Source organism: Proteiniborus sp., assembly GCF_040308045.1.
GTDB lineage: Bacteria > Bacillota > Clostridia > Tissierellales > Proteiniboraceae > Proteiniborus.
The window spans coordinates 1-46747 of record NZ_JAWRHZ010000066.1 but is presented as its reverse complement, the minus strand read 5'-3'; the positions used below and the strand labels follow the sequence as shown (position 1 = coordinate 46747).

Here is a 46747-nt window from a genome sequence, read left to right as displayed (position 1 = left end):
TTTGAGTTCCCTTCGCCCTTGTTAATTTTTCTTTAGCATTTTCTTATTTTTGTCAAGGGTGGCGGGAGAACCTACTAGAAATTTGCTTTAGATGCACTATTTTTTGACTCTTATTTTTTCATAGAACTTTTTACATTACCGCAGTTTTCACTAAAAAAGTATAGTTACAACTATCATATTATTAATTCTATGTAAAATATTAATAAATATTGTAAAATAACTTGGTTAATATTATAATTAAGGTAACAACAGGAAATAAAGGGGAGTAGCTAGCAGGATGCTGTTTAATTAGTCGTCAGTACGGCCTAAAGCCCGGCTAATTATTTATAGCAAGACCTTTATTTAGACACTTTTTGTGTTTGAATAAAGGTCTTTTTATATAAAAAAACAAAAAGGGGGAAATAACTTGGAACAATTAACAATGGGAATCAAAAATCTTACACTAGGGAATCTAGGTATGTTTATTGTAGGCGGTTTTCTAATATACCTAGCAATAAAAAAAGATTTTGAGCCAATGCTTTTATTACCTATTGGTTTTGGAGCAATCTTAACTAATCTTCCTGTAATCGAGGGTATTCCTGGTATATCAAGTCCTGAAGGAGTATTAGGTATACTAAAAGATGCGGGCATAACTACAGAACTATTTCCTGCACTAATATTTATTGCAGTAGGGGCAATGATAGATTTTGAGCCACTTTTAAAAATGCCTTCTATGCTATTCTTTGGAGCAGCAGCCCAGTTTGGAATATTTATGACATTATTATTTGCATTAATTCTAGGTTTTGATATAAATGATGCTGCAGCAATAGGCATTATAGGAGCTGCCGATGGACCTACTTCTATATTTGTTGCCAGTAGATTTTCGCCTAAATATTTTGCGGCCATATCTGTAGCGGCCTATTCCTACATGGCTTTAGTGCCTTTAATACAACCGCCAGTTATTAAATTACTAACTACAAAAGAGGAAAGAAAAATAAGAATGGAATATAGGGATGTAAAGATTTCTAAGATGGTAAAGATACTATTCCCTATTCTAGTTACGATAGTTGCTGGAATTATAGCTCCTATTAGTGTTACATTAGTTGGTCTATTGATGTTTGGAAATCTAATAAGAGAATGTGGAGTTTTAGAGAGACTTTCAAAATCTGCTCAAAATGAATTAGCTAATCTAGTAACTTTACTTTTGGGTATAACTATTGGTTCCACAATGTATGCAGAAGAATTTTTAAAGCCTCAGACATTGATGATACTAGGATTAGGACTTGTGGCATTTGTATTTGATACAGCAGGCGGGGTACTATTTGCAAAATTTTTAAATCTATTTGTAAAGAAAAAGTACAACCCTATGGTTGGAGCTGCAGGGATTTCAGCTTTTCCTATGTCTGCAAGAGTCATACAAAAGCTTGCAAAGGAAGAAGATCCTACAAACTTTGTGCTTATGCAGGCTGTTAGTGCAAATGTAGCCGGGCAGATAGGTTCTATTATTGCAGGAAGTGTAATTGTTGCTCTACTTTCTCAAGGAGGTTTTTAATATGGAAAATTTAGGAGCCGGATTAGAAATGATGTTATATGGTATAGCAACAACTTTTTCAATTTTAATTATATTTTATTTTGCAATAAAACTATTGGCTAAAATATTCCCTGAAAAATAACACATAAACATCTACCTTCTTAAATATGCATATATAAAAAGAGGGAGATGATTTAATGTTATCACCAAGTTCTGAAGACTATTTAGAAGAAGCCTATAGATTAAGTGTCAATAATAAAGATATAAGGATAAAAGATATTGCAGATTGCCTAAATGTCTCTATGCCCTCTGTAGTTAAAGGTCTTAGAAAATTAAATAGATTAGGGTACATAGTCTATAAGCCTTATGAAAAAATAGAGTTAACTGATAGAGGGAAAGTTAAAGGAGTTTTTCTAGTAGAAAGAAACAAGATATTGAGAGATTTTATTGAAATTATTGGATCAGATTGCGATATAGAACAAGAGGCAGAGGCAATGGAACATTATCTTACTATATCTACTATAAAAGCTATAGAAAAACTAGTAAAGTTTTTTTCGGAAAATGAAGACCTTTTATTGGAATTTAGCAATTTTAAAACCGAAAGCGAATTACATGATTAGAAAACTGTTTAAATATAAGTGTAATGAAGGGATAGAGATTCTTCACTGCGTTCAGAATGACAACTTCTTTCATCCTGAACGCAAGTGAAGGATCTTTCTTTTATACAATCACACTAAACCTATAGCAGTGAATATGGTTTTAATTGTAAAGGTGACTACTATAGCTATTCCTGTGGTTAAGAGAAGTGTAAACGCAGGCCATTTTAAGCCATTTGATTCCTTGCGCATTGTAAGTAAAGTAGTTGCACAAGGAAAATGTAGTAGAGAGAAGAGCATAAAGTTTAATCCTGTTACCCAAGTCCAACCATTATCTATTAATAGGCTTTTTAGTGTTTGTAGATTATCAAATTCTATCATTGCACCTTTAGACAAGTAGCTCATTATAAGTATTGGAAGTACAATCTCATTGGCAGGAAGACCTAATATAAAGGCCATGAGTATAAATCCATCTAGGCCTATAAGCTTTCCAAAGGGTTGAAGAAATCCAGCACATAAATTTAGTAAACTAGTATCTCCTACCATTATATTTGCAAATAGCCAGGTTATGGCACCTGCAGGAGCTGCAACTATGATTGCTCTACCAAGCACAAATAAGGTTCTGTCTAAAAGTGACCTTATAAGGATTTTACCTATCTGAGGTTTCCTATATGGGGGTAGCTCTAGAGAAAATGATGAAGGAACCCCTTTTAAAACTGTAGATGATAACAGCTTTGATACTACTAGAGTAACTATTATGCCTGCAAGTATCATAAAAACCACTGATAAAGTTGCTAATATTGAGCTATACTTGGCACCAGCTAAGCCCAAACTACCAAAAAAAATTGTAGATATGGCTATAAGTGTAGGAAAACGACCATTGCAGGGAACAAAGTTATTAGTGATCATAGCTATTAGTCTTTCTCTTGGCGAATCTATAATACGACAGGCTATTATTCCAGCAGCATTACAGCCAAAGCCCATACTCATAGTTAGAGCTTGCTTACCATGTGTACCAGCTTTTCTAAAGGCATTATCCAGGTTAAAAGCTATTCTAGGTAAATATCCTAAGTCTTCTAAAAGTGTAAATAAGGGAAAAAATATAGCCATTGGAGGGAGCATTACTGCTACTACCCATGCAAGAGTTCTATACATTCCAAGAATTAATATGCCATGTAGCCATTCAGGAGCATTCATGTACACGAAAAAGCTGTTCAACTTATCTTCAAATCCAAATAGCACATTTGCTAGCAATTGAGAAGGATAGTTTGCCCCTTCTATAGTTATCCAAAACACTATTCCTAATAGAAGCAGCATAATTGGATAACCAGTTAATTTTGATGTAAGTATGTTATCAAGTTTTTTATCCCAGTTTACTCTCCTCTTATCATTTATAATGACAACTTCTTTTGCTATGTCTTCAGCTTTTTCATATATTGTTGATACTATACTATCACCAAGAGCTTCGCTATCTCTTATTTTTTTAGACATCAATTCATCTAAATTATTCGTCAAGCCAGTTTTATCATACATATTCTACATCTCAACTCCTATGTGATTATTTGCCATCAGGAATTCTTGTATGGATTTTAATATACTATTATCGCCATCAATAATTCTCAATGCTATCCACCTAGCGTTAAAGCTTTCTTTTATATATTCAGGAAGATTTTCGACTATTTCAGAAACTAAAGATTCAATTTCATTGTTATACTTAATTTTTAAAGGCTTCGGCAGAAGCTTTTTTTCTATTATAAGATCTATCACTTCTTGTAGTTTATCTACTCCTATTCCATCCCTTGCAACCATTGGAATTACAGGTATTTTTAGAGATTCTTCTAGCTTATAAGTATCTATTCTTATGCCTTTTCTAGTAGCTTCATCAATTAAGTTAAGGCAGAGTATTACATTATCAGTTATCTCCATTATTTGAAGTACAAGGTTTAGGTTCCTTTCTAGACATGTGGCATCTGCTATAACTATAGTAATCTTGGGATTTCCAAAACATATAAAATCTCTTGCAACTTCTTCTTCTGCAGAGTTTGCAAGTATGGAATACGTTCCTGGTAAATCAACTAATAGATAATCTTTATCCTTGTATTTAAAGCTACCCTGAGCATTTGAGACAGTTTTGCCTGGCCAATTGCCAGTATGTTGATTAAGTCCTGTAAGATAATTAAATAGAGTACTTTTTCCTGTATTTGGGTTACCTGCAAGGGCAATAACTATTTGCTCTTCATTTTTTTTAGATAGATTGAATTTATCCTTTAATAGTGATAATCCGCTAGATTGACTAGTGAGACCCATTTTGTTCCTCCTTGAAAATTTTCTAATCTTAAATTATATTGGTTTTACTACTATATTTCGGGCTTCTTCCTTTCTTAAGGCAATTATAGAACCTCTAATATTAAATGCTATAGGATTACCTGATGGACTTAATCTTTCAACAGAAACTAGAGAGTTAGGAATAAGTCCTAAATCAAGAAATCGTCTTCTAGAAATTCCACTATTTAAAATTTCCTTAATTCTTGCTGTTTTACCTACTGGCAATTGATCTAGCAATATATGGTCATGTTTTAATTGATTAAATTTTATTGAAACACTATTATAAATTTCCATTTTCATACCCCCAATTTTGTGTTTATGTATTAGCCAAGGCTAACAACTATTAAAAGTTAGCCTTGGCTAATGATTATAATAAAAAAATAATCATATTATGTTATTGGGTTTTTTCTTTTTTCTCTGATATTGTCATTATATTTATCTGCTAAAAAAATGTTACAGTTAATCCTTATGTTATAGTCCTTGATCAGGTGAAGTAAAGACAGGAAAAGTTACAATAAAAGACATGGTTAATGGAGGAAGTATTGAGGTTAATATATCAGAAACTAAAGGAAAATTTATGTACTAGGACGGTAAAACCGTCCTGTTATGTTTATAAACTAATAATATTTTTTCTTACACAAGTGCTCCTCTACTAAGCAAAGAGCTTCTCCAAATCTTTGGAAGTGCACTACTTCTCTTTCTCTTAAAAATCTCAATGTATCTATAACTCCAGGATCATCGCTTACACTTATTAGATATTCATAAGTGGTTCTTGCTTTTTGTTCTGCTGCCATGTCTTCATGTAAATCTGTAACTGGATCTGCTTTTGATTGGATATAAGCAGCTGTCCAAGCTTCCCCAGCTGCATTATGTGGGAATGGGCTCTTGCCATGATTTACATAATGAGCTTCAAATGGGGTCCCCTTAATCTGCTCAACCGTAGCATCCTTGGTTAGTTTATAAACAAGTGTACCTATCATTTCCCAGTGAGCTAGTTCTTCAGTACCTATATGTTATCAGCGATAAACATAAAAATTATTTAGGTAACTTAGGATATAGATCTAATGTAAAATCATCCACCTTTCCACTCCAACGACCACCTTCTTCTTTAGTATAAACTACTTTATCAATTACTTCTTTGAGAATGTCATTCTTTTCTTTGGGATTTTCTAATCTATTATAAGTTTCTAAAACTTTTTCTACTTTTGGAATAATAGTTTTTTTGTTTTTTTCTATAATGAAAATACTGTTTAATTTATTTTCTAATTCTGTTTTATTTTCTTTAGCAGTATTAATTTTATCATTTAGCACTTTAGATCTTTCTAAAAACACTTCTGTAGAATATATACCTTGCTCTAAAAAATCATGTAAGCTACTTAATTGTTTATTCAAAGTTTCTAAATCATTACTAATATTTTCTATTGATTGTTTGATTATATTAACTTCTAAATTATTTTCTTGTTCTTCTTGCTTTTTTACTTCTAATTTATAAACCTTTAGCCAATCTGCTAAAACTTGTAGTAGCTTTTCCTCCACCAGATATAAAGGAGAGCTTACATTAGGACAAGTGGGGCCTACACAAAGTAAAGTATCAGGATAACCACTTTTATAGGGTTTACGATTCATGTTTCTTCCGCATATACCACACTCAACAATTCCAGCAAGAGGGTTTTTAACTTTGTATCTAGCAGGCACAGGAGTAGCAGGATTTTCAGATAGATATTCTTGAGCTAGATTAAACACTTCTTCATCAATGATTGCTTCATGAAGTCCATCTACTAAAAGCCAATCTTTTTCTTTAGCCCTTGGCCTTTCTTTTACCATCTGGCCATCAACCATTTTCTTTATGGTCTTTCTCCAATTCCAACGAATTTTACCAATATAAACAGGATTGCTAAGTATGCTCCTAATACTTGAAGTTACCCAATCGCCACCTTTAGCCGCTAGGATTTTCATATCATTTAGTTTTCTAACTATGAGGGAAACTCCTAATCTTTTATATGAGCCATCTCCTTGTAGTTCGCCATTAGTATATAACTCAAAAATTAATTTTACAACATTAGCTTGTTCAGGATAAGGCTCTAACGTGAATCCTTTTTCACCTTTAAGCTTAACTCTAGTGTACCCATAAGGAGGAATATTACCTACGAATTTGCCTTCTTTAACAGACTGTATTCTCCCACGTTGAAGCCTTCTATTTGTTGTTTTATATTCTCTCCTACTCATGAATAAGCCGAACTCAAAGTATTCTTCATCAAACTCATCATTTGGATCATATACCTTCATAGGAGTAATAATTTTGGTATTAGAATATTTAAACGTTTGGGCTACTAATCCCTGGTCCATAGTGTCTCCACGAGCTAAACGTTCTACTTCTACAACAAATACACCCTTCCACATTCCTGTTTCAACATCAGATAAAAGTTTCTGCATTTCAGGTCTAGAGGCTATAGTCTCACCAGATACAACTTCTTGATAAATTTTAGTAATATTAATTTTCATTTTCCTAGATAGACTAAATAAAATATTTTTATGCCTAGCAAGAGTTTCACCCTCCCCTCTTGTTTCTGCTTCAAGGTCTGCCCTAGATTTCCTCAAGTACATACAATACATTAAACCACATCCTTGTATTTCAATTTTACTAATTCTTCTGAAACCTTTAGGTAGCAAGCTAGTTGTTGAATAGTTTCATATTCATATGTGTCAACATTATCAGGTATAAGAAGCTCAGCAGCAAATTTATTCGCTTGAACTTCTATTTGGTCTTTGTTTAATAAACGATTTTCAGTATAGTAGCTAGTGTTTAAGTGAGTATGTAATATCAAATGGCCTAACTCATGAGCTATAACAATCCTTTCCTCTTCATCAGACAATCTATTAGATATATAAATATATTCATTGCCCCAAATATCCCTAAAAAACCTTCCCTTTTCATCATTTATAAGTTGCTTTTTAATTAACAGGACATCCAATAAATCTAATAACTCATATACATTTCTAGTCTCATATATTTCTATTAATCCAATAACAATTTCTTTTATCCAGGTCACAATATCACTCTCCCCTAAAAAAGAGATATTATTTTCTTTTAATTTTTTCTATAGATAATTTCATGGCAAATAGCATGTCATTTGCAAGGTCTATTATTTCTTCTTCTGATAATTCATTTAAACTATATCCACCATAAGCCATGAATGTTGGTTGCCCCAAAATAAATTTTAAAGCTTCTTCTGGAGTATCTAATTTTAAAGATTCAATAAATTTTACTTGTTTAGCCAATTCACCATTGGGATTATATTGATCATCCCATTTTTCAGCTAATAAACTATCTACAGTGACATTCAAAGCACTTGCTAATTTAGATAATGTTTCACTTTTAGGGTTCTTCGCTTTTCCTGTTTCTATTTCAGATATTGTACTTTGACCTACTCCAGACTTATCTGACAGATCTTTAATTGTCATTTTGTAACCTTCCCTAAGTTCTTTAATTCTTTCACCTAACTTTGACATTAATAACAACTCCTTTCTTGTTACTAGTATATCCATTTGTTGCCTATCGTATTCGGTTTTCAGAATTATTATAGCATTATTTATTCGGTAAAGCAAATTAAAATTTAAAGAAAAACAAAGATATTTGAAGAAATAGGACAATAAACCTATAAAATAATCGGCAGGGCGAATATATGAGGCTTGAATATTCGGCAAAGTGAATATATAATACAATCATAATCGGCTAACCGAATACAGCAGGAGGTGAGAAAATGAGTAACAACATAGCAAAATACATTAAAAAATTAAAAAACAAAGGAATCACAACGACTGAAATAATTGAAAAATCTGGCGTTGGAAGAACTTCTTTTTATGACATAATGAGGGGAAAACAAGTTCCTAAAATAGATACTGCAATTGCAATTTCACAAGCTCTGCAAGCAGATGTGAAAGATGTTTTTCCACAATTGAAAGGAGAGTAATCAAATGCTAACTATGATTAAATTGAAAAATACTGAATATGGACCGGTAGTAATTGTTAAAGAAGAATTTTCATTAACAAATCCAAACTCTATACATCAGTGTAACGAATTTTTAAGAAGTCTTAATACTGGAATAGAGATTAAATTTGAGAATTTCATACAATACATTAACTTGCTGCAGGATATAGCTTTAAAACTAAATATTCTATATTCGGTAGAATAGGACAAAATTTCTCCGGCATAAGTTTTACCAAGGGGGATGATTAGAATGGCAGTAGTAAAAGAATACAAAATCGGAAATACAATAGTAAGAGTACATGACGACTCATATAAAGACAAAACCCAGGAAGATATAGATAAAATTATCAAAAGAATAGAAGAGATCGCAAACAGATCAATTACTAGACATTACCAGGAAGAATGTCCTATAAGTTGAAAGAATCTGAATTTATTAATTGGCTTGAACAAAAAAGGGAGGTGAAATAGTAAAAATTGAAAAGTACTAAAAATTATTTGATAGGAGGTGGAGTAATTGGAAACTGGCGAAGCTATTGAACAACTAGAAGACTTGAAAGCACATTGTAATAGTATGTGTACTGGTGAGCCTGATGAGGCCTGGCCAAAAGATGTACAAGCTCTAGATCATGCAATCGAAGTTCTAAAGAAAAAGGACCTATCTAGCGGCAACTAGGCAGGCCCAAGAAACTAAAAAATACTTTTTTATTATTATATCACAGGAGGTTTGAAAATGGGAGTTCAGATAAATGAAGTTCATAGAATTGATTTTAACGGGCAAATCATAATTAGTACTAGCGAAGAATTAGAAGAGCTTTGCTTAGCTCTAGAAGAACACTTATATGATGATCCAAACTATGACGAGTTAAGTAAAAAAGTTACAGACTTAGAAATAGAAATCGAAAGCTTACAACAAGCTCTAGAATATCATAGGAGTTTATCAGATGGACGAGCTTAACATATTATTAAATGAGCTCAAGAGAGCAGAGGATAACTTTAATAACGCAACTGAAGAGTATATAGATGCAGCTACATATGATCTAAATGCTATTAATGAAAAAATCAATCAATATTTTAAAGAGAGGAGAAAAGCTAATGAAAGACGTTCTTAAAGGTGTAGGAACAAGCTTAACTTTAGAGGACTGTGAAAGATTTTACAACGAGTTAAATATCTCTTGTACATGGAATGATGGTAAAGACTTAACTATGGAGATTGAAAAATAAAAGGAGAGGATTAGTAATGGAAATCAATATTACGATTAAAGGAATAGAGCAATTTACAGAAGCCGTTGCACTACTTGCAAGTGCTATAGCATATGACAAAGGAATCAAAAATACTGGACAGGCTGCTAAAGCTTTACTTCCAGAAGAAAAAGTAACCAAAACTGCACCCGAAGAGGCAGAAAAGGCATCAAAAGTTACACAAACTGAGGAAAAAGCAACAGAAACAGATATAACTATTGAAGATGTAAGAGCTGCATTCATGGCCAAGAATACTAAAGCTAATACACCTAAGTTAAAGAAAATATTAAATGATTTTGGAGTAAGGAAGGTAACTGATTTAGAGGAAAAAGACTTTGAAGCTGTACTGAAGGCACTGGAGGAGGTCAAATAATGGCAAAGCATGCGCTACTTAGTGCTTCATCTGCTGAAAGATGGCTTAACTGTACTCCTAGTGCCAGGCTTACAGAGAAAATACCTGATACGTCCAGTCCATATGCTGCAGAGGGTACACTTGCGCATAGTATAGGAGAACTGCAGCTACAGTTAGCACTTAAGAAGATTACCAAGAGACAGTTCAATTCAGAGCTTAAGAAGATTAAAGAAAATGATATGTATTACGAAGGAATGCTTGATGAAGTAGAGGATTACACAAACTATGTACTAGAACAATACAATGAAGCTGTTAGTAAGAGTAAAGATGCGGTAATATTCCTAGAAGAAAAGCTAGACTATTCAACTTATGTACCTGAGGGGTTTGGCACTGGTGACTGTATCATCATAGCAGCTGAAGAGTTAGAAATCATTGACCTTAAGTTTGGTAAGGGTGTTGAAGTTAGTCCAATTAACAACTCACAATTAAAGATGTACGCTCTAGGAGCTTATGATAAATATGGTTTTATTTACGGAATAGAGAGGATCAAAATAACTATAGCCCAGGTAAGGCTTAATAATATATCAAGTTGGGCCATATCTGCAGATGAATTATTGGAGTGGGCCGAGAATGAGCTAAAAGGAAAAGCTCAGTTAGCTTTCAAAGGTGGAGGGGATATGGTACCCGGTCCATGGTGTGCTTTCTGCAGAGTAAGGCAGACCTGTAGAGCTAGAGCTGAAATGAATATAGAAACTTATGAGAATTATAATCAGGATCCTAGGCTACTAAGCATAGAAGAAATATCAGAAATATTAGGACAAGCAGATGATATTGCTAAATGGGCTAAAGAACTTAAAGATTATGCACTCGATGAAGCTCTTAAGGGAACTAAGTATCCTGGTTGGAAGCTAGTTGAAGGTAGAAGTAACAGAGTAATAGATGATCCAGATGCACTTGTTGTGGTACTTACTAAAGAAGGTTATGAAGAAGAAAAGTTGTACAAGCCTAAAGCCTTAGAAGGCATAACTAATCTCGAGAAATTAGTAGGTAAGAAGAAATTCAATGAACTTGCTGCAGGTCTTATCTCAAAACCACCAGGAAAACCGACTCTAGTAACATTGGATGATAAAAGACCTGAGCTTGATTCAGCTGAAGAAGATTTCTTTTAGAGGAGGGATAATGTGAAATCTGGAGATAAAATGACAAAGGTTGAATGTAATAAATGCGGTTATGTATTCAAGTGGGATTATGGGGAGTGGTCATGGGCTGAATGTCCAAGATGTCATCATTCGGAAGAGGATGAAATTGACTATTAATTTACACGATTCAGCCGAAGAAGATTTCTTTTAGCGGTTAAGTTTACAGTTATGGAGGTTTAGTATTGAAAGAATATATAGATATTCAGGAGACTAGAAGTGTAAAGAAATTAGCAAAATGTACTTGTGATAGATGTGGAAAGCATATAGATATAGATGATGATTGGAGTAGTATAGGTAACAAATATACAAACGTAGAAATGAGGTTTAAATTTATTAGCGATTCAATGAATTTTAGCAGGGTAAACTTCGAACTTTGTATTCAATGTGTTTTAGAGCTATTAGATTTCTTTGAAATGAGAAGAGAAGCTATAGAAGAAATAAAAGAAGAAATAGATGTTTGGATAGATTAAATTGTTACTAACTATAAGTTTAGGAGGTTAATTAGGTGGAGAAGGTAAGTGAAATGGTTGATTTATCTAAAAAGGTTTTAGAAGTAGATGTCAGCAGTCCTATATTTAACTCTATGCTGCATGATTTAAACAAAGAGATAAAGAGAGTAATTGATAAAGTATATGATCAGGAGTTTGAAGCTGGAGAAATTACTTTGAAATTGTCTTTAGCTATACCAGAGTCATATAAAGAATTCCCTAGAGAGAACGGATCTGGTGAAGTAGTAAATGAAACATATTTCTATAGAAGACCGTACTTTGAACATAAGGTAACATCTACTCTTAAGAAGCAATACAAGCAAGAGGGATTCTATACTGAAGAAAAAGAAATCAAGTTTGAAGATGGTCAGTACATTGTAGTACCTTTAATTGAACCACAAATCAGTATGTTTGATGATGAGGAGGATGATTTCATCTAATGATATATCACTTCATTGACATCGAAGCTAATTATAGTACGAGATTTAATATTAAACCAGATACCACTACAAGAAATAAGTACTATTGTGTGATGCAAAATCCGTTTAACCAGGATCATGATACAAAAGTTATTTATGGAGGAACAGAGGAAATAGTAAAACGAAAAATCAGAAAGCAATATGAAAAATTTAAAAGGGAGAGTGCTAAATAATGAAAGCAATATTAAAAAATGAAACTAAGGTAGTAACTGGGAAGGTAAGACTAAGCTATGCTAATCTATTTGAACCAAAATCAATAAATGGAAGTGAACCTAAATATTCAGTATCTATAATAATTCCTAAGAGTGATAAGCAACAAATATCAGTTATTGAACAGGCTGTAAAAAATGCTATGGAAAGAGATAAAGGCAAATGGAATGGTAAGATACCATCTAATCTAAAGCTTCCACTAAGAGATGGAGACGATGAGAGACCAGATGATGAAGCATACGAAGATTGTTATTTCTTAAATGCTAACTCTAATAAGGCTCCTGCAGTTGTTGGTTTAGAGAAGGACAAGTCTACTGGAAAAGCTATTCCACTAGGTGAGGATGAAGTTTATTCAGGATGCTATGCAAGAGTAAGTGTTAATTTCTATGGATTTAATGCAGCTGGTAATAAAGGTGTAGCTTGCGGACTTGGAAATGTTCAAAAGGTAGATGATGGAGAGAGACTTGGAGGTGGATCATCCGCTGAGGAAGATTTTGAGTTTGATGAAGTTGACGCTGATGATGATTTCTTAAGCTAATAGGAGCTGATTAGATTGACTACTTTAGCAATTGATATTGAAACTTATAGTGATATAAATCTAAAAGAATGTGGAGTCTACAAATACGTAGACTCCCCAAATTTCAGAATTCTATTATTTGCTTATGCTTTTGATGCTGAAGAAGTAAAAATAGTAGATTTAGAAAATGGAGAGGGGATCCCTTCAAGAGTCTATCATGCACTCCATGATGATAATGTAATAAAAACAGCTTTTAATGCTCAATTTGAAAGGGTCTGTATAGATAAGTATCTTAAGATTAAAACTGAAAACTGGGAATGTACAATGGTCAAGGCTTTATCCTTAGGATTTCCTGGAGACCTGGACAGTGTAGGTAAGGTTATAGGAATTGAACCGGATAAACAAAAGCTTATGGCCGGAAAGAACCTTATTAGAATATTCTCTATACCTAGGAAAGTTAAAAAAGATAATCAGATAAGCTTTTTAGAAGATAAGGTAAGAATACTACCTAAAGATAGACCTGAAGAGTGGAGATTATTTAAAGAGTATTGTATCAGAGACGTAGAGACTGAAAGAGCTATTAGAAATAAGCTTAGTAGATTCAAAACTATCTCTCAAGAAAAGAAACTGTATGAGCTGGATCAGAAAATTAACGACAGAGGAGTATTAATTGATTTAGAAATGGCTGAAAACGCTATAGCCATAGATACAGAACAGACTGAAAGACTTACTAAGGAATACAGAGATATTACTGGACTAGAAAATCCTAATAGCTTAACAGATCTTAAGAAATATATTAAAGCTAGAACAGGAAAAGTAGTTAAAAGCATTACTAAGCAAAACCTTAAGGAACTTAAAGAAAAGCTAAAAGACTATGATGATGTAGTTAGTGCCCTTGATATTAGGCAGCGTTTATCTAAGACTTCTATTTCTAAGTACAAGAAAATGATTGATGTAGCTTGCAGTGATGGAAGAGCTAGAGGCCTATTATTTTTCTATGGTGCTGGTACTGGTAGATGGGCTGGAAGACTTATTCAAGTACAGAACCTACCACAAAATCATATAAAGGACCTAGACACAGCTAGAGAAATAGTTAAAAACGGTGACTTAGATCTACTCGAAATGATGTATGATAACCCTTCTGATATTTTAAGTCAATGCATAAGACCTGCTATAATACCTCGGCCTGGATACAAATTTGCTGTTGCAGACTTTAGTGCAATTGAGGCACGAGTAATAGCTTGGTTTGCTGGAGAGTCCTGGAGACTTGATGTATTTAAGTCACACGGAAAGATATATGAAGCTTCGGCAGCTCAAATGTTTAATGTACCTATAGAAAGTATTGATAAAGGCAGCCCATTAAGGCAAAAAGGGAAAGTAGCAGAGCTTGCTTTAGGATATCAAGGCGCTGCTGGAGCTCTAATACAAATGGGTGCTCTTAAGATGGGATTAACTGAAGATGAATTACCGGATTTAGTTAACCAATGGAGAAGCTCTAATCCTAAGATAGTTAAGTTCTGGTACGATACTGAAGCTGCAGTTATGGAAGCAATTGCAAATAGATCCACAGTAAGAATTAAAGACAATCTAAAAGCTATATATAGAAGTGGGATTTTGTTTATAGAGTTGCCGAGTGGCAGGAGGCTAGCTTATGTAAAGCCAAAGATAGTCGATCATGACAAGTTTATAGGAAAGCAAAAGATTGTGTATCAGGTTATTAAAGAAAAAACCTATCAATGGGATGAAGTTGATACCTATGGCGGAAAGCTAGTTGAAAACATTGTACAAGCTACTGCAAGAGATTGCTTAGCTTATAGCATGCTAAATCTTGATAAAGCAGGATATGACATTGTGATGCATGTACATGATGAGCTGATAATTGAAATAGAAAAGAGTAGAAATGAGTTAGAAAAAATATGTGACATGATGGGCAAAGAAATTCCATGGGCAAAAGGTTTGCCGTTGAGGGCGGACGGCTATGAATGCAGCTATTATCAAAAGGATTAGGTGGTGAGTAGTATTGGATACAGATAAAGCCAAAGAAACTAAAAGGAACTTAGATAGTAGAAAAATATATATTGCCACAGGTAGAAGTAGACACGAAACAAAATGGAAGAATGTACAGTTAAGCTATGAATCTCTTATTAATAAGCTACAGATTACCACCAGAACTAGAGAAACCTTTAGCGAATATAAACGTATGCCTAAGACACAAAGGGACGAAATAAAGGACGTAGGAGGCTTTGTCGGTGGTAGTTTAAAGGACGGTAGGCGAAAGGCTGAAAATCTTGCTAATAGAAGTCTTATTACCCTAGATCTAGATAATGTAGATATGCCTGTAAATGATTTATGGGACAGTATTACAATGCTAAATGATTATGAGATTATCGCATACTCTACTCACTCACATGAGCCTAAAAACCCTAGAATTAGACTTATCATTCCTTTAGATAGATCAGTACTTCCTGATGAGTATGAGGCCATATCAAGAAAGATAGCTGAGGAAATTGGAATAGATATGTTTGATGATACGACATATCAACCAACAAGACTTATGTATTGGCCAAGTACTTCAAGTGACGGAGAATATATATTCTTAAGACAAGAAGGCCCTTGGCTAAAGCCTGATGAGGTCCTAGATAAATACCTAGACTGGAGAGATGTATCATTTTGGCCAGTAAGCTCTAGGCAAGACCTAAGGATTCATTCCCAGATTAAAAAGCAAGAGGATCCATTAGATAAAAAAGGAATTATAGGTGCCTTCTGTAGGACCTACAGCATATCGGAAGTAATTGAACAGTTCTTAAGTGATATATATGTGCCTACTAAGCTTGAAGGAAGATACACATATATCGAAGGATCTACAGTTGGTGGATTAGTGACATATGAAGACAAATTCGCATACTCACATCATGGAACTGATCCTATAAGTGGAATGCTCTGTAATGCCTTTGACTTAGTTAGAATCCATAAATATGGTGCTCGTGATGAAGAAGCTAAGGAAGATACTCCAGTAAATAGAATGCCAAGCTTTACTGCCATGAGTGAATTTGCTAGTAGTGATGATAGCGTTAAGGAGCTTCTTGGACTTGAAAAACTAAGTGATGTAATGGATGAATTCGAGTTTACTGAAGCTGAAGACACTGAATGGCTCAGAGCCTTAGATTATGATAACAAAGGAAATCTTAGAAACACAATAGATAATGCAGTTATCATCCTGGAGAATGATCCAAGAATTAAGGGTAGGCTAATCTACAATGAGTTCTCTAATCGTGCTACAGTGGTGGGTAAATTACCCTGGAGTGATGAATTGAATAGGGATTGGAAAGATGATGACGATTCAGGAGTTAGGCATTTTTTAGAGAGTAATTATAACTTAACTGGAGCTGGAAAGATAGCAGATGCTGTTACTATAGTTTATCAGAAAAACAAAACTCATCCTGTTTTAGAATATCTTGCGAGTCTAAAATGGGATGGTGTTAAAAGAGTTGAAACACTTCTAACTGATTACTTAGGAGCTGAAGACAATATTTACACTAGAGCCGTTATTAGGACTCATCTTACTGCAGCTGTAGCTAGGGTATCAAGACCAGGATGTAAATACGATACTATGCTTACCTTAACAGGTCCACAAGGAATAGGTAAGAGTACTTTTATTAGGTACTTAGGCAAAGATTGGTTTAATGATAGCTTAGATACTGTTAAAGGAAAAGAAGCTTATGAACAACTCCAAGGCAGCTGGTTAATAGAAATGGGTGAGCTTACGGCTACTAGAAAAGCGGACATCGAAGCTGTAAAACTGTTTTTAAGTAAGACTGAGGACATATATAGGGTAGCTTATGGTAGAAGAACAAGCAGGTTCAAAAGGCAGTGTGTATTTTGGGGAACCAGTAACGATAAAGAATTTCTAAGAGATAAAACAGGAGATAGAAGAACTTGGCCCGTTGACTGTGGAATTTTGGAACCTAAGAAAGACATATTTAAGGATTTAAAAGGTGAAGTAGACCAGATTTGGGCTGAAGCAGTGGAACTATATAAATCAGGACATAAATTACACCTAGAAGGTAAAGAAGCTGAGGAAGCACTTAAGCAGCAACGTGAACACGCAGAGGATAGCCCTAAGACAGGTTTGATAGAGGAATACTTAAATAGAGATTATCCGATTAACTGGGATGATATGGACCTATTTGAGAGAAGAAACTATCTAGAAAATACAGATGATGATTTTGGAATAACAGCCAGTGAACATACAGTGAAGAAGGACAAGACCTGTGTATTAGAAATATGGTGCGAATTGTTTAAAGGAGATCCAAAGGCATTGACACCTATATTGAGTAGAGAGATAAATGATATTTTGAGAAGTTTAGATGGATGGGAAAGGTCAAGAAGTAATTTGAGTTTTGGAAAAATTTACGGTAAACAGAGAGCTTTTACCCGGAAACAGAATTTTTCTGAACTATAAATTCTGTTTCCACCAAAAAACCAGATTCGGAAACAAAAGAAACAAGCGGAAACAGAAAAAATTGTGTTCTGTGTCCGGCCTTAAGCATTAGAAATACTAGGTTAGAGGGTTACTGGAAACAATGGAAACACAATATATATAAAAGAGTTAAAAATATAAATTAGGCACGTATACACGTATATATATATGCCTAATACACGTTTTTAGACTACATAAGAAAAATCTGTTTCCACTGTTTCCGCATAGTAAAATCAGAGAGGTGATTTTAGTGAAAAACTATAAAAGATGGACTGAAGAGGAAGTCCAATATCTAAAAATAAATTGGAGTAAAAAAAGGATACAGGAAATAGCTGATAGTTTAGGTAGAACCTATGATTCTATATATATGAAAGCTAGAGCTTTATATTTAGGGCCAAACAAAAATGAAGATAATAGAAATTGGTCTGAAGACGATTTGGAGTATCTTATGGATAACTGGGGTTACTTGAGTATACCCGCTTTAGCTAAAAATTTAAATAGATCAGCAAATGCTGTTGAGCTTAAATCTAGAAAATTAAAATTAGGACCTTTCCTAGAAGCCGGGGAATATATTACACTTAACCAACTGAGAATAGAGCTTAGGGGGACAAATTCAGGAGGAACCTATACAGTTAATCAGTGGATTAATAAGGGTATACCGGTCAAGACTCGTAAAGTGAAAAATTGCAGCTTCAGGATAATATACCTTCAAGACTTTTGGGATTGGGCTGAAATGAATAGTACTTTAATAGATTTTTCTAAATTAGAGCCCTTGGCCTTAGGAAAAGAACCTAAGTGGTTAGAGAATCAGAGAAGAGCAGATATTGAAAAGCAGAGACAGTTTAAGACCAGCCCCTGAACTAAAGCAGATGATAAGCTTTTAAAGTGGATGCTTAATCAATATAAATATACCTATAGGGAAATATCTTTAAGGCTACAAAGAACTGAAGGGGCTGTTAAAAGGAGAATGCTAGATTTAGGGGTAAAAGCTAGGCCCTTGAAAATGCCTAACCATAATCCTTGGACTGAAGAAGAAGTAGAAATACTTATAGACTTATATCATAAAGGACATTGTTGTAACACGATGCCTAATTATATACCTAGATCCGCGCAAGCCTGTAGTGGCAAAATTGAAAGACTAATAAAAGAAGGAGTATTATTTCCTAGATCGGAGTATAGATCATCATGTTAGAAAGTAAAGTGGAGAAATGTTTGAGACAAAAGATTGAAGCTATAGGAGGAAAAGCTTATAAGTTTTCTTCACCAGGTAACAATGGCGTACCAGACAGGATAGTTTTATATAAAGGGCATAGTTATTTTGTAGAACTTAAACGACCAGGAGAAGATCTCAGACCTCTTCAAAAAGTAGTACGAAAGAGATTTAAGAAACTAGGTTTTAAAGTATATGTTATAGATTCACTAGATAAGGTAGGTGATTTTATAGATGAAATTCATACCACATGATTATCAAAAAGTAGCTAAAGAATTTGCATTAGATAGACAAGCTTCAGGCTTATTTTTAGATATGGGTTTAGGAAAAACAGTAATTACATTAACAGCTATAGAAGAATTGAAGAATGATTATCTAGATATGAATAAGACGTTAGTTATTGCACCTAAGAGAGTGGCCGAGGATACCTGGACTACTGAATATGAAAAATGGGATCATTTAAAAGATTTAAAAGTAGTAAGGGTTTTAGGTACCGTAAAAGAAAGAAAACTAGCTTTGGCCAAGGAAGGTGATATCTATATTATCACAAGAGATAATGTAGCATGGCTTGTAGAATTACTGGGCCGTAGATGGGATTTTGATACTGTAGTTATAGATGAGTTATCAAGCTTTAAGAGTGGTAAAAGTAAGCGATTTAAAAAATTAAGAACTGTAAGGCCTTTCATAAAAAGAATAATAGGATTAACAGGTACTCCAGCACCTAATGGCTACGAGGATCTATGGGCGCAAATATATTTGTTAGATCGTGGTGAAAGGCTAGGTAAAACAATAACTGAATTTAGAAAAAGATATTTTAATACACTTTATAGGCATGGGTACAATGATTATGAATTAAGACCAGGAGCAAAAGAAGAAATAGATGAAGCCCTAAAGGATCTATGTATAAGCATGAAGGCTAAGGATTACTTAAAGCTGAAAGAACCATTATATATTAATCGCATGGCCAAGCTTGGTAAAAAAGAATTTGAGACCTATAAGAAGATGGAACGAGACGCAGTATTAGAAATAGGAGATGAAGATATAACAGCCCTAAGTGCAGCTGCAGTAACAAATAAATTACTTCAGTTGGCCAATGGAGCAATATATACAGACACCAGGGAAGTTAAAACAATACATGATAAGAAATTAGAAGTCTTAGAAGAATTGATTGAAGAGGCTAACGGAGAACCAGTACTTGTATTTTATAACTTCCAGCACGATAAGGATAGGATATTAGAAAGATTTAAAGATGCAAGGATTTTAGATACAGAACAGGATATCAAGGATTGGAATGATAAAAAAATAAAAATCCTTATAGCACATCCAGCTAGTACAGGCCACGGTTTAAATCTTCAGTCAGGAGGAAGTATAATTATTTGGTTTGGGCTAAATTGGAGCTTAGAATTGTACCTTCAAGCAAATGCAAGATTGAATAGACAGGGACAGACGGAGACAGTCAGAATATATCATATAATTACTGAAAAAACAGTAGATGAAAGAGTCTTGGAAGTATTAAACGGTAAGAATTTAAACCAAGAAGAGCTTTTAAGAAAACTTAAGGCAGAGCTTAGGGAGGTGGCTTAAGTGTTAGATGAAATAAGTTATAACGTAGTTGAGGTAATACCTTATAATTCATTTAAAGAAAAAATTAATATAGTTATCCAAGAGCTACTAAAAAATAGGTATGTAGAAGTTTGGGACAAGTTTATTTATTCTGCAGAGAAATGGAGGAGATATAGGTGATACCGTTAGTGTCTGATGAACAAATAATACGTGTACTAAAGAAGTATGAAGGTGAGCATATGCCAGTAAGGCGATTAAAAGATTTATTAGGTTACGATAGCACAAGTACAGTTCACGATAGATTAAAGAAGCTAGAATCTAAAGGGTTAATAAGGATAGAAGTTGTTAGAGAGACTTATGTGAAAGTTTTAAAGGAGGAGGGTAAATGAAAAAAGAATTTAAAATAAAAATTTCAGATAGAACCACAAAATACTGTTCTAACTGTAGGGCGAAGATAAAAATAGGTGATAAATATGCTAAATATAAGCATGGTGCTGACAGATTGTGCTTGAAATGTTGGGAGGAGATACAATGAGCGAAACTCAGGGAAATTATTTAACTGATATAGAACTTAAGCAACTAGAGATTATGGAGCATTATGGTATAGATAAACAGTATGACCAGCTAATTGAAGAATGTAGTGAGCTTATTAAAGCAATCTGTAAATATAAGAGAGATGACATATTACAAAGTGACATAATACCTACTGCTAACATTATTGAAGAGATAGCAGATGTTGAAAATTTAATTGAGCAGCTTAAACTGAAAGATAAGTTTATTGCAGCTGGGGTGGTGAGTATTAAAGAACACAAAGTAAACAGAGAAATCGATAGGATTAAAACTAGACATAAAAGGGGGTAATTTAATGCTGACAGCAGAGCATAGAGAAAAAATAAAATATCTTAATCAGTATAAATATTTAAATTCCGAAATAGATAGAAAGATAAAACAGTTGGAAGATTGGAGAAATAAGATATACAACGTAACAGGTACATTGTCAGATATGCCTAAAAATCCTAACCGAAGTAATACTATAGAAAATGGAATTGCAACTATAGATGAAATTGAAGAAAATATAAATATAGATATAGATAAACTTGTAGCATTAAGATCTGAAATAGAAGATAAGATAAATGCAATTGAAGATTTGAAGCTAAGAGAGCTTTTGAAGTGTAGATATTTGGATTGTCAATCTTGGGAAGAAATTGCTTTTAGAAATGGTTATACTTGGCGCAATGCTTATTATTTACACGAGAAAGCATTAGATTTAATAAAAATAAAATAAGACATTTCATTGTATTTCAGTATTAACATCTGTTATTGTTAGGATGAGAAAAGTATAAAGCAGTCGGGATTACGAGACAAAACCTCCTTTCCCGGCTGCTTTTTTATAGGATGTGTAAATATGATCTATATAGATGATGAAGGAAGAATGCAATGTACAGAATATTGCATGAGCTGCGAAGAAGATAGAAAGACCTGTGAAGCAAGAAAAGAGCGTAGCAGATGGGCAAAAAGAATGATATATAAAGCTAAAAAGGATTATGAAAGAAGGATAAAGGAAAATGAAAAATTATAAACATAGATGTTATGGCTGTAAGTGGGGAACTTGGACGGGAACCAAATATTTCTGCATGATACCTGGGTGGGTGTGCTGGAGGAAGATAGGTTAATAAATGTTTAGCAGGAGGTGAGCATTATGGCCAGATTAACAGCAAAGCAGAAAAGATTTATTGAAGAGTATTTAATAGACCTTAATGCCACTCAAGCGGCAATTAGGGCAGGATACAGCCCAGATACTGCTTATTCTATTGGTAGTGAAAACTTGAAGAAACCTGAGATACGCGCACGTGTAGATAAGGCCATAGCAGAAAGGTCAAAACGTACTGGTATTAATCAGGATAGAATTCTTATAGAACTAGCGAGAATAGGATTATTAAATCCAGATAACGTTGTAAACTTTGGTTCTGCAACAGTAAAAGCTGAAGCAACAGAAGATGATCTAGCAGCTATTGCATCTGTAAAGGTAAAAACTATACCTATGGAAGATGGAGATATGGTTGAGAGGGAAGTAAGATTTCACGATAAAATAAAAGCTTTGGAATTAGCAGGCAAGCACTTAGGAATGTTTAAGGATAAGGTGGAAGTTAGTGGATCATTAGATACCGGACTAAATAAATTGAATTCCATACTAGAGCAGCTAAAGGAATGATAGTATGAATCAAGAACGATTTTTACTATCAGAGAAATACAAGGCATTCCTAAAACATGAAGCTCCAGTAGAATTTTTAGAAGGAACTACTGCTTCTGGAAAGACTACAACAGGAGCATTTAAGTTTATGCTTAAAGTTGCTGAATCTTCAAAGAAGATCCATATACTATCTGGACTAGATTTAGGAACTATAGAGAAAAACATAATCAATAAGGATTTAGGCATAGTTGATATATTTGGAAACCTAGTAGAGTATAATGCAAGTGGTAAAGGGAAGCATTCGTTACCTCATATACTTTATCGTACAGCTTCAGGAGACAAGATTATATATGTATTAGGTTATGATAATAAGACTAGATGGAAGAAGGCTCTAGGAGGCCAATATGGTTGCCTATACATAGATGAGATCAATGTAGCTGATATGGATTACGTAAGAGAAGCTTCTATGAGATGTGATTATTTATTAGCAACTCTTAATCCAGATGATCCTAATTTGCCAGTATACAAAGAATACATTAATCACTCTAGGCCATTACCCGAGTATAAAAGTGATGCACCAGCTGAAATAAATAATATGTTAAGTGAGGAACCAAAGCCGGGATGGGTACATTGGTTCTTTTCTTTTGTCCATAATGCAGGACTAACAGAAGAAAAAAAACAACAAATCATAATGAACGTGCCTAAAGGTACTAAGCTCTATAAGAATAAAATACAAGGTCTTAGAGGTAGAGCAACAGGGCTTATATTCCCTAATTTCACAAGAAAGAACAATGTGAGGTCTACGGAATGGCTTAAAAAGAGAATGGCTGATAAGAAGGATCCTTTGAAGTTTATTCACTTTAGTTGCGGAGTAGATACAGCATACTCCCAAGAAAGCCCTGACACAATAAGCTTTATTTATCAAGGGATAACTGATAAAGGACAATTAATTATCCTGGATGAAGAAGTCTATAACAATGCAGATTTAGAAATTCCTTTGGCTCCTTCTGATATTCCACCAAGACTAATAGCTTTCCTAGAGAGGAATAGAAAGAAATGGGGATTTGCAAGGGATGCATTTATTGACAATGCGGACCAGGCAACTATAACAGAATTAAAGAAATATAAGAGGCAGCATGGAAGTGTGTACAACTTCTTAAATGCTTATAAGAAAGTGGAGAGAATAGATAGGATTCATCTTCAATTAGGCTGGCTTAATGTAAGTGATATTAAGACAGAGGCAGATTATATAGTATTAGATCATTGCGTTAATCATATAGGAGAATTAGAGTCATATAGCTGGAAAGAAGATAAGTATGAGCCAGAAGATAGGAATGACCATACAATTAATGCTAGTCAATATGGTTGGATACCGTTTAGAACTAAGATAGGAGTAGGAGGGTAAGGCATGAAATTATACAAGGTAACTAATGGATTCATAGGATATGGTGAAGTTAAAGTATTTGTAGTAGCCACAAACGAGGAAAGAGCAATTGAACTAGCGAGAGATAAGTTCAAGGAAGAGTGCGATAGGCGACCCAACGTTTATAATAAAAGGTACTACAAGAACTTACAAGCAGAATGTATCTGCGATGACGTTAACAAAGAATGGGCAAGTGAAGTTCAAGACGAATAGGAGGCTAGATTATGGGCTTGAAAGAGGTGATAAAAAATATGGTAATGAAAGCTTTAAATATAGTACCTGCAACAGATAATTCTATATCTATCAAAGAACCACTTTCCCATGCCGGAACAGTACTAAGAAATAGAATTTGGTATAGAGGAGATCCATCGGAGCTAGACCAGTTTTTCAAACAAACTGCACAGGATGAGGTAGGCAAAAGTAGATTTTGGGCTGCAGTGCCTTCAGCTGATTCAAGTATAAGAAAATTTCACTCAGGGTTACCTGGTGAGATAGTAGATAAGTTAGCTGATATTGTTATTTCTGATTTAGATAGTATAGAGTTAAAAGCAGATCAGGACCTATGGGATGAGATTGCTAAGGATAACAAGTTCAACGATGATCTATTAGGAGATGCTATTAAAGATACACTCATTGAAGGGGATGGGGCTTTCAAGCTTAGTGTGGATGAAGAAATATCAAAATATCCTATAATTGAATTTTATTCTGGTTCAGATATAGAGTATACCTACAAGAGAGGAAAACTCCAGGAAGTAATATTCTATGCTTATTACACTCACGATAAAGAAACCTATAGGCTAGAAGAGATATACGGAAAAGGATTTATAGACTATAAATTGTACGATAAAGACAATAAAGAAGTACCTCTTTCAAAAGTTCCAGAGATTAGCCACCTAAGTAAAATTACCTTTACTGGTGATTTTATTATGGCAGTACCTATGAAATTCTTTAAATCTGCTAAGTTTAATAATAGAGGTAATTCAATCTTTGAAAGAAAATCAGATAATTTTGATGCATTGGATGAAGTTATCTCACAATGGATTGATGCCATAAGAGCTGGAAGGGTAAAGAATTATATTCCAGAGGATTTAGTACCTAAAGATCCAAAGACAGGTGCAGCAATGAGGCCTAATCCTTTTGATAATCAATTCATAAAGATTGCCACATCAATGAAAGAGGAAGCCAAGGATAAAATAGACCAAATACAAGCAGAAATAAACTATACTGCCTTTGTTGAGTCTTATGCTAGTACATTGGATATGTGTCTACAAGGGGTAATATCACCTTCTACACTAGGAATTGACCTTAAAAAGACAGATAATGCAGAAGCACAAAGAGAGAAGGAAAAGACTACACTTTATACTAGAGGAAAGATTATTGATGTTCTGACAGAAGTAATACCATTATTAGTAAATGTAACATTAAAAGTAATGGATAACATGAGGTCTATTAATCCTAAGGACTATGAAGCTACTGTTACATTTGGTGAGTATGCTTCTCCCGACTTTGGTAGTGTAGTTGAAGTAGTAGGAAAAGCCAAGTCCTATGGAATAATGAGTATAGAAAAGGCAGTAGATGAATTGTATGGGGATACACTTACAGATGAAGAAAAGGCTCTCGAGGTCAAAAGGATCAAGCAAGGGGATAGTGTGGTAGATGAACCAGCTGCCAATATTGATGGTATGGAAGATGATGAAGATGTGATAGATGATGAAGAATAAAATAAAAAGATCAGACTATGATATTCGAAAGATCTTTGAGCAGATGGAGCTAGATCTAATCGCTTCTATGAAGAGAAATTTATCTAGGCACCAGGATGAAGAACAAAAGGTAGGATTTAAATTTGAGCAATGGCAATCGGCTAAACTAAGAGATTTAGAACGATTCAGAAGAGAAAACAAGAAAATTATTGATATGTATAGCAAGGAAACTAAAAGAGCTATTCATTTAACCCTTTTAAATACATATAAAAATGCTCAAAACAACGTAAGCCGTTTTATTATGAGAATTAAAATCTTTATAAATAAGATTATAAACAGGCCAATTGAAGAAGTATTTATTAAGTTGCCTGGAGATCTAGAACCTATTTTAAAAGACATTGGTAGTTCTAATCTGGAGCCCATTCAGGAGACTATGGAAAGAGCCTTAGAAAATATGAAAATTTGGGATGAAGCTCCTAGACCTATTGATGATGTGTTTTTTAGAACTAATGACGATAAGTTCAAGGCATTAATGGAAACCGTTGAGAATGATTTTAAAAAGGCAAATGCTGCAGTATTAAGAAGAATGGATGATGTATATAGGCAAACTATCTTCAAAGCTCAGGTACATTACAATCAAGGAGCTGTTAGTTTAGATAAAGCTATTGATATGGCTACTGAGGACTTTCTTAATAAAGGTATTGATGCTATTACTTATAAGGATGGTAAGAAGGTTAATATAGCCTCATATGCTGAAATGGCATTAAGGACAGCTAATCATAGGGCTTATCTTATGGGCGAGGGCAAGAAAAGACAAGAGATAGGCATACCATTTGTAGTGGTGTCGGCCCATGCAACAAGTTGCGAGCTGTGCCTGCCATGGCAGGGATTAATTTTAATTGATGATGTCTATAGTGGTGGTAAAAAGGAAGATGGATCATATCCTTTACTCAGCGAAGCAATGAAAGCTGGTTTTCTTCATCCAAACTGCAGGCATAATCTTAGTACTTATTTTCCAGGTATAACTACACTCCCTAAAGTTCCTGATATGGAAAAGACTCTAGAAAATTATGAGCAGGAGCAGAAACAAAGAGCATTGGAGAGAGCAATTCGTAGGCAGAAAAGAAAGGTTGCTGGAACTGTTGATAAAGACAATCTTAAAATTGAGAAAGAAAAGCTTGAAAAGTTACAGGAAGAAATGAGAAATCATCTAGAAGACAATCCTCAATTAAGGAGAGCCTATAGGAGAGAAAAACCCGGTCCTGGTATAAGCAATAAAGATTTAAAAATACATGAAGAAGAATTGAATAAAAAGGAATTAGATGATAAAATTAAAGAAGCAAGAGGAAAGATATTAAGTGGTGAATATAACCTTAATGTAAGAGAACAGAAACAGCAGGAGCATATTTTAGGGACAGAACAATGGGTGAATAGGGTAAAAAGCACTATAAAACAAGGTAGAATACCACAAAGTGCTTTTGATAGAAATATAAACATCCAGGAGATCATTGATAAATATAAAGGTACAGGAGTAATAGAGTTCAGAGGCAAAGATGTGTTTCCAAGGGAGTATGTTAATGCTGAAAGAGAGATTGGAGTTTTTTTTAGTGACAAATTAAATACGTATGTAAGGACAAATAGGATAGCAATTCACTACTCAAGCAAAGGCATACACGCATATCCAGTATCAAACTCGAAAGGAGAATATTAAAGTGTATGAAGCAATCCCAAAATTAATAAAAATATCAGGTTTGTCAGCAGGTAATAAATTTGTAAAAGTTAGGTTAAAAGATGGAAGGACTATTGAATGTCAAGCTGATTGCTTTGGTGAGACTGAGATAGAAGACGAAGCTTTTGTGGATGATTTAAGAGTCTTATTAAAAGATGGAGGAAGCGAGATATTAATTGAAGATGATATTGAAGAAGTAATCGGATAAAAGCACTTACTAAGTAAAAATAGTAGGTGCTTTTTTATGCCTAAATTCAGGAGGTGAAGTTGATGGCTACAAGTGTACAAATAGCATTAATAATTTGCTCTACAATTATAATTTTGAGTCTTTTAGGTAATAAAAAGAGATCTTAATGATGAGGAGGAGACAAATATGTATATCGATAAAGCAACTATAGAAAAGATAAGAGCAATCATTAGTAAATTTATTGAGGCAATTAATGAAATCTGGGAGAAGATTAAAAAAATAATTATGCCTGGAGAAAAACCAATAATACCTAGAGCTCCTAAGAAGATTAACTATAATAAAATTTTGGCGATAAGCAAAAGACCAAGGTTATTTTATTGTAGAAATAACTGCTAATAGGAGATGATTAAAATTAATATTACAAGTGTTGAAGCAGTAATAGAAGAAAAGCCACCTATTGAAGGATGGAGATGTTTCAAAGATACAGGAGATAAAATTGCTACTCTTAAATTTGATTTAAAAGAATTCGTAATCAATGAATATAATCAAGCCGAAAAGACAGTTCATGTAGATTATAACAACACTATTATTTTATCTATAATGCTTAAAAACGGCTTTATTATAGTAGAACATTGTATATGTATGGACCCAAAGGAATTTGATATGCATAAAGGCATAGAAATATGCAAAGAAAGGATACTTAATAGATTATTTGAGCTTTATCATCCTGTTGAGATTAAGAATCCTGAAAATTTAAAGAAGTTGTCAATTAAAGCCCAATAAGGCTTTTTTATTTTGCTCTTTTTAAAGGCTAGAGCATAAAGAGGCGCATCTCCTAACAGGGAGCAACCTGTATAAATATGCTATTGGAGGAATGAATAATGGAATGGTTAAAAAAATTAATTGAAAAGCACACAAAAGATGGAGTATTAAATCAAGAGGAACTTATTAAAGAAGTAAATACAGAGTTTCCTAAACATGCAGTACCTAAGGAAACTTACAATGCCTTAGCTGAAACTAAGACAAAGTTAGAAAAGGACATCTCAGACAGAGATATTCAACTTGAAGATTTAAAAAAAGTAGATGCTGCAGGTCTACAAGCTGAGATAACTAGACTTCAAGGTGAAAATAAGACAGCAAAAGAAACATATGAAAAGGAGTTAAAAGACTTGACACTTACTAATGCTATAAAGCTAGCTATAGCTGGGAAAGTGCATGATGAATCTATCGTATCTGGACTGATAGATAAGACTAAATTGATCATTGGTGATGATGGTAAGATTGTTGGATTAGATGATCAGATAGCTTCTCTAAAGGAAAGCAAAGCATTTCTATTTAAAGAAGAGAATCAGAATCAAAACAACAATCAAAAAGCAGGATTCCAGAAGATAGGTAATCCACCTCCAAATGATCCTGCTGCAATGGATGCTGCAATAGCAGCTGCCTTTGGTAATACAACAGAACAAAAATAATTTTGAAAAGAGGGATATAAATGGCAATTAATTACGCTGAACGTTTTGAAAGACAGATAGAACAACAATTTGCTAGAGAATTAACGTCTGCCGATATGGCAGTAAACAGAAGATACAATTTTATAGATGCTCAAACAATAAAGGTACCTACTGTAACCTTATCAGGTTATAAAGACCATACTAGAGACGGTTCTAAGAATAGAGGAACCGTAGGAAATACATTCCAAGCTTTTTCATTAACTCATGACAGAGATATAGAATTCTTTGTAGATGAGATGGATGTAGATGAGACTAATCAGGTTCTTAGTGCTGCAAATATTACAGCAGTATTCAACCAGGAACAAGCTATACCTGAATTAGATGTCTTTAGATACTCAAAGTTATATGCTGAATTTGTAGCAAACGGTGGAGTAGTAAATACAGAAGTATTGACAACAGCTAACATATTAACTGTATTCGATAAGATGATGGAAGATATGGACGAGGCAGCAGTACCACAATCAGGGAGAATGCTAAAGGTTACACCTAAGGTTTACACTATGCTTAAGAATGCCGAGAAGATCCAAAGAACATTAGATGTTAGTGGAACTAAAGGCATAAATAGAAATGTAAGATCCTTAGATGAAGTAACCATAGTAACTGTGCCAAGTGACAGAATGAAGACATCTTATGATTTCTCAGATGGATTCATAACCGCGGTAGGAGCAAAGCAAATAAACATGATGTTATATCATGCATCTGCAATATTGGCTCCTGTGAAAGTAGCAGATGTTTATCTATGGAACAAGGGAGAAACTCCTGAATCTGCATTTGGTTACCTATATCAGAACAGAATGTACACAGATTTATTCGTAATCAAGGCAAAGAAAGATGCTATTGCAATTAATGCAGAGGCAGCAGTATAAGGAGGGGTAATTAATGTTATATGCAGTAAAAGCCAATAGACAATACAAAATCACAGAAGAAGAAAAGCAAAAGTTTATTAATAGAGGCTATAAAATTGCAGAATTAAAAGATAATAAACTTGTGTTTGAAGAAGTAGAAACAGAAGAATCAAAAGAAATTGCCAAGCTTAAGGCAGAAAATAAAGCGTTAAAAGCTGAGTTGAATGGGCTAAGGAAGGTAGAAACTGAAGAGAAGGAGCCTGAGGGAAAAGAATCTGATAAGGCAAAGAAAACTAAGGGAGAGGGCAAATAGTCCTCTTCTTTCTTTTGAAAGGAAGTGAGGATTATGGCCTATGTGGATTATCAATACTATTCCGATGTGTATAAAGGCAGTTTAGATGAAGCAACAGCACTAAAACTATTGGAAGAGGCTTCAGATGAAGTGGATAAATTGACTTATGGCAGAATTAGAAAAAAAGGCTTTGATAACCTTACTGAGTACCAGCAGGAAATGATTAAGAAAGCAGTATGTTACCAGGCTGACTTTATTAATAAATATGGTGAGTATCTTAATATGCCTATTGAGGGATATAGTGCTGGGGGTATAAGTCTATCTTTTAGCAAAGATAATCAAGGTGCTGGTGGAATAATAGCAGATAAGAAAACTTTAGACTATTTAAGCCAAACAGGGCTTACAGTTAGGAGGTTATAGCTATGAAACTTCCCTTTCCAGATTGGCTCCTTGTTACTCCCATAAAGGTTGTAGCTGAATTACCTGGTGAAGATGGAGTAATAGAAGATTTAATCTTTGATGGTAAATGTAACTTTAATGAAAAAAGCAAGACTGTTATGAATGCAGAAAGACAACTAGTAACCTTGTCAGGCTCTTGCATATTTAAAGGAGATATATATCCTAATAAACCAATCAAAGGCTATATAACTCTAGTCGATAGTGAAGGCAAAAAAATAGAAAGTAAACAGATATATAACTATAGGAAAATTCGTAATCCTGATGGCTCAATATATTCTACAGAATTGGATCTGGTGTAAATGAAGATTAAATTAAATGTTCAACTTAATCAAACTAATATTAAGAAGATACAAGAAGCTGCTATAAAAGCTTTGCCTTTAACTATGGAGGCCATGAAAACAGAAATAAATAATATGCAAGTAGTTCCTAAAGAGACTGGGGATTTAGAAAGATCTGCAGAGGTGACAGCAGAGGATAATAAAGGAGTCCTAAGCTATAATAGGCCCCAAGCTAGAAGGCTTTATTATCATCCTGAGTACGATTTTAGGACTGACAAGAATCCAAATGCTCAAGGCAGATGGCTAGATTCATTTATTCATGGAGATAAGAAAAAGTGGCTAACTGATACTTTTGGTATTCTTCTAAAACAGAACTCAGGTGGGGTGATCAAATGATTACTGCAAGTGATTTTAAAGATTGGCTAAAAAGTAAAATTGATTGCCCTAATTGGTTTACTGGTGGACTTAGGACCCAAGATGAAAAGGCTATAGTTATCTACAATGGTAAAGCTTTTACTAATCCTATGGCCATAGGTGGTATTCAGAATAGTTCTTATGTTGGTAAAGGCATAAGAATATTAGTACATTGGAATAAAAATGTAAAAGAAAGTGAACTAAAAGCGCAAGAAGTTTATAATGCTCTGCATGGCAAAGGCGGAGTCATAGCAAATAAAAGAATTATTCAATTCAAAATGAGAGATCCAGAGCCTATTTACTTAGGTGTAGATGATTCTGGAATCTATGAGTATGTGATTGATTTAGAAATAATAATAGAAAGGTAGGGGTAATATGCCAAATTTAGGAGTATATCCTGTATTTAATATTGATTTTAAGATTGGAACTAAAGGAAGAGCAAGTACTGAAGAGGAAATGGCGGTTATTAAAGACATGGAAACATTCTCCCCTTCTATTGATGGCAATGTAGAAGAGTGGACTCCAATGGATACAGAAGGTTGGATCCGAAGATTAATGACAGGTAAGGCTTTTGCTATTGCCTTAAATGGTAAAAGGCACGTTGGAGATCCTGGGAATGATTATGTTGCAGGATTAGCATGGAAAAGTGGATTAGAATGTTCTTCAAAAGCAGCTATAGTATTTCCTGATGGAGATAGTCTAGAATTTGATTGTATAGTTAATGTAACAACACCATTTGGTGGAGATTCTACTAATGTATCAGGGTTGGAATTAGAATTACAATCTGATGGAAAGCCAAATTACGTACCAGCACCGGTAATACCTTAAAAAGAGGTGAACTAGATGAAGGTAACAGTATTAAGAACGTTTAAGGACTTAAAAGGAAAAGCAATAAGAAAAAAAGACGATGTATTTGAAGTAACAAAGAAAAGGTTTGAAGAAATAAATTCAACTAAACATGGTACTCTAGTAAAGGAAGTAAAAGGAGATGAAGTAAATGAGCAAAATAATTGATATTTCTGCTAAGCTTACCAATGAAAGACCTAAGTTGAAGTTAGCAGAAGATAAAATATATGAAATAGACGATAGGAAAAACACAATACTGCAGCTCAATCAAAAAATGCAAAATGCTGATTTGAATGATTTAAATGTAATTGATGAAATGATCGAAGTAGTATTAGGTAAAGAGGTAGCCAAAGAAATAAATGACATGAATTTACCTATCGTTGCATATCAATCAATTTTAATTGCTATTATGGCTGCAGTTACCGGAGAGGAGTACGAAGCCGCAGAGGCTCGATTTCACAAGGAGACAGCAGGGCAATAGGGAAGATTGGTATGACATATATGAGGATTGGGGGCTTATAGAAGCCTCCTTTACTGCTCAATATGGAATAAGATTGAGAAATGAAAATGACATGTCCTGGAACGAATTTTGTACATTATTAGCAGGAATAATGCCTGAGACACCTCTTGGACAAGTGGTATCTACTAGATCAGAGAATGACAAAGATATCCTTAAAAATTTCACAAAAGAGCAGCACCGGATAAGAAATGAATGGAGAAGTAGACAGAGTAAAGCTATAGTAATGGATAAAGCTGAGATGGAAAAACAGATAAAAATATTTCAAGAGATATGTAAAAGTGCTTTTGGGAAATAGATTCTTGAATCCTCGTATAATATTTGTTATTCTTTAGGTAAGAATAAAAGGGGGATGTATATCATGAAGAGGAAAACAAAATTTATAGTAATAGCTTTAACTGCTATAATGTTGTTGTCTGGATGCGGATCCGGTGGCACAAAGATAACCAAAACTATGTACGATAAAATAGAAAATGGGATGACGATAGAGCAGGTAGAAGAAATACTAGGAGAAGGCGAAGAAAACGCTAGAACTGAAACAGCAGGGATAATCATAGCAAATTATCAATGGATAAATAAAGACGGATCGAATATACAGATAATGTTCCAGGATGGAAAGGTGAATACGAAAGCGCAAGCAGGATTAAAATAGAATTATTTACCTCAAAGCACTTACTTTATAGTAGGTGCTTTTTTAATGTCTAAAAAAGGTGGTGAGACAGATGGCAGATGAGAGTGTAGGAAAAATTCAACTAGACATAGAGATAAGTAAAGGCTCTATTAGTAATGAAATAGGTTCTTTTAATAAAACATTTAGCAATAGTTTTAAAAATGTATTTAGTAGTATGACTACCCAAACAAGTAGATTTGTAAAAAGTACCATAGGTGGAATAGCTAATAGCTTCAAGTCATTTGCGCAAGTTGGAAACAAATCTAATCAAGAAGTAGCACAAAGTTCTGAGGAAATAGCAGTGAAGATTAGAAGCTTAGCCGAACAGATGGAAAATGCGACCAATAGAGCTGAGCTGCACAGGCAAAAAATAAAAGAACTTCAGGCAGAATATAGTAGACTTTTAGGTGCAGGTATGGGGGATGCTTCGCAAGCAAAAAAACTGCAGGAGCAAATTTTAAAAAATGAAGCTTCCATGTTAAGATATGCTAATGCCTCTGATAACACTCGAACTAAAATTGAAAAGCTAGAACAATCTACTCAGAAAGCAAAAAATACAACTAAAGAAGCAGGGAAGCAGTTTGAAAAAGCAGGCGAACAAGCACAGAAATCGGGAAAGAAAATAAATGGATTTGCTACTATGCTTAATCGCTCCTTTATGCGAATCTTAAGAAGAATATTTATATACAATCTGATATATAAAGCGATTCGAGGATTGATTAATTATATCAGTTCAGCTCTAAAGACAAATAAAGAATATAGCAATTCACTAAATCAGATAAAGACTAACCTTAGAGTAGCATTTCAACCTATTTATGACTTTATATTGCCGGCCATAAATGCGCTTATGAGAGCTCTTGCAACTGCCACCACTTATATAGCTACTGCAATATCGGCAATGTTCGGGAAAACCTACAAACAAAGTTATGATGCAGCTAAAGGGCTAGATGATGCTAAGAAAAAAATGGATGGTTACGGAAAGGCTGCTAAGAAAGCACAGAATGCTCTAGCAGGATTCGATGAGATAAACCAACTAGATATCCAGGATAAAGAGTCAGACGGTTCTAAAGAAGATTTTAAAGAATTTGAAATGACTATGTCAGAAACACCTAATATAGACATAAGTGGAGTAGATAAATTTAAAGAAGCTTTACAGCCTACAATAGAATCTTTGAAAATTTTAGGATTAGCACTTGAGCCGTTAAAAAACTTTGTAGCACAGGGATTGCAAGATTTTTATAATACCTTTCTTGTACCTGTAGGTCAATGGACACTAGGAGAAGGACTTCCTAGGTTTATAGATGCAATAACTAAAGGTTTAATGGGGGTAAGCTGGGAAACTATAAATACAAGTTTGAAAAATTTATGGATAACACTTACTCCATTTGCAATAAACATTGGACAAGGCTTATTGTGGTTCTGGGAAAATGTGCTGGTGCCATTAGGTACTTGGACCATGAATGAGATTGTACCGAGATTTTTAGATATACTAGCTGAAGCAATACGAGTTTTAAACGTTACCATAGAGGCTTTAAAACCATTAGGTTTATGGTTATGGGAAAACTTCTTAAAACCTTTAGCAGAATGGACAGGTGGGATAATAATAAGTGTCCTTGATGGGATAAAAGATGCACTTAAAGGTATAGGGGATTGGATATCTGAAAATAAAGAAACTACTCAGGTATTCTTTGGATTATTCGCAACTTGGAAAGCCACAACATTTGTTATAGAAATGGGAAAGGCGACTGCAGCAATAATAGCTAATACTGCTGCGACAATAGCAGGCAAACTTGAAACTATTGCATTGATAGCTTTATATACAAAAGATGCTATTTCAAAAGGGCTAAGTACCGCTGCGACAATAGCTATGACGGTAGCAACTACTTCGTGGAACATAGTAGCAGGCATAGCAACAGGAATAACTACAGCATTTGGGGCAGCAATAGCATTTTTAACATCGCCCATTGGAATTGTTATAGCTGCAATAGGGGCTTTGATAGCAATAGGGGTTTTACTATATAAAAATTGGGATGAAGTTAAAGCTTTTCTGTTAGAGACTTGGGAGAAAATAAAGACAAAAGCTTTAGAAATATGGAATCCTATCAAAAACTTTTTCGCGGATACGTGGGATTCTATGAAAACCAAAGCCTCTGAAATATGGACTGCAATTAAGGACTTTACCGTTAAAAAATGGACTGAAATCAAAACTTTTTTATCAGATTTGTGGGAAGGAATAAAAGGCTCATTTAAAGATGTATGGGAGTCCATGAAAGAATTGTTACCTGCCTTGTTGCATGGCATATTAAACGTTATGAAAAGCTCTTATGAAATGTTCAAAAACATAGGGCACGATATGTTTAATATGGTATGGGAAGGCATGAAAAACATATGGAATAGCATTACCGGTTGGATATCAGAGAAGGTCAATTGGTTAAAAGACAAGCTAATGTTTTGGAAAAAAGGGCAGGAAGAAATGGCATCGGGTGGTGGAACTGGGGGAAGTTCAGGAAGCACAGCTGCTGCCGATTTAAGTAAACGCTCCGAAGATATGGCAGCAAATAAGGACTCCATAATTAAATATGCTAATAAGAATAGAATAAATGGAGATATGAACCTGCTGTATGACATGTGGAAAGCTGGAGGAGCACCAAAACTTGCCAGAGGAGGTATTGTAGATCAGCCTACCTTGGCCATGGTTGGAGAACGTGGTCGAGAAGCAGTAATACCTTTTGAGGATACAAGCTTTCTTGATGCTTTAACCGGTTCAATCATAAGCGCCTTTGCTCAACTATTACCTATGCTACAGGGAGGCAATACTAGTTCTTATGATGAAAATAGAGAACTAGTATTTAATATTGATGGAGTAAAACTTATTAGAATACTGCTACCTAAATTGAATGATGAGCTGATAAGAATGGGCTATAGACCTATATATCAATATGAATAGGAGGGGTTAGGCATATGCTAAAAATAGATGGGGTGGAAATGCCTGCCCCTGTAAAGTACGATGTAGGAATTATGGACTTATCTAAGGCTGAGCGAAATGCTCTAGGCGATATGGTAATAGATAGAATAGCCACAAAAAGAAAGATTGAGCTGGATTTAACAGGACTAAGTAATGAGGAAATTAGCAAGGTATTAAAAGCCGTTTCACCCGTATTCTTTGAGGTAGAATATTTTGATCCTCAAGAAAATAGGCTGCAGACAGGAACATTTTACTCGGGGGATAGAAATGCAAAAGGACTAAGATATGAACAAGGAAAGCTGCTTTGGAAAGGGCTATCCTTCAATATCATAGAACAGTAGGTGATTGTATGTATCCAGTGACACAAGAATTCAATCAAAAAATACTTCAGAAAGTTAGACAAGTATACGGAAAAGTACAAGTAGACTACACTGATCCATTCTTAGACCAAAGTATAGCCACTGAAGCTAATGAGCTTGCTAACATATCACATCCTCAACAGACTACTGACGGTATACAAGAACCACCTGTAAAAGTAGCAAGTTTGGACGGCTCCTGGATATTAGATGGTAGTTATGGCATTGTCGATAATGAATCTCATATAGGGTGGTGGGGTTCACAACTCTCAGGTCAAGATGGATCCTTTGTAGTGCCTTACCCGAAATTGACTGTTATATTTCAATCTAGACCGATACATTCATTAAAAGTTATTGGAGATAAGCTAAGAGTTGAATATCCTGTTGATTTTAATATAAAAATCTATGATGATACAAATAACCTACTGCATACAGAAATAATAGCCGGTAATACAGAGATCATGTGGGAAAAAGAGATTGATGTTATAACTCAAGCTGCTAAATTGGAGCTGGAAATAATAAAATGGAGCTCAGCTAATAGGCAGGTAAAAATACTTGAGTTCTTTACAAGTGTGCAAGAAATTTATGAAGGCAAAGAACTAATCAAGGTAGAGTTGTTGGAAGAAAGAGATACAGGAAGTGAAGGCATACCAGTAGGTAATATAGCTTCAAATGAATTAACACTTATCTTAAATAATAAGTCTAGAAAATTTGATGCCGGTAACACACAAAGTCCTTTATATAATTTGTTAAAACCTAATAGAAGGATCAGAGCCTGGCTAGGTATAGAAAAAGATGATAAGTCAAAAGAATTTGTACCCCTTGGGACCTTTTGGAGTGGAGATTGGGATGCTCCTAAAGACGGTGTTACTGCAACTGTTAAAGCTAGAGATAGGTTCAAGTTCTTAGAAGAAACAACATATGAGAATAATGATATTAGGGTTAATCTTAGTTTATATGATTTAGCTGTTGATATCTTAGTTGATGCTGGATTAAAATCAGAAGAATATTGGGTAGATGAAAGTCTGAAGGATTATATCATTCCATATGTAAAGATGGAAACTCAATCACACAGAGAAGCTCTAAGGAAAGTAGCTAATGCTTGTTTAGGACAGGTGTATTGTGACAGAGATAATATAATTAAGATAGAAAGTTCAAAGCAAGCTGAAGAACTTTATGATATACAAGTATCTGAAAACGCAAATATATCCTATCCAAATCAAATTACTGACGGGATACTGGAGCCTGATGCTTTATATGCAGTTCTAGATGATTCTTGGGCCCTAGGTGGAAGTTATGAGCTGGTGCCTTCAGCAGAAGGTCCACAAATGGGATGGTGGGGAAGCCAAGTATCTGATGAAAATGGTTACTTTATGTATCCATATCCAAAAGCTGAAATAGTATTCTTGAGTAAAGCCGTCGAAATGGTAAGAGTTGTTGGAGACAATCTTAGAGGGGAATATCCTATTGATTTCACCTTAAGAGTATATGATTTATCCAATAATATTCTAGCTGAGCATTATATAACGGATAATAACCAAGTATTCACTGAAATATTAATTCCAGAAAATCCAACAAATGCAACTAAAATAACCTTGGAGATAACAAGATGGAGCCATTCTGGAAGACAATCCAAAATTCTTGAATTTAAAGATATACCTTATAAGCTAGAAATAACACCTAAAGATTACTTCAAGAAGAATAACCCTGCTAAACATTCTAATATGGCAAACTATGTTGAGGTAGTTGCTCATCCAATAGATGCTCAGGGTAATAGTCTTGATGAAATAAAAGTTATAGTAAAAGATGTAGATAGTATAACTAAGAATGGCCAGATAAAATACGTATTTCCAAATAATCCTCTAATTCAGACACAGGAACTAGCTCAAGAAATAGCAAATGCAATACTTATTAACTTCAAAGATCCCAGAAGGGATTTAACATTAGAATGGAGAGGTAATCCTGCATTACTTCTAGGAAATATAATAACGGTTGACGATAGTAAAGAGAAAAATGATTACAAAACAGTAAAACAGGAATTTGAATATGCAGGGTATCTAAGAATGAAAACATTTGGAAGGAGGTTATAGCATGGCTTGGATTCAACCATTTTTAAACTGGGTAGCAGGCATGATACCCACAAAAGATGACTTTAATAGAATTGAGGGCAATACACAGTATTTAAAGGATGAAATTGATACGCAAATGGCTGAGTTAGAGCAGAATAAAGTAGATAAAATAGCAGGTAAGGGATTATCTACTAATGATTATACTACGACAGAAAAAAATAAATTAGCTGGAATAGAAGCAGGAGCAACAAAAGACCAAACAGCAAGTGAGATATTAACTTTATTAAAAACAGTTGATACAAACACAAGTGGATTAAATGCGAATTTTTTGCAGGGTAAGGCTGCTAGTGCATTCTTTCAAGCCACTAGTGACATATTCATAACAGGGGTATATACGGGAGATAAAACACCATCTAGGAATATAACGTTAGGTTTTAAGCCAAAGGCTGTAATAGTTATGGGGTGCGGTTCTATGGTTTTTAATTATAATTCACAGGCTATGGGGGGGTTAGCATTAGACGGTTATCCGGCAAAAAACGGAGCTAATAATGCAGATGTAGAAGCAGTAACAATTAATTCAACTGGTTTTACTGTTTATTACAACCCTGAAAATAAAGTTTATACTAATGCAGACAATGCTTCATATGGTGGTCCCCAATATAATTATATAGCTATTAAATAATTAAAAGAAGGTGATAACGTGATAAATCTAAGAATACAACAAGACGGATTAGTTACAACTTCAGAGTATCCTTCTGTTCCAGAAAAAATAAATGAAACAGATATAATACTTGAAGGTATAGAAAATGAAGAATTGGAAAGAGCAGTATTAGACTCTACAGTAGGAGTTAGAATACTTGATTTTGAGACTTTAGGGTTTGAAACAATACCTAGAGTAATTGAACAAGAACCAACAGAATTAGAACTATTAGGACAAGAAGTGACAATGTTAAAACTTGCAAATATACAGAAAGATGGCACTATAAATGTACTGGGGCAAGAGTTAGCAAATATAAAATTAAAACTATTACAAGGAGGGATGTAAAATGGCATTTTGGAAATTAGCATTCAACATGAAATGGGTAAGTGCAGAACAATTGAGGCTAGCAGTAAAAACAGAAAGTAATCCTTTCGGAGAAATTACTCCAGAGCAGTACAAAGAAATTACAGGAATTGATTTCTAGACTAACCAAGGCTTTAACGTCGAAAAAACAAACCCAAGAAGGGCTTTTTTTATGCCATTCTTTAATGATTTTGGAGGTGAAATAATGAAATATATAAAAGAGAATTTAAAAGAATTTGAAACTTGCAATATTCTTACGTGGCATAATTTAGGCTATACAGGTAAAGGAATAAAAATTGCTAATATGGAAGCGTGTTGTCCTTCCAGCCCAATACATGAAGGTAAAGTACTAGACCCTTTTAATATTGCATATAAAGAATTAAAAAATTCACATGGGGATAAGACAGCTAATGTGCTTCATCAAATAGCGCCTGACGCAACAATCTATTCTTTAAGTGATGGTTTTAATAGAAAAAACGATTATATTTATGGAAATTTAGTAGATAACACTATACCATTTATAAAAGAGAACAGAATCTGCCTAGTGAATGCAAGTTTAGAAGGTTACAATTTTAAAGCTATAAATAACATTTATGAAGAATTAAAAACACATAATGTTACTTTAGTTACCTCGGCAGGCAACATTGGTTCAAGAGGATTGACTGCTTATGCACAGTCAAATGTTTGGATTGCAGTAGGTGCTGCTGGATACAATGATTGGACAGAGCACAAACCAACTATATTCTTAAAAGACTACTCAAGCATCGGAAAGGAGTTAGATTTAGTATCATTTAGTGGGTTAGCAATTAGAGATGTTACTGACTACGACAGGGCATTTGAAGTAGATGGGACAAGTTTTTCAAGCCCAATGTTCTGTGGAATGTTGGCTCTTGTGCAGCAACTCTTCTTAGAGAAGACAGGACGAACATTGTATCAAGATGAAATTGAATTATTATTGCAAGATAATTTAATAGACTTAGGAGCTGCAGGTTGGGATGAAAAATTTGGTCACGGATTATTTATATTACCGCACCCAAATGAGATAGATGTCAACAAATATTTATTAAGAGGACAGCCTCCTAAAGGTGGTGAAATATTGAAGTTTCCAGACGTTAAAAAAGATAGATGGTCCGCAGCAGATATAGATTTAGTATCTAATTTAGGTATAATGCAAGGATTACCAGATGGTACATTTGCTCCTGCAAAACCAGTTACTAGAGAAGAACTTGCAACGGTAATAGCTAGGTTAATTAGAGAAGGCTACATAAAAAAATAAAACACGGAGGTGCAATATGCAAAAGAACTTTGATGTAGGATTTATTGTTAGTATACTTGGTAGCATAGTTACTTACCTATTAGGTGGAATAGATTCATTATTGCAGGTACTACTAATCTTTATGGTTGTAGATTATATAACCGGCTTAGCAAAGGGATATGTAAAAAAAGAACTTAATAGTACAATAGGATTTAGAGGACTCCTAAAGAAGGCCCTTATTTTATTTGTACTAATTGTTGCTGTACAGCTAGATAAAGTTGCTGAGACTGAACAAGCTTTTAGGACTGTAGTAGCATGGTTTTATATTGGCATAGAAGGTATTAGTCTGTTAGAAAACTCTGCTGAAATAGGTCTACCAGTACCAAAGAAATTACTTGATGCCTTGAAGATTTTTAAGGACAGGGGAGAAGAGAGGAAGCTAGAATGAAATATAACGAAGTAAAGAAACAACACTTATTGAAAGATCATAAGAAAAGAATAGGGAAATCCTTAGATTTTCAATATATAACTGTGCATAACACAGCTAATCCTGATTCTTCAGCTGAGGATGAAAGAGCATGGTTGGATAATAAAAATAATACTAGCACTACTGGATGGCATATAGTAGTAGATGAATTTGAAGCTATAGAAGCTATACCTCTTTCAGAAGTTGCACATCATGCTGGAGACGGTAAAAGTGGACCAGGCAACAATAAGTCTATAGGAATAGAAATTTGCGAATTTGGAAACTATGCTAAATCAGAACAAAATGCTATAGAACTTATAGCATCTATACTAATAGAGAAAAACTGGGGGACAGACAGAGTAAAGCCACACAAACACTGGAGTGGTAAACAATGTCCTAGGCTAATACTTCCATACTGGGATGATTTTATTAAGCGTATAGGTGAGGAAATAAAGAAACAGAAAAATAACGAAGTCTCCTCATGGGCCAAAGAAGCTCATGAATGGGTAATAAAAAATAATATTAGTGATGGTACTAGACCAAAGGCTCCTGTTACAAGAGAGGAAGTTTGGACAATGTTGTATAGATTTAAGGCTGGGGAGTGATCCTCAGCTCTTTTTTTATTTTTTGATAATGCTTTATTATTTAAGATTTTGTTATATAGTTGATATTTTTACAGCAATATTATAAAGTCAAATTAAATTAATTAATGAAAAGTTAATCTTTGTCGAACGAAAGTTATCCACAGATTTTATCAAAAAAGAAGGAATTTAGGATTAAAAATTTAACATTACCTAGCATAGATTGAATAGAGAATACGGAGGCTTAAAGATGTATGTCTTAGTTAAACTAAAAATGAAACCCGATGAGAACATTATTAATAAACTAAAAGAAAGCCACATACATATAGAATATGTATTAACTATGCAGCCTATTATATGTATAAAAGTTGATGATTTAGAAATTCTAAATTCTTTCGATTTTATTGAATACTATGAACTAGACGAAAATTTTGAAGTCCAAAAAATGAATATCTTACCTAATGTTAGGGTAAATAAACTAAAGAGCAATAACTATTTCGGTAACAATATAAGTGTTGCAGTATTAGATAGCGGCATGGATGATAACTTAGTTGATGTATCCAAAAGCGTAGTTTTTTCTAACTCAGTTAATGGTAAGGACGCTAGACCTAAGGGAAGGTTACATGGAACTGTTGTAGGTAGGGTAATAAAATATATTGCACCCTGGAGTAAGATAATAAATTTAAAAGTAGCATGTGACGATGGGAGCATTCCAAAGAGAGCAATACTAAAAGCTTTAGAGTGGGCTTATTTAAACAAGACACGTATAATTAACATGTCACTTGGAAAACCTTCTAAATGTAATGACAAGTGTATGGTATGTAATGCTGTTAATCAAATGTGTGATGAAGGATTTGTTATAGTAGCTGCTATTGGGAATTATGGCGAAAAAGGCAAAGGTATAACAGGATGCCCAGGAAATGCTGAAAAAGCATTAACAGTTGGAGCAGTTGATTCAAATAAGAACTTAGCTGGTTACAGTAGTACTGCACCTGAGGGCGTAAAAAAACCAAATATTTTAGCTCCTGGATATGTAACGATAAAAGGCGATTTACCACACACGGGAACATCCTTTTCGGCTCCTTTTGCTACTGGTGTTATTGCAGCCTTAGCTCAAACATATGATCCATTAAAAATTAGAGAGGCAATAGAAACAACAGCAAGGAGCATAGGATTAAAGGCGAATGAAGAAGGTAATGGGGTAATTAATATTGAAGGATTGTTGGAGGTGTTAAAGAATGAAAGAAGTATTAATCAAAGTTAAGGATAAAAGTGTAGTGATGAGATTAAAGCAAATTGGTAATATAGAAACAGTTTCTCAAATATTTAATATATACTCAATGAAACTAACTGAAAAACAAATCATTGAAGTGACAAATGTACACGGGGTATTAAATGTGGAAGAAGATGATTGCTTTGAAGTCCAAAATGAGTACATTATTTAAAATGTTAAACAGAGTAGATACAGAATAGGTACTGTGCTTATATTAAATAGCATAGTACTTATTTTTTATTTTAAATAGTTTCTTATTAACTTATATTTTTCTACACACCATTCATGATAAAGAGGAATTAAATTAAGTATAAAGAATAATATCCTTAGTAACTACAGTTCGAAAGTTAATTTCAAATAAATTGGAGGCATTATTATGTTAAAAGTAGGAAGAAATGATAGATGCCCTTGTGGAAGTGGGGAAAAATATAAAAAGTGCTGTATTAATAAAGAGGCAGAGTATCAAAAATTGGGGGTAAACTACAAAGGAGAGGAAATCATATTTGACAAGAGCTCTTCTAATCAAATATACAGAGAAATAAAAGCTTTGAATAGAGAAGTTTTCAATTTAAAACAACCTATACAAGTTAATATGGGGCTTAATTTACTTAACGAATATTATAATCTTTCTGATAGAAATATGAAACTTTTTTCTCAGTATGCTTCATGCCATAAAGGATGTAGTGAATGCTGTTATATACATGTTGAAATATCAGCAATTGAAGCAGAAAATATCAGAAAGTATATAATTAATCATTTTACTCCTGATGAAATTAACAGAATAGAAGAAAAAATAATAGAACAGTCTAGACATTTTCCAAATTATAAAAGTTTATATTCAGAAAAAGATCTTGAAGTTGTGAGAAGTTACATACAAAAAGAACACTTTGGTTGTGCTTTCCTATCTAATAATGGTGAATGCGTGATATATCAAGTTCGTCCACTTAATTGTAGAACTTTTTTAGTAGCATCGGATCCTGATGATTGTAAGGAAGGTAGAACTAATTTAGAATATAGAAGTAATGTTATAGAGGAGTTAAAAAATGAAGTAGAATGCCTATCTCTTAGAATTTATCCTAATTTAGTTTATAATAATAGAGTCTTAGTAAGGTATATAAGTGATTGGTTTGCAGATGGATTCAAAAATATAAAACTAAAACTGTAATATGATAGATACTTAAACCTAGCCTTTTTATCTTACAGAATTTTTATTTATTGCGTAGATTAAGAATAGTATATATGATTGTAAGAAAATATTGTTGCCAACTTGTTGCCACACTCATATAAAATATAAGCACATAGATAACTAATAAAATAATAAAACGTGCATTTTGCGCACTTAGATAAATTCAATTAATTAGAAAACTAGTGAAATACAATGGGCGGAATGATGTAGTTATGAGATAAAGCTATAACTGATAACAAGTAGGTACCTATTCTTCAGTGCCGATGTCTGTCAGTAATGCTTTTGCCTTTCCAGTAGGCATAGTCCATCTTTGGGTAAGGTATCTGATTCCTGCAGAGAGTTCACCGTCTGGACCACCAAACTGTTCAATAATCATAGCTGCAAGTGCTGGGTTAGTAGTATTTACTCTTACAGGATATTCTAGCTTTTTCTCATAAATCCACATATATTCTTAGCCTCCTTTATTAGCATCTACATTTTCCAAAATCTACATCCCATGGCCAAGGTTCATCAACATATTGCCATGGGCATCTACTCATACTTGTAAATTTCAACGGACCGTATTGTGATTCATAAAGACATTCAAGCTCTCTATATTTTTGAGAGAAAGTATTATGGAGTCTCACTGCTCTTTCGTCATCTGGATGAGTGTCAAGATATAGATTAGTTTCTACCAATACAAATCCTACTTCCATAAGCTGCTCAAGCAATTCTGCTTGGTTATTTTTCATAAATTGCACCTCCTAAAACTTTATTTACAATATACTTCTTTTTTATATGGCTCATGAAGCTCTGGAAATAATGTTCCTTTTTTTAAAGCTTCTGCAGCGGAGAAAACCCTATCCATAGTTTGAAATGGCACATAGGCATGTGCAAGTTTTGTATATGGTTCCATGGGTGGGATACAGAATATACATCTGTCCTTATCTTTCATGAAAAAACCTCCTTACAAAATAATATTGTGCAATACCATATTACGCTAATGAAACATTAAGTGTGATATTATAATGACCATAAGAAAGAGTAAACCAAGGAAGCAATTGTAATTATATGTTTTCTGTGCTATTATTTTACTAAAAAGATATATGCGCTTTAATTAAAAAAGGAGAGAACTATGATAAAGGTATTAATAGTAGATGATCAAAGCTTAATACGAGAGGGCCTTAACATGATGTTGAGTCTTTATAGTAATATATCTATAGTAGGAGAGGCAACTAGCGGGAAAGATGCTATAGAATTTTTGAAGGAAAAGGAAGTGGATTTGATACTTATGGATATACGAATGCCCATAATGGATGGGGTAGAGGCTACAAAGGTCATTAAGGAAAAATATTCTCAAACTAAGGTACTTATACTAACTACTTTCAACGAAGACGAATACATAATCCAAGGATTAAAAAATGGTGCAGATGGATACTTGCTTAAAGATATAAGCTCTGAAGAATTAGTTAAAGCAATACAAACAGTATATGAAGGGAATATACTTCTGCAACCTGATGTAGCTAAAAAGATAGTTAACTCAATGGAAGAGAATGCTACAAATAAGAATATTAAAAGAGATAGTTTAAAGGAACTTACCAGAAGGGAAAAAGAAATAGCATTATTAATTGGAGAAGGTAAAAGCAACAAAGAAATTGCAGAGACTCTTTTTATTACAGAAGGAACAGTAAAAAATCATATAACTAAGATATTAGACAAGCTAGATTTAAGAGACAGAACCCAATTAGCATTAATAATTAATAATAAATAGATTTTGTCATAGATTGTGATTGCTTGAGGTTTAGGTAATATCATTACTTAAGTCATGCAAAAATATGACTATTATGATTACCTTAGCTAGAAGAAAATCTTCCTAAAACCTTATATACTGATAATGAAATTACTTTAGGAGGTTAATATATGAGCGGTTTAAAGAAGGTTGTATTTTTCATTTCCTTTCCATTTTCTTTTATAGCCTTTATATTTCCGATATATGCTTCAAACTTAGGCGCAAGTGTGATTGAAATAGGATATCTTTATACTATATTTTCAATAATAACTATACTAATAAGACCTATAGTTGGAAATTTAATTGATAATAAGGGGAGAAAAAAAGGCATAGTTATAGGTGTAGCTCTTTATGTAATAGTAAATATCTTATTTGCATTAGCTAATGATTTTAAATACTTACTCATTGCAAGAATATTACAAAGTTTAGCAGCATCATTTTTATGGATAAGTATAGACGCGTTTATTTCAGATATTAGCAATAGAGAAAATAGGGCAGAAAACTTCGGTATATTAGATCAAACACAGGTCAAAGGAGCGTTTTTAG

70 protein-coding genes and 2 pseudogenes are annotated in these 46747 nt (G+C 33.9%); 63 read left to right on the top strand and 9 right to left on the bottom strand.

The window, feature by feature from the left end; all coding sequences use genetic code 11:
• Positions 1-421: 421 nt before the first annotated feature.
• Genes ABV008_RS15660 through ABV008_RS15650 form a run of 3 tightly spaced genes read left to right on the top strand, consistent with a single transcriptional unit; the run spans position 422 to position 2130 of the window.
• Complete coding sequence (locus ABV008_RS15660) at positions 422-1531, top strand: sodium ion-translocating decarboxylase subunit beta (RefSeq protein ID WP_502929797.1); 1110 nt, start codon at positions 422-424, stop codon at positions 1529-1531.
• A 1-nt stretch (position 1532) separates the two neighbouring features.
• Positions 1533-1652 (top strand): OadG family protein, encoded by a 120-nt coding sequence (locus ABV008_RS15655; protein ID WP_352420778.1) that lies wholly within the window; start codon positions 1533-1535, stop codon positions 1650-1652.
• Between the two features lie 55 nt (positions 1653-1707).
• Entirely contained in the window at positions 1708-2130 is a 423-nt protein-coding gene (locus ABV008_RS15650) for a metal-dependent transcriptional regulator (protein ID WP_352420777.1), read from the top strand.
• A 108-nt stretch (positions 2131-2238) separates the two neighbouring features.
• On the opposite strand, the pseudogene feoB reads toward ABV008_RS15650, so the two are convergent.
• From feoB to ABV008_RS15620, 6 genes and pseudogenes are all read right to left on the bottom strand, one after another.
• Positions 2239-4413, bottom strand: a pseudogene (gene feoB, locus ABV008_RS15645) (ferrous iron transport protein B).
• A 33-nt stretch (positions 4414-4446) separates the two neighbouring features.
• The gene (locus tag ABV008_RS15640) at positions 4447-4725 is read right to left on the bottom strand and encodes a FeoA family protein (protein WP_352420776.1); all 279 of its coding nucleotides are present in this window, start codon (positions 4723-4725) and stop codon (positions 4447-4449) included.
• A gap of 323 nt (positions 4726-5048) precedes the next feature.
• Positions 5049-5441 carry a manganese catalase family protein gene (locus ABV008_RS15635; protein WP_352420782.1) on the bottom strand — a complete coding sequence of 131 codons (393 nt, stop codon included), beginning with the start codon at positions 5439-5441 and terminating at the stop codon, positions 5049-5051.
• 25 nt (positions 5442-5466) lie between these two features.
• Positions 5467-7044, bottom strand: a complete 1578-nt coding sequence (locus ABV008_RS15630) for a recombinase family protein (protein ID WP_352420775.1) — start codon at positions 7042-7044, stop codon at positions 5467-5469.
• Positions 7044-7481, bottom strand: a complete 438-nt coding sequence (locus ABV008_RS15625) for an ImmA/IrrE family metallo-endopeptidase (protein WP_352420774.1) — start codon at positions 7479-7481, stop codon at positions 7044-7046. Before ABV008_RS15625 ends, ABV008_RS15630 begins: the two co-directional genes overlap by 1 nt.
• Positions 7482-7509: 28 nt before the next feature.
• A complete protein-coding gene (locus tag ABV008_RS15620) occupies positions 7510-7941 on the bottom strand; it encodes a helix-turn-helix domain-containing protein (RefSeq protein ID WP_352420773.1) in 432 nt (143 codons plus the stop codon).
• A gap of 251 nt (positions 7942-8192) precedes the next feature.
• Between ABV008_RS15620 and ABV008_RS15615 the strand changes: the two genes are divergently transcribed.
• The 58 genes from ABV008_RS15615 to ABV008_RS15330 all read left to right on the top strand — a co-directional run bounded on the left by ABV008_RS15615 (position 8193) and on the right by ABV008_RS15330 (position 44412).
• On the top strand, positions 8193-8402 hold the full coding sequence (locus tag ABV008_RS15615) for a helix-turn-helix transcriptional regulator (protein WP_352420772.1): 210 nt from the start codon (positions 8193-8195) through the stop codon (positions 8400-8402).
• A 4-nt stretch (positions 8403-8406) separates the two neighbouring features.
• Positions 8407-8625, top strand: coding sequence for a hypothetical protein (locus ABV008_RS15610; protein ID WP_352420771.1), 219 nt, complete (start codon positions 8407-8409; stop codon positions 8623-8625).
• A gap of 45 nt (positions 8626-8670) precedes the next feature.
• Positions 8671-8838: a hypothetical protein gene (locus ABV008_RS15605; protein ID WP_352420770.1), complete on the top strand. Its 168-nt coding sequence runs from the start codon at positions 8671-8673 to the stop codon at positions 8836-8838.
• A 96-nt stretch (positions 8839-8934) separates the two neighbouring features.
• Positions 8935-9093 (top strand): hypothetical protein, encoded by a 159-nt coding sequence (locus ABV008_RS15600; RefSeq protein WP_352420769.1) that lies wholly within the window; start codon positions 8935-8937, stop codon positions 9091-9093.
• 57 nt (positions 9094-9150) lie between these two features.
• Positions 9151-9375 (top strand): hypothetical protein, encoded by a 225-nt coding sequence (locus tag ABV008_RS15595; protein ID WP_352420768.1) that lies wholly within the window; start codon positions 9151-9153, stop codon positions 9373-9375.
• Positions 9362-9529: a hypothetical protein gene (locus tag ABV008_RS15590; protein ID WP_352420767.1), complete on the top strand. Its 168-nt coding sequence runs from the start codon at positions 9362-9364 to the stop codon at positions 9527-9529. The genes ABV008_RS15595 and ABV008_RS15590 overlap by 14 nt, the downstream gene beginning before the upstream one ends.
• Complete coding sequence (locus ABV008_RS15585) at positions 9513-9641, top strand: hypothetical protein (protein ID WP_352420766.1); 129 nt, start codon at positions 9513-9515, stop codon at positions 9639-9641. The genes ABV008_RS15590 and ABV008_RS15585 overlap by 17 nt, the downstream gene beginning before the upstream one ends.
• A complete protein-coding gene (locus tag ABV008_RS15580) occupies positions 9631-10032 on the top strand; it encodes a hypothetical protein (protein ID WP_352420765.1) in 402 nt (133 codons plus the stop codon). The genes ABV008_RS15585 and ABV008_RS15580 overlap by 11 nt, the downstream gene beginning before the upstream one ends.
• Positions 10032-11180, top strand: coding sequence for a DUF2800 domain-containing protein (locus tag ABV008_RS15575; RefSeq protein ID WP_352420764.1), 1149 nt, complete (start codon positions 10032-10034; stop codon positions 11178-11180). The genes ABV008_RS15580 and ABV008_RS15575 overlap by 1 nt, the downstream gene beginning before the upstream one ends.
• Positions 11181-11192: 12 nt before the next feature.
• A complete protein-coding gene (locus ABV008_RS15570; RefSeq protein ID WP_352420763.1) occupies positions 11193-11327 on the top strand; it encodes a hypothetical protein in 135 nt (44 codons plus the stop codon).
• 65 nt (positions 11328-11392) lie between these two features.
• Positions 11393-11680, top strand: coding sequence for a hypothetical protein (locus ABV008_RS15565; RefSeq protein ID WP_352420762.1), 288 nt, complete (start codon positions 11393-11395; stop codon positions 11678-11680).
• 35 nt (positions 11681-11715) lie between these two features.
• Entirely contained in the window at positions 11716-12138 is a 423-nt protein-coding gene (locus ABV008_RS15560) for a hypothetical protein (protein ID WP_352420761.1), read from the top strand.
• Positions 12138-12350: a hypothetical protein gene (locus ABV008_RS15555; protein WP_352420760.1), complete on the top strand. Its 213-nt coding sequence runs from the start codon at positions 12138-12140 to the stop codon at positions 12348-12350. The genes ABV008_RS15560 and ABV008_RS15555 overlap by 1 nt, the downstream gene beginning before the upstream one ends.
• On the top strand, positions 12350-12925 hold the full coding sequence (locus ABV008_RS15550) for a DUF2815 family protein (RefSeq protein ID WP_352420759.1): 576 nt from the start codon (positions 12350-12352) through the stop codon (positions 12923-12925). Before ABV008_RS15555 ends, ABV008_RS15550 begins: the two co-directional genes overlap by 1 nt.
• Before the next feature lie 15 nt (positions 12926-12940).
• On the top strand, positions 12941-14911 hold the full coding sequence (locus tag ABV008_RS15545; RefSeq protein WP_352420758.1) for a DNA polymerase: 1971 nt from the start codon (positions 12941-12943) through the stop codon (positions 14909-14911).
• A gap of 13 nt (positions 14912-14924) precedes the next feature.
• Complete coding sequence (locus ABV008_RS15540; RefSeq protein WP_352420757.1) at positions 14925-17366, top strand: virulence-associated E family protein; 2442 nt, start codon at positions 14925-14927, stop codon at positions 17364-17366.
• A 268-nt stretch (positions 17367-17634) separates the two neighbouring features.
• Positions 17635-18243 carry a hypothetical protein gene (locus ABV008_RS15535; protein WP_352420756.1) on the top strand — a complete coding sequence of 203 codons (609 nt, stop codon included), beginning with the start codon at positions 17635-17637 and terminating at the stop codon, positions 18241-18243.
• Positions 18244-18273: 30 nt separating this feature from the next.
• Positions 18274-18576, top strand: coding sequence for a hypothetical protein (locus ABV008_RS15530; RefSeq protein ID WP_352420755.1), 303 nt, complete (start codon positions 18274-18276; stop codon positions 18574-18576).
• A complete protein-coding gene (locus tag ABV008_RS15525) occupies positions 18570-18848 on the top strand; it encodes a VRR-NUC domain-containing protein (protein WP_352420754.1) in 279 nt (92 codons plus the stop codon). Before ABV008_RS15530 ends, ABV008_RS15525 begins: the two co-directional genes overlap by 7 nt.
• Positions 18829-20178: an SNF2-related protein gene (locus ABV008_RS15520; RefSeq protein ID WP_352420753.1), complete on the top strand. Its 1350-nt coding sequence runs from the start codon at positions 18829-18831 to the stop codon at positions 20176-20178. The genes ABV008_RS15525 and ABV008_RS15520 overlap by 20 nt, the downstream gene beginning before the upstream one ends.
• Complete coding sequence (locus tag ABV008_RS15515; RefSeq protein WP_352420752.1) at positions 20179-20337, top strand: hypothetical protein; 159 nt, start codon at positions 20179-20181, stop codon at positions 20335-20337.
• On the top strand, positions 20334-20546 hold the full coding sequence (locus ABV008_RS15510; protein ID WP_352420751.1) for a LexA family protein: 213 nt from the start codon (positions 20334-20336) through the stop codon (positions 20544-20546). Before ABV008_RS15515 ends, ABV008_RS15510 begins: the two co-directional genes overlap by 4 nt.
• On the top strand, positions 20543-20692 hold the full coding sequence (locus tag ABV008_RS15505) for a hypothetical protein (protein WP_352420750.1): 150 nt from the start codon (positions 20543-20545) through the stop codon (positions 20690-20692). Before ABV008_RS15510 ends, ABV008_RS15505 begins: the two co-directional genes overlap by 4 nt.
• A complete protein-coding gene (locus ABV008_RS15500; protein ID WP_352420749.1) occupies positions 20689-21018 on the top strand; it encodes a nucleoside triphosphate pyrophosphohydrolase family protein in 330 nt (109 codons plus the stop codon). Before ABV008_RS15505 ends, ABV008_RS15500 begins: the two co-directional genes overlap by 4 nt.
• A gap of 4 nt (positions 21019-21022) precedes the next feature.
• Entirely contained in the window at positions 21023-21442 is a 420-nt protein-coding gene (locus ABV008_RS15495) for a hypothetical protein (RefSeq protein WP_352420748.1), read from the top strand.
• Between the two features lie 120 nt (positions 21443-21562).
• Positions 21563-21736, top strand: coding sequence for a hypothetical protein (locus ABV008_RS15490; protein ID WP_352420747.1), 174 nt, complete (start codon positions 21563-21565; stop codon positions 21734-21736).
• Positions 21737-21856: 120 nt separating this feature from the next.
• Positions 21857-22369, top strand: coding sequence for a terminase small subunit (locus ABV008_RS15485; RefSeq protein WP_352420746.1), 513 nt, complete (start codon positions 21857-21859; stop codon positions 22367-22369).
• 4 nt (positions 22370-22373) lie between these two features.
• Positions 22374-23753: a terminase large subunit domain-containing protein gene (locus ABV008_RS15480; protein ID WP_352420745.1), complete on the top strand. Its 1380-nt coding sequence runs from the start codon at positions 22374-22376 to the stop codon at positions 23751-23753.
• 3 nt (positions 23754-23756) lie between these two features.
• Positions 23757-23984, top strand: a complete 228-nt coding sequence (locus tag ABV008_RS15475; RefSeq protein WP_352420744.1) for a hypothetical protein — start codon at positions 23757-23759, stop codon at positions 23982-23984.
• An 11-nt stretch (positions 23985-23995) separates the two neighbouring features.
• Positions 23996-25492 (top strand): capsid protein, encoded by a 1497-nt coding sequence (locus tag ABV008_RS15470; protein ID WP_352420743.1) that lies wholly within the window; start codon positions 23996-23998, stop codon positions 25490-25492.
• Positions 25482-27182, top strand: coding sequence for a phage minor capsid protein (locus ABV008_RS15465; RefSeq protein ID WP_352420742.1), 1701 nt, complete (start codon positions 25482-25484; stop codon positions 27180-27182). Before ABV008_RS15470 ends, ABV008_RS15465 begins: the two co-directional genes overlap by 11 nt.
• 1 nt (position 27183) lies before the next feature.
• On the top strand, positions 27184-27408 hold the full coding sequence (locus ABV008_RS15460) for a hypothetical protein (protein ID WP_352420741.1): 225 nt from the start codon (positions 27184-27186) through the stop codon (positions 27406-27408).
• Between the two features lie 165 nt (positions 27409-27573).
• On the top strand, positions 27574-27783 hold the full coding sequence (locus tag ABV008_RS15455; protein ID WP_352420740.1) for a hypothetical protein: 210 nt from the start codon (positions 27574-27576) through the stop codon (positions 27781-27783).
• A gap of 6 nt (positions 27784-27789) precedes the next feature.
• The gene (locus tag ABV008_RS15450) at positions 27790-28170 is read left to right on the top strand and encodes a Gp49 family protein (protein ID WP_352420739.1); all 381 of its coding nucleotides are present in this window, start codon (positions 27790-27792) and stop codon (positions 28168-28170) included.
• 98 nt (positions 28171-28268) lie between these two features.
• On the top strand, positions 28269-28859 hold the full coding sequence (locus tag ABV008_RS15445; protein ID WP_352420738.1) for a phage scaffolding protein: 591 nt from the start codon (positions 28269-28271) through the stop codon (positions 28857-28859).
• A 20-nt stretch (positions 28860-28879) separates the two neighbouring features.
• The gene (locus tag ABV008_RS15440; protein WP_352420737.1) at positions 28880-29764 is read left to right on the top strand and encodes a capsid protein; all 885 of its coding nucleotides are present in this window, start codon (positions 28880-28882) and stop codon (positions 29762-29764) included.
• A 13-nt stretch (positions 29765-29777) separates the two neighbouring features.
• Positions 29778-30056 (top strand): hypothetical protein, encoded by a 279-nt coding sequence (locus ABV008_RS15435; RefSeq protein ID WP_352420736.1) that lies wholly within the window; start codon positions 29778-29780, stop codon positions 30054-30056.
• 33 nt (positions 30057-30089) lie between these two features.
• Positions 30090-30455 carry a head-tail connector protein gene (locus ABV008_RS15430; RefSeq protein ID WP_352420781.1) on the top strand — a complete coding sequence of 122 codons (366 nt, stop codon included), beginning with the start codon at positions 30090-30092 and terminating at the stop codon, positions 30453-30455.
• 2 nt (positions 30456-30457) lie between these two features.
• Positions 30458-30793, top strand: coding sequence for a hypothetical protein (locus ABV008_RS15425; RefSeq protein WP_352420735.1), 336 nt, complete (start codon positions 30458-30460; stop codon positions 30791-30793).
• Positions 30794-31168 (top strand): hypothetical protein, encoded by a 375-nt coding sequence (locus ABV008_RS15420; protein ID WP_352420734.1) that lies wholly within the window; start codon positions 30794-30796, stop codon positions 31166-31168.
• On the top strand, positions 31165-31554 hold the full coding sequence (locus ABV008_RS15415; protein WP_352420733.1) for a phage tail terminator protein: 390 nt from the start codon (positions 31165-31167) through the stop codon (positions 31552-31554). Before ABV008_RS15420 ends, ABV008_RS15415 begins: the two co-directional genes overlap by 4 nt.
• 7 nt (positions 31555-31561) lie before the next feature.
• Positions 31562-32014 carry a phage tail tube protein gene (locus tag ABV008_RS15410; RefSeq protein ID WP_352420732.1) on the top strand — a complete coding sequence of 151 codons (453 nt, stop codon included), beginning with the start codon at positions 31562-31564 and terminating at the stop codon, positions 32012-32014.
• A 15-nt stretch (positions 32015-32029) separates the two neighbouring features.
• Positions 32030-32200 carry a hypothetical protein gene (locus ABV008_RS15405; RefSeq protein ID WP_352420731.1) on the top strand — a complete coding sequence of 57 codons (171 nt, stop codon included), beginning with the start codon at positions 32030-32032 and terminating at the stop codon, positions 32198-32200.
• A complete protein-coding gene (locus tag ABV008_RS15400; protein WP_352420730.1) occupies positions 32184-32513 on the top strand; it encodes a hypothetical protein in 330 nt (109 codons plus the stop codon). Before ABV008_RS15405 ends, ABV008_RS15400 begins: the two co-directional genes overlap by 17 nt.
• A 16-nt stretch (positions 32514-32529) precedes the next feature.
• A complete protein-coding gene (locus tag ABV008_RS15395; protein ID WP_352420780.1) occupies positions 32530-32847 on the top strand; it encodes a Gp15 family bacteriophage protein in 318 nt (105 codons plus the stop codon).
• Positions 32848-32910: 63 nt separating this feature from the next.
• Positions 32911-33201: a DUF3862 domain-containing protein gene (locus ABV008_RS15390; protein WP_352420729.1), complete on the top strand. Its 291-nt coding sequence runs from the start codon at positions 32911-32913 to the stop codon at positions 33199-33201.
• Positions 33202-33271: 70 nt separating this feature from the next.
• Positions 33272-36166 (top strand): hypothetical protein, encoded by a 2895-nt coding sequence (locus ABV008_RS15385; protein WP_352420728.1) that lies wholly within the window; start codon positions 33272-33274, stop codon positions 36164-36166.
• Between the two features lie 14 nt (positions 36167-36180).
• On the top strand, positions 36181-36525 hold the full coding sequence (locus ABV008_RS15380) for a DUF6711 family protein (RefSeq protein WP_352420727.1): 345 nt from the start codon (positions 36181-36183) through the stop codon (positions 36523-36525).
• Between the two features lie 8 nt (positions 36526-36533).
• Complete coding sequence (locus ABV008_RS15375) at positions 36534-38630, top strand: hypothetical protein (protein ID WP_352420726.1); 2097 nt, start codon at positions 36534-36536, stop codon at positions 38628-38630.
• Between the two features lies 1 nt (position 38631).
• Positions 38632-39291, top strand: a complete 660-nt coding sequence (locus tag ABV008_RS15370; protein ID WP_352420725.1) for a hypothetical protein — start codon at positions 38632-38634, stop codon at positions 39289-39291.
• Between the two features lie 18 nt (positions 39292-39309).
• Positions 39310-39654 (top strand): hypothetical protein, encoded by a 345-nt coding sequence (locus ABV008_RS15365; protein WP_352420724.1) that lies wholly within the window; start codon positions 39310-39312, stop codon positions 39652-39654.
• Between the two features lies 1 nt (position 39655).
• Positions 39656-39793, top strand: coding sequence for an XkdX family protein (locus ABV008_RS15360; protein WP_352420723.1), 138 nt, complete (start codon positions 39656-39658; stop codon positions 39791-39793).
• Between the two features lie 84 nt (positions 39794-39877).
• On the top strand, positions 39878-40948 hold the full coding sequence (locus ABV008_RS15355) for a S8 family serine peptidase (protein ID WP_352420722.1): 1071 nt from the start codon (positions 39878-39880) through the stop codon (positions 40946-40948).
• A gap of 16 nt (positions 40949-40964) precedes the next feature.
• Positions 40965-41375: a phage holin family protein gene (locus ABV008_RS15350; protein WP_352420721.1), complete on the top strand. Its 411-nt coding sequence runs from the start codon at positions 40965-40967 to the stop codon at positions 41373-41375.
• Complete coding sequence (locus tag ABV008_RS15345) at positions 41372-41998, top strand: peptidoglycan recognition protein family protein (protein ID WP_352420720.1); 627 nt, start codon at positions 41372-41374, stop codon at positions 41996-41998. Before ABV008_RS15350 ends, ABV008_RS15345 begins: the two co-directional genes overlap by 4 nt.
• A 226-nt stretch (positions 41999-42224) precedes the next feature.
• Positions 42225-43238, top strand: a complete 1014-nt coding sequence (locus ABV008_RS15340) for a S8 family peptidase (RefSeq protein ID WP_352420719.1) — start codon at positions 42225-42227, stop codon at positions 43236-43238.
• The gene (locus ABV008_RS15335) at positions 43213-43419 is read left to right on the top strand and encodes a hypothetical protein (protein ID WP_352420718.1); all 207 of its coding nucleotides are present in this window, start codon (positions 43213-43215) and stop codon (positions 43417-43419) included. The genes ABV008_RS15340 and ABV008_RS15335 overlap by 26 nt, the downstream gene beginning before the upstream one ends.
• Positions 43420-43623: 204 nt before the next feature.
• Positions 43624-44412 carry a YecA family protein gene (locus tag ABV008_RS15330; RefSeq protein WP_352420717.1) on the top strand — a complete coding sequence of 263 codons (789 nt, stop codon included), beginning with the start codon at positions 43624-43626 and terminating at the stop codon, positions 44410-44412.
• Between the two features lie 271 nt (positions 44413-44683).
• Here the strand turns inward: ABV008_RS15330 and ABV008_RS15325 are convergent.
• The 3 genes and pseudogenes from ABV008_RS15325 to ABV008_RS15315 all read right to left on the bottom strand — a co-directional run.
• Positions 44684-44878 (bottom strand): annotated as a pseudogene (locus tag ABV008_RS15325) (manganese catalase family protein); the annotation flags it as partial.
• Between the two features lie 19 nt (positions 44879-44897).
• Complete coding sequence (locus ABV008_RS15320; protein WP_352420716.1) at positions 44898-45164, bottom strand: spore coat protein CotJB; 267 nt, start codon at positions 45162-45164, stop codon at positions 44898-44900.
• A 20-nt stretch (positions 45165-45184) separates the two neighbouring features.
• Positions 45185-45367: a spore coat associated protein CotJA gene (locus ABV008_RS15315; RefSeq protein ID WP_352420715.1), complete on the bottom strand. Its 183-nt coding sequence runs from the start codon at positions 45365-45367 to the stop codon at positions 45185-45187.
• A gap of 180 nt (positions 45368-45547) precedes the next feature.
• On the opposite strand from ABV008_RS15315, the gene ABV008_RS15310 reads away from it, so the two are divergent.
• Together ABV008_RS15310 and ABV008_RS15305 are read left to right on the top strand one after the other, a co-directional pair.
• Complete coding sequence (locus tag ABV008_RS15310; protein WP_352420714.1) at positions 45548-46183, top strand: response regulator; 636 nt, start codon at positions 45548-45550, stop codon at positions 46181-46183.
• A 149-nt stretch (positions 46184-46332) separates the two neighbouring features.
• On the top strand, positions 46333-46747 hold a 415-nt coding region (locus tag ABV008_RS15305; protein ID WP_352420713.1), incomplete at its 3' end, for an MFS transporter.

Coding starts and splice junctions, on each gene's coding strand:
- ABV008_RS15530 (WP_352420755.1), top strand. CDS start 18,274: ATGCTTAATCAATATAAATATACCTATAGGGAAATATCTTTAAGGCTA.
- ABV008_RS15345 (WP_352420720.1), top strand. CDS start 41,372: ATGAAATATAACGAAGTAAAGAAACAACACTTATTGAAAGATCATAAG.
- ABV008_RS15660 (WP_502929797.1), top strand. CDS start 422: ATGGGAATCAAAAATCTTACACTAGGGAATCTAGGTATGTTTATTGTA.
- ABV008_RS15555 (WP_352420760.1), top strand. CDS start 12,138: ATGATATATCACTTCATTGACATCGAAGCTAATTATAGTACGAGATTT.
- ABV008_RS15340 (WP_352420719.1), top strand. CDS start 42,225: ATGTATGTCTTAGTTAAACTAAAAATGAAACCCGATGAGAACATTATT.
- ABV008_RS15430 (WP_352420781.1), top strand. CDS start 30,090: ATGGCCTATGTGGATTATCAATACTATTCCGATGTGTATAAAGGCAGT.
- ABV008_RS15375 (WP_352420726.1), top strand. CDS start 36,534: ATGTATCCAGTGACACAAGAATTCAATCAAAAAATACTTCAGAAAGTT.
- ABV008_RS15330 (WP_352420717.1), top strand. CDS start 43,624: ATGTTAAAAGTAGGAAGAAATGATAGATGCCCTTGTGGAAGTGGGGAA.
- ABV008_RS15315 (WP_352420715.1), bottom strand. CDS start 45,367: ATGAAAGATAAGGACAGATGTATATTCTGTATCCCACCCATGGAACCA.
- ABV008_RS15490 (WP_352420747.1), top strand. CDS start 21,563: ATGATCTATATAGATGATGAAGGAAGAATGCAATGTACAGAATATTGC.
- ABV008_RS15485 (WP_352420746.1), top strand. CDS start 21,857: ATGGCCAGATTAACAGCAAAGCAGAAAAGATTTATTGAAGAGTATTTA.
- ABV008_RS15335 (WP_352420718.1), top strand. CDS start 43,213: ATGAAAGAAGTATTAATCAAAGTTAAGGATAAAAGTGTAGTGATGAGA.
- ABV008_RS15550 (WP_352420759.1), top strand. CDS start 12,350: ATGAAAGCAATATTAAAAAATGAAACTAAGGTAGTAACTGGGAAGGTA.
- ABV008_RS15390 (WP_352420729.1), top strand. CDS start 32,911: ATGAAGAGGAAAACAAAATTTATAGTAATAGCTTTAACTGCTATAATG.
- ABV008_RS15400 (WP_352420730.1), top strand. CDS start 32,184: ATGAGCAAAATAATTGATATTTCTGCTAAGCTTACCAATGAAAGACCT.
- ABV008_RS15500 (WP_352420749.1), top strand. CDS start 20,689: ATGAGCGAAACTCAGGGAAATTATTTAACTGATATAGAACTTAAGCAA.
- ABV008_RS15655 (WP_352420778.1), top strand. CDS start 1,533: ATGGAAAATTTAGGAGCCGGATTAGAAATGATGTTATATGGTATAGCA.
- ABV008_RS15310 (WP_352420714.1), top strand. CDS start 45,548: ATGATAAAGGTATTAATAGTAGATGATCAAAGCTTAATACGAGAGGGC.
- ABV008_RS15320 (WP_352420716.1), bottom strand. CDS start 45,164: ATGAAAAATAACCAAGCAGAATTGCTTGAGCAGCTTATGGAAGTAGGA.
- ABV008_RS15455 (WP_352420740.1), top strand. CDS start 27,574: ATGTATATCGATAAAGCAACTATAGAAAAGATAAGAGCAATCATTAGT.
- ABV008_RS15435 (WP_352420736.1), top strand. CDS start 29,778: ATGTTATATGCAGTAAAAGCCAATAGACAATACAAAATCACAGAAGAA.
- ABV008_RS15605 (WP_352420770.1), top strand. CDS start 8,671: ATGGCAGTAGTAAAAGAATACAAAATCGGAAATACAATAGTAAGAGTA.
- ABV008_RS15440 (WP_352420737.1), top strand. CDS start 28,880: ATGGCAATTAATTACGCTGAACGTTTTGAAAGACAGATAGAACAACAA.
- ABV008_RS15355 (WP_352420722.1), top strand. CDS start 39,878: ATGAAATATATAAAAGAGAATTTAAAAGAATTTGAAACTTGCAATATT.
- ABV008_RS15595 (WP_352420768.1), top strand. CDS start 9,151: ATGGGAGTTCAGATAAATGAAGTTCATAGAATTGATTTTAACGGGCAA.
- ABV008_RS15380 (WP_352420727.1), top strand. CDS start 36,181: ATGCTAAAAATAGATGGGGTGGAAATGCCTGCCCCTGTAAAGTACGAT.
- ABV008_RS15520 (WP_352420753.1), top strand. CDS start 18,829: ATGAAATTCATACCACATGATTATCAAAAAGTAGCTAAAGAATTTGCA.
- ABV008_RS15480 (WP_352420745.1), top strand. CDS start 22,374: ATGAATCAAGAACGATTTTTACTATCAGAGAAATACAAGGCATTCCTA.
- ABV008_RS15575 (WP_352420764.1), top strand. CDS start 10,032: ATGGCAAAGCATGCGCTACTTAGTGCTTCATCTGCTGAAAGATGGCTT.
- ABV008_RS15405 (WP_352420731.1), top strand. CDS start 32,030: ATGAAGGTAACAGTATTAAGAACGTTTAAGGACTTAAAAGGAAAAGCA.
- ABV008_RS15360 (WP_352420723.1), top strand. CDS start 39,656: ATGGCATTTTGGAAATTAGCATTCAACATGAAATGGGTAAGTGCAGAA.
- ABV008_RS15470 (WP_352420743.1), top strand. CDS start 23,996: ATGGGCTTGAAAGAGGTGATAAAAAATATGGTAATGAAAGCTTTAAAT.
- ABV008_RS15350 (WP_352420721.1), top strand. CDS start 40,965: ATGCAAAAGAACTTTGATGTAGGATTTATTGTTAGTATACTTGGTAGC.
- ABV008_RS15465 (WP_352420742.1), top strand. CDS start 25,482: ATGAAGAATAAAATAAAAAGATCAGACTATGATATTCGAAAGATCTTT.
- ABV008_RS15450 (WP_352420739.1), top strand. CDS start 27,790: ATGATTAAAATTAATATTACAAGTGTTGAAGCAGTAATAGAAGAAAAG.
- ABV008_RS15585 (WP_352420766.1), top strand. CDS start 9,513: ATGAAAGACGTTCTTAAAGGTGTAGGAACAAGCTTAACTTTAGAGGAC.
- ABV008_RS15640 (WP_352420776.1), bottom strand. CDS start 4,725: ATGGAAATTTATAATAGTGTTTCAATAAAATTTAATCAATTAAAACAT.
- ABV008_RS15630 (WP_352420775.1), bottom strand. CDS start 7,044: ATGTATTGTATGTACTTGAGGAAATCTAGGGCAGACCTTGAAGCAGAA.
- ABV008_RS15410 (WP_352420732.1), top strand. CDS start 31,562: ATGCCAAATTTAGGAGTATATCCTGTATTTAATATTGATTTTAAGATT.
- ABV008_RS15615 (WP_352420772.1), top strand. CDS start 8,193: ATGAGTAACAACATAGCAAAATACATTAAAAAATTAAAAAACAAAGGA.
- ABV008_RS15370 (WP_352420725.1), top strand. CDS start 38,632: ATGGCTTGGATTCAACCATTTTTAAACTGGGTAGCAGGCATGATACCC.
- ABV008_RS15445 (WP_352420738.1), top strand. CDS start 28,269: ATGGAATGGTTAAAAAAATTAATTGAAAAGCACACAAAAGATGGAGTA.
- ABV008_RS15620 (WP_352420773.1), bottom strand. CDS start 7,941: ATGTCAAAGTTAGGTGAAAGAATTAAAGAACTTAGGGAAGGTTACAAA.
- ABV008_RS15415 (WP_352420733.1), top strand. CDS start 31,165: ATGATTACTGCAAGTGATTTTAAAGATTGGCTAAAAAGTAAAATTGAT.
- ABV008_RS15525 (WP_352420754.1), top strand. CDS start 18,570: ATGTTAGAAAGTAAAGTGGAGAAATGTTTGAGACAAAAGATTGAAGCT.
- ABV008_RS15505 (WP_352420750.1), top strand. CDS start 20,543: ATGAAAAAAGAATTTAAAATAAAAATTTCAGATAGAACCACAAAATAC.
- ABV008_RS15590 (WP_352420767.1), top strand. CDS start 9,362: ATGGACGAGCTTAACATATTATTAAATGAGCTCAAGAGAGCAGAGGAT.
- ABV008_RS15495 (WP_352420748.1), top strand. CDS start 21,023: ATGCTGACAGCAGAGCATAGAGAAAAAATAAAATATCTTAATCAGTAT.
- ABV008_RS15420 (WP_352420734.1), top strand. CDS start 30,794: ATGAAGATTAAATTAAATGTTCAACTTAATCAAACTAATATTAAGAAG.
- ABV008_RS15475 (WP_352420744.1), top strand. CDS start 23,757: ATGAAATTATACAAGGTAACTAATGGATTCATAGGATATGGTGAAGTT.
- ABV008_RS15650 (WP_352420777.1), top strand. CDS start 1,708: ATGTTATCACCAAGTTCTGAAGACTATTTAGAAGAAGCCTATAGATTA.
- ABV008_RS15425 (WP_352420735.1), top strand. CDS start 30,458: ATGAAACTTCCCTTTCCAGATTGGCTCCTTGTTACTCCCATAAAGGTT.
- ABV008_RS15385 (WP_352420728.1), top strand. CDS start 33,272: ATGGCAGATGAGAGTGTAGGAAAAATTCAACTAGACATAGAGATAAGT.
- ABV008_RS15610 (WP_352420771.1), top strand. CDS start 8,407: ATGCTAACTATGATTAAATTGAAAAATACTGAATATGGACCGGTAGTA.